Here is a 57671-nt window from a genome sequence, read left to right as displayed (position 1 = left end):
GAAGGCTTCGAGGCACGCCTCGCCCCAGGACTTGGAGTCACCGGCGTGGTGGATCTCGTCCAGGATGACCAGCGTCTTGCGCTGCTCGCAGCGGTTGCGGTGCAGCATGGGCCGTACGCCGACGCCCGCGTACGTCACGGCGACCCCTTGGTACTCCTTGCTGAGCGGCCCCGCGCTGTAGTCGGGGTCGAGCCTGATCCCTATCCGCGCCGCCGCCTCGGCCCACTGCTTCTTCAGATGCTCGGTCGGCGCGACGACGGTCACCTGCTGCACGACATGGTGGTGCAGCAGCCAGGACGCGAGGGTGAGCGCGAACGTGGTCTTGCCGGCGCCGGGGGTGGCGACGGCGAGGAAGTCGCGCGGCTGCTCCTGGAGGTATCTCTCCATGGCCCCTTGCTGCCAGGCGCGCAGCTTGCCGGCCGTGCCCCAGGGGGCGCGGCCGGGAAAGGCGGGTGAGAGGTGGTGGGAGTGGGAGGCGGTAGTAGTCACGGTCTCCGGTTCGGCGCTCGTCCGGGCGGGGCTCGGGTGTCACGGGAGTGACACATCGGGTGTGACGGGTCACGGAAGTGACGGGTCGCGGGTATGACAACCGGGCCACCCTACCGGTGCGATCGCGCCGTACCGGGTCGGACGGGGCCGGAGCGGTCGCGGGTGCGAGGGAGTTCACATCGCCCTCGCACCGCGAGGCGTCAGCGGGCGAACAGCGGAAGCCGTGCCGCGATCTTCGGCACGTCGCACCCGCCCTGGCAGACCTCCAGGACGAACTGTTCGGCCGTGTCCACATCGAAGGCCGCGTCCAGCGGATGCCCGTTCAAGTGCAGAAAGACCCAGGTGGCATACCAAGCGAGGCGCTTGTTCCCATCGACGAGCCCATGGTTGCGGGCGATCGATTCCATCAGCGCCGCAGCCTTGTGCCAGACGTCAGGGTAGGCGTCCTGACCGAAGACACTCGACTGGGGCCGGGCGAGCGCCGAGTCGAGGAGGCCGTAGTCCCGGACATCCGGTGCCCCGAGCCTATCCGCGAGGTTCAACAGCTCGGAGAGCGTCAGGTACCGCATCAGGCGAGCCTCCGGTTCAGCTCCTCGCTCACATTCAGCACATGCTCGGCCGCTTCGTTGAACAGCCGTTCATGTTCGTTGACGGCTCTGACGACCGCGTCGTGCGCGAAGGACTGCATGCTTCGCCCCTCCGCCTCCGCACGCTCCCGCAAGGCCGTGAGCTCTTCTTCGGTGAACCTGACATTCAGACCAGCCATGAACCGACGGTACCGCATGGTACCAATCGGTGTCACCGCGATTCCCGCGCCCCCACCCTCGTCGCCACCCACGCCCCCACCAAGGCCACCGCCGCCATCGGCAGGAAGACGGCCGCGAAGGCCGCCGGGTGGGAACCGTCCGCCGACGCGACCCCGTGGCCCGCGACCGAACCGCCGCCGAGGGCGGCGAACGCCGCGCCGCCGCCCGCGAGGAGCATGACGTTGGAGAGGCCGTCCGACATCTGGAGCGCGGCCGAGTTCGCGCCCGCCTCCTCCGGCGCGGACAGCTTGAGCAGCAGCACGCTCGTCGAGGCGATCACCATGCCCATGCCGAGGCAGCCGACGCCCCAGGCGACGGCGACGATCCACACCGGCACCGACTCGATCAGCACGCTCGGCGCGCCCGCTATGGCCGTCGCGGCCAGCACCATGCCGATCGTCATCAGACGCTCCCGGTACGGCTCCATGCGCGGCCGGGACTGGAGGTACGAGCCGAGCGCCCAGGTCAGCCCGCCCGCCGCGAGGGAGAGTCCGGCCATCGTCGGGGAGAGCCCGCGCTGGGTGACCAGCATCAGCGGTACGAAGGACTCCGCCGCGATGAAGGACCCGGCGGCGATGCCCCGCAGCAGGACGACGGACGGCAGGCCCCGGGCGGCCCGGTAGGTGCCCTTGGGCAGCAGCCCGAGGACGGCGGGCACCATCAGGGCCGCTCCGGCGGCGGCGGGGAGCAGAGAGAGCCACTTCAGGTCCTGGGCGGCGTACTGGAGCAGCCCGACGCCCACCGAGATGCCGAGCGCCAGCCGGATCCGCCGCCCGTCGAACAGCGGCCTCGGCGCGTCCGGGTCCGCCGGCCCGGACGCCATGCGCCGGATCGCGGGCAGCGCCAGCGCCAGCGGGAAGACGACGAGTACCGGGATGCCGACGAAGACCCACCGCCAGCCGAGCTGTTCGGTGACCGTGCCGGCCGCCAGCGGTCCGACGACGGACGGGATCACCCAGCTGGCGGCGAACGCGGCGAGGATCACGGGCCGCAACCGCTCCGGGTAGGCGCGGCTGATGACCACGTACAGCGCCACGATCACCAGCCCGCCGCCGAGCCCCTGCACGGCCCGCCCCAGGATGAACATCCACATCGTCTGGGCGGTCCCGGAGAGCAGCAGCCCCGACCCGAAGGCGGTGATCCCCGCGGCGAGCGGCCTCAGCGGCCCGTCCCGGTCGGCCCACTGCCCGGAGAGCACCATGGCGAAGAGGCTCGTCGTGAAATACGAGGAGAAGGCGAAGGCGTACACCGCCACGCCGTTCAGCTCCCGCGCCGCGACGGGCATCGCGGTCCCGACGGCGGTCGCCTCGAACGCGATCAGCAGCACGACGGCGATGATCCCGACGCTGAGCGCCCGGTACTCCCGCCCGAGGATCCCCGTCCGCTCCCCTGCCGACGACTCGGGCGAGTCGGGCGACTCGGGCCGTGCGGGCGGGGGTGGGTCGGCTATCGGCGGTGTACCCCCGGCATCCCGGGGTTCGAGGGCGGTCATGGCCCAAGGGTAAGGGGCGCAGAGCGCCGTGAACCCTGTCGCTGGACGGGCTCGGACTGGTCCCATGGTCGTACGACTGTGAACGGCGTATGGCAGTCGTATTGCGGCACGCGGCATTCCCTTGGCCCCACGGATCCGGCTGCCTAGGTTCGAGTCAGTGGAAAGCACACGGCCGTGTGCCCGAGTGGTTGAGGGACTCGTCCGCAAAACGAGCTACACCGGTTCGATTCCGGTCACGGCCTCCAGTACGCGACCCGCCCCGGCGACCAGTCGGGGCGGGACCAGCGCCGGACCCCCGGCCGGATGTGCGGCCGCCCGGCCCGGCAGCCCGGCACCCGGCAGCCGCGCCCGAAAGGCCGCAAGGCCCGGATCGGGCGACGGACGACCGGGCCCGTACTCGTACGCGCCGTCAGATCCGCGCCTGCTCAAGGCCCGACAGAATCGCGTCCACCGTCTCCTTCACGGTCAGCTCGCCGGTGTCCAGCCACAGTCCCAACCTCGGGGTCCGCTCCCGCAGGACGGCGTCGAGGGACTCGACCGTCCAGCCGCCCCCGTAGCCGGTCTTCGCCCGGCCCTCCTCGCGGGCGGCGACGGCGTCCGGCCCCGGGGCGAGGACGATCACGTACAGCGGGCGGGTCCGGACGAGGGCGAGGTACGAGGGCAGTGCGTCGCCGATGACGATGTCCTGGACCACCGCCGTGAAGCCCGCCTCCGCGTAGAGGTCGGCGGCGGTCGCGGAGAGCCGGTGGCGCAGGCGCAGTTGGGCCATCGCCTCGTCCGCCTCGTCGGAGGTCATCTCGGCGCGCCCGGAGACCATCATCCGTCGGAAGGCGTCCCCGCGGACATGCGCGGCTCGGGGAAGGCGCTCGGCGAGGGCCTGGGCGACGGTGGATTTCCCGGAGGCCATGATTCCGGTGATGAGGACGGCGGCGGCGCGCAGGGGATCGGTCATGACGGGGACGGTAGGCGGGCGAGCCGCAGCGGCTCAACCGGATTGACGCGGGCCCGGAGGGTGCGGAAACGAGGGGAGGCGGGGGCTCCGGTCGTCGGCCCTCTGGGCGAGGTGCCTGGCCGAAGCGAGGCCACGCGCGCGTGGCGGTCGGAGCAGGGTCACGCGCGCGTGAACCGTTCGGATCACGCGGGCCGACGTCGTACGCCGACCCGCTTCGTGCGCCGACCCGCTTCGTGCGCGGACTTGTGCCGTACGCGGATCCGTTTCGTACGCCGACCCGCTTCACGCACAGACCCGCCCGGCACCACTCCGGGACGGGTGCCGCCTCGCGTCTCGCGGCGGGCGCGGGTCGCCGGAACCGTCGGCACGCGGGACGCGGCACGACCACGGCCGGCCCGGCGGCCCCGGACCACGGCACGCGCGCCGCGCTCAGTTGTTCGGCGCCACCGCGGCCTGGGGGCGGATCGGGAGACGGTTGACCGGGCGGCCCGTCGCCGCCCGGACGGCCGCCGCGACCGCCGCCGGGGAGGTGACGACCGGGACCGCGCTCGCCGCCTTCGCGCCGAAGGGGGCGACGACGTCGCGTTCCTCCACCAGCTTCACGATGCGGATGTCCGGGGCGTCCAGCGAGGTCGGGAGGGCGTAGCCCGTCAGGTCGGGGCGGCGGATGACACCTCGGGCCGTACGGAGGTTCTCCGTGAGGGCCGTGCCGACGCCGAGGGTGACGCCCGCCTCGATACGGGCGGCGAGCTGGGCCGGGTTCAGCACCCGGCCCACGTCCTGGGCGACCGCCATCTCGACCACCCGGACCGCGCCCAGTTCGATGTCCACGTCCACCACCGCGCGTACGGCGCAGAAGGCCATGCCCACGAAGGCGTCGCCCTGTCCGGACTCGTCGAGCGGCTCGGTCGGGTGGGGACGGCACTGGGCGGTGGCCCACAGCTCCTTGCCGTCGAGCGCCTCCATCACCGTCACCGACAGGACCCCGTCGTACGAGGTGATCTTGCCGTCGGCGATCTGGAGCAGCTCGGTCGACATGCCGAACTGGTGTGCCAGCGGCTGGAGGAGCTGGGTGCGGACCATCTTCGCGGCGCGCTCGACCGCGCCGGCGGAGACCCAGGTGTGGCGGCTGTGGGCCGCCGGTCCGGCCGGGGGCTGGTCGGTGTCGACGGCGGCGACGTGGACCTCTTCGATGCCGAGGGTCTCCTGGACGACCTGGCGGGCGAGGGTGGTGAAGCCCGAGCCGGTCTCGACGGCCGCACAGATGACCGTGGCGACGCCGTCGTGGACCTTGACGGTGGCCGTGGAGACCTCGTCCGCGCCCTCGGCGCCGAGCATATGGACCATGCCCAGGGCGTAGCCGACACCCCGACGGACGGCGCCCGGCTCGCCCGCGCCCTCGGGGCCGCCGGGGAGGAGCCAGTCGTCCTCGGGCGAGTCCTTCGGCAGGGCGGGGAGGGGGAAGTCCCGTACGGCCTGGAGCAGTTCGGCGACGGGGGCCGGGCAGGTGACCGTCTGGCCGGTGGGGAGGATGTCGCCGGTCGCGAGGGCGTTGCGGAGCCGGATGTCGGTGGGGTCGAGGCCGAGTTTGACGGCGAGCTTGTCCATCTGGGCCTCGTACGCGGCGCACACCTGCATCGCGCCCTCGCCCCGCACATGGCCGGACGGGGGGTTGTTCGTACGGACGGCCCAGCCCTCGATGAAGGCGTGCGGCACCACATAGGGACCGCAGGCGAACGCGACGGCCGCCGTGAGGGACTCGGAGGAGGAGTCGGCGTACGCGCCCGCGTCCAGCAGCAGTTGCGCCTCGACCTTGACGAGACGGCCTTCGGCGTCGGCGTGGTGGCGGTAGCGCAGCAGGGTGGGATGGCGGTGGGCGTGGCCGAGGAAGGACTCCTCGCGGGTGGCGGTCAGTTTGACCGGGCAGCCCGTCCGGAGGGCCAGCAGGCCGAGGGGGAGCTGGAATCCGGGGTCCTCCCGGTCGCCGGTCGCGCCGGGGACGCCCGTCACGACGACCTTCACCCGGTCGGGCTCCAGACCGAAGCAGGCCGCCGCCAGATCGCGGTCGGTGTGCGGGTCGGTGGAGGCGACGTACAGTTCCACGCCGCCGTCGGGGCGGGGCACGGCGAGGCCGGCCTCCGCGCCGATGGGGGCGGGGTCCTGGCGGCCGATGCGGTAGAGGCCCTCGACGACGACCTCGCCGACGACGTCAGGGTCGCCGTAGCGCAGCGGGATGTGGCGGATCAGATTGCCGTCGGGGTGGAGGGGTTCGGCGGCGAACGCCTTCTCCGGGTCGGTGACCGGTTCGAGCACCTCGTACTCGACGGCGATGGCCGCGGCGGCGAGCCGGGCCGTGTCGGGGTGGTCGGCGGCGACCGCGGCGATCGCCTCGCCGTGGTGGCGGACGAGTTCGGAGGCGAAGACGGGACGGTCGGCGATCCGCCTGCCGTACGCGCTGTCGCCGGGGATGTCCTCGTGGGTCACGACGGCTCGTACGCCCGGCATCTCCAGCGCGCCCGAGGTGTCGAGCGCGGTAATACGCGCGTGGGGGTGCGGGGAGCGCAGGATCGCCGCCCACAGCAGACCCTCGGCCCATAGGTCGGAGGCGTACGGGAAGGTGCCCTCGGTCTTGGCCCGCGCGTCGGCCGGGGGGAGGGAGGCTCCGAGGCCGTGGGCGGGCTGCTCGGGCTCTCCCGGCCGACCGGGGGCGCCCGCCGGTCGGGGCGTCGCGGTGGTGGCCGCGTCGTTGCTCACGCCATGCCTCCGTCATGCGGGTGGGCCTGCACACTACCCGCACCGGGCGGCGCCTGGTGCGGAATGCGACCTTCCGTACTGGTCGCTCCTGCTTCCTGTGCTTCCGCCGCTGCCGCCGCGCTCGCCTCGCGCTCGGCGACCACCTCCCGTACCGCGTCGAGCACTCCGCGATAGCCCGAGCAGCGGCAGAGATTGCCGCAGAGGGCCTGGCGGGTCTCCAGCTCGGTGGGGCTGTGGTTGCCCTCCAGCAGGTCGTGGACGGTCATCGCCATGCCGGGGATGCAGAAGCCGCACTGGACGGCTCCACAGGCCGCCAGGGCCCTTTGCACGTCGGAGGGTTCGCCGTCGGTGGCGAGCCCTTCGACCGTGCGCACCTCGGAGCCGGCGGCGGTGGCGGCCGGGACCAGACAGGAGGCGACGAGCCGGCCGTCGACCTGGACGTTGCACGCGCCGCACTCGCCCTGGGAGCAGCCGTCCTTGGCCCCGGCGAGGCCGAGGCGCTCGCGCAGGACGTAGAGCAGCGACTCGCCGATCCAGGCGTCGGTCACGGGCCGGTCGGTGCCGTTGACGCGCAGGACGTACGAGGTGGGCGGGTGCTCCTCGACGGCCGGGGCGACGGCGGCGGGCTGTTCGTCGGGCTGCGGCTCGGTGGGCGACTCGGCGTGCGGTTCCGGGTGCGGCTCGGCGGGCTGTTCGGGCTGCGGCTCCGGGGCGGCTCCGGCGTCGGCGGAGGCGGACTCCCCCGCGCCTTCCTCGGCTGCCGCGCCTTCCTCGGGGTGCTCCCCCGCGCTCGCCGTGGCTTCCGCGGCGGCGGGTTCATGCGCGCGTTCCCCGGCCTCGGTGGCCGTGTCCGCCTGGTCCTCGTCCACCGGGTCGGCAGCGGGCGCGTGCTCGGCCGGGGGCTCATCGGCGGCGGCCCGCTCGGCGGGCTCCGCGGCGGGCGCGGCCTCGGCGGCCGGAACCGCCGCCCCTTCGTCGGCTACGGAGGTCGCGGCGGGCGCGGCGGCTTCCGGGATCGCGGCGGCTACGGCTGCTTCGGCAGTCGCGGCTGCTTCGGGGTTCTCCGCGGACTCCCCCGGCTCCCCGGAGTCCGCGGGCTCCGGATGCCCGTGGTGCGCCGGGGGCGCGGAATCCGCCGGGTGCTCAGGATCCGCCGGGTGCTCAGGATGCGCAGCGGGCTCGGAATGCGTCGGGGGTTCCGCCGTCGCGGGTGCGGGCGCGCCCGCCTGTGGCGGGGTCCCGGACGGCTCCTGCCGGGCCTCCTGAGCCCAGGGCGCGGGAGCCCCGCCCGGCAGCGTCGCCGGGGGCTCGGCGGCCCAGGGCGCCGTGGCTCCGCCCGGCAGGGTCGCGGGCGCGGAGTTCCACTGGGCCTGGAGCATGGAGGCGGTGAACTCCCCCGTCTCCTCGGGCAGATCGCCGCGCGCCACGGGGATCGTCCACTGGCCGGTCACATCCGTGGCGGGCGCGGGCGGCTGTTCGGCCTCCGCGAAGACCCACTGTCCCGTGGCGTGCGGGTCATCGGGGTGCGGACGGTCGGGGTGCCGGTGGTCAGGGTGCCGGTGGTCGGGGTGCGCGGATCGGTCGGCGTACGGATACGGATCGTGCGCGTGCGCGTCCCGCGCGCGGGGGTCCTCGGTCCCCGGCGGCGGCCACGCGCCGCCCATCCCCTGCATCCCCTGGGGAACCTGCGGATCGGCCGCGGGCGTCAGCGGCAGGATCATCGGCGGCACATAGCCATGGCCCGGAGCCTCCAGAGGCGCAGCGTGCAGCGCGTCCTCGGGGGGCAGTTGCACGAAGGCGGTGGCCTCGGCGTCGTACTCGCCCTGAGGCGTGGGCTGCCAGCCGCCGTGCTCGGGCGGGAACCCCCGCCCCTCGGCCGGGCGTCCCTGCGGGTTCTCCTCGTTGCTCACGACAGCGCCCTCCCCAGTGCACGCCGGGCCAGCGCGGCGACGGTGCGCCGCAGATGCAGTACGGCGGGCGGCAGCACCTGCTGCTCCTCGCCGGGCGGGGCCGGTTCGGGGTCGGGGATGCAGGCGGCGGCGACGTACTCGCCGAAGGCCGCCAGCGCCTCTCCCGCGAGCCCGCGCTCGCCGTCCCAGTCGATCAGCGAGGCGATCCAGCGCTCCGCCTGAAGCGGGCGGAGCGGCATCGGCGCGATGGCGCCGACGGCGCAGCGCACGCCGCGCCGCTGCGGGTCGAGGACGACCGCGACGGACGCCGTGGCGCGGCCGGGGCCGGTCCGCCCCGTCGCCTTCAGGAAGACCTGTGGAGCGTGCAGCAGGGGCACGCGCACATAGCCGATGAGTTCGGCGGGGGCGAGCATGTCACGGCCCGCCAGCAGATGGGAGACGGGGACCTCACGGCGGTCGCCGCCGGGGCCCGCGATGATCAGCTCCGCCTCCAGGGCGGCGAGCACGGGCAGGGTGTCGCCGGTGGGCGCGGCGGAGGCGATGTTGCCGCCGAGGGTGCCCGCGTTGCGGATCTGGGGCGGTCCGGCCGCGCGCGCGGACGCGGCCAGCGCGGGGATGAGGGCGGCGAAGTCGGGCCGTCCCATCCGGGCGTGGGTGAGTCCCGCGCCGAGCAGCGCGTGCCCGTCCTGGTAGCGCCAGCCGCGGATCTCGCTGATGCGGCCGAGGCCGACGAGTCCCGCGGGCCTGAGCTGGCCCTTGTTGACGGCGGCCATGAGATCGGTGCCCCCGGCGACCGGCACCGCGGCGGGCATGGCGGCCAACGCCGCCACGGCCTCGTCGAGCGAAACCGGCAGCGTCACCGAACGCGATGTCCGCTGTGCCTTCGTGGTCACCCAGCTGCCCCTTCCCGGTGTCCGGCCATCCCGCCTGTGTTGCCGTACCGTACGTGCTCACAGCGCGGACGTGGCAACTCTGGCACATCTTCCGAGCCGACCGGTGAGAGGGTCCACGAAGGGCACATCCGTTACGGATGTGCCCTTGCCATGCCGGTGCCCCGTTTCGGCGCACCATCGGCGGTGGATGTGGATTCCCCTGTTTAGGCGTCACTTGTGCGACTTGTCCCCTGGGGAGTCAAGGACGGTATTCCACGTTCGGGCAGTTCGGGCCCCCTGCGGCACGGGCCCCCGCGGCTCCGGCGGCGGGACGGCCGCGGGAGCCGGGGGACCTCGGACGTCGGAACCGTCCCCGGACTCACACGTTCGGGGGCGCGCCCTCGCGGGGGAACCCCTTCACTCCCGGCCGTTTCTGCCACGGCAACGGGCCGCCGGGCGGCCGGTAGTCGACCCCGAGCGCGTCGAGACGCCGGTAGTGGGCGGTCATCCGCCGCTCGAATCCGGCGAAGTCGCGGTCGTCGGAGGCGGGCAGCGCGGACCACGCGACCTCCGCGAAGGCGGCCAGCCGGGGGAAGACCTGGTAGTCCACGCGGGACCGTTCCTGCATCATCTCGGTCCAGACGTTCGCCTGGGTGCCCAGGATCCGCGCGGCGGCCTCGGGCGACAGCGTGGGCGGCACGGGCTCGAACCGGTAGACGTCCTCCAGGGTGCGGACGTATCCGATGGGCATCGGCTCGTCCGGGCCGCCGTCCTGACGGTGGTCCAGATACACCTGCTGCTCGGGGCACATGACGACGTCGTGACCGGCCTCGGCCGCCTTGACGCCCCCCTCGTAGCCGCGCCAGGACGAGACCGTCGCGCCGGGCGCGAGACCGCCCTCCAGGATCTCGTCCCAGCCGATGAGCCGCCGGCCCCGGGCGGTGAGCCAGGAGTCGAAGTGGTGGATGAACCAGGACTGCAGTCCGTCCTCGTCGCCGACGCCGAGTTCCCGGATGCGGGCCTGGGCCGCCGGGGACTGCCGCCACTGGTCCTTCGCGCACTCGTCGCCGCCGATGTGGATGTAGGGCGAGGCCGCGGCCGGAAAGAGTTCGAGGACTTCTTCGAGGACGCCCTCGTAGAAGCGGAGGGTCTCGTCGGTGGGGGCGAGCACGTTCTTGCTGATCCCCCAGTCCTCCCAGGGGGTGAGGGAGGCCGTGTCGACGACGTCGGTGTTCCCCAGTTCCGGATAGGCGGCGATGGCCGCCTGCGAGTGGCCGGGGATATCGATCTCCGGGACGACGGTGATATGCCGTTCGGTGGCGTACGCCACGATCTCGCGGATGTCGTCCTGGGTGTAGTAGCCACCGTACGGCTTCTCGTCCCAGAGGTCGGAGAATCGGTGACCCCATTTGCTGCGGGCACGCCAGGAGCCGATCTCGGTGAGCTTGGGGTAGCGCTTGATCTCGATGCGCCAGCCCTGGTCGTCGGTGAGATGGAAGTGAAAGACGTTCAGCTTGTGGGCGGCGAGGAGATCGAGAAAGCGCAGGACGTCGGTCTTCTGGGTGAAGTGGCGTGAGACGTCGAGCATGACGCCGCGCCAGCGGAATCGGGGTCCGTCCTCGATGGACTGGACGGCGATCTCGTACTCCCGGCCGGGGTGGACCGACGCCCGGCGGAACGCGTCGGGGCCGAGCAGTTGGCGGAGGGTCTGCGCGCCCCAGAAGACGCCCGCGCCGCTGCCGCCGCGGATCTCGACGCCGGAGGCGGTGACCTGGAGGCGGTACGCCTCGGGCTCCATGCTCCCGTCGACGCTCAGGCTGATCGCGCCGTCGGCGTCCGGCGGCCCGGGGGCGAGCGGGAGCCCGAGGGCCGGGCCCACGGTGGAGCGGAGCCAGCGTTCGGTGGTCTCGGTGCCGGGGGCCGCGTACAGCGTCGTACCGGCGTTCAGCCGGAACGCCTCGCGGTGCGGGCCGTCGACGGAGTTCGGAGCCGGGATCACCGCCGAGGCGGCCGTCCCGGCGGATGCGGTCGAAGAGTCGGACGTGGTCGAAGAGTCGGGCGTGGTCGACAGGTCGGGCGGGGTCGATTCGGCGGTCATGGCCTCGGCCTTCCGTAGTCCTTGGGTCCCCGGGAGCCCCCGGAACCCTTGAGAGTGCCGGGATCTCCGGCGCCCTCGGGCGATCTTGGGGAATCCGCTAATCCTTGACGGCGCCGCCCAGTCCGGAGACCAGACGTCGCTGAACCAGTACGAAGAAGATCAGCACGGGCACGGTCATCACCGTGGAGCCGGCCATGATCCCGCCCCAGTCGTTCTCGTCGGGTTTGAAGAAGACGAGAAGCGCCATGGGGAGTGTCGACTGGGAGGTGTCGCTGATGATGAACGACTTGGCGAAGAGGAAGTCGTTCCAGGTGGAGATGAAGGAGAAGACGCTCGTCGCCACCAGCCCCGGGAACACGAGCGGGAACAGGATCTGCCACAGAAAGCGGGTGCGGCTCGCGCCGTCGATGTACGCGGCCTCCTCCAGCGCCTCCGGTACCGCTTTCACGAAGCCGCGCAGCATCCAGATGGCGAACGGGAGGGAGAAAGCGATATGCGGCAGGATCAGCGACCAGAGCGTATTGAGCTGGCCCATGTCCCGCATCAGGAAGAACAGCGGGATCGTCAGCGCCTCGATCGGCACCATCTGCGCCACGAGGAACATGATGAGCAGCGTCGTACGGAATTTGAACCGGAAGCGGGTCACCGCCGTGGCCGCCAGGAAGGCGATCAGCGCGGAGGCCAGCACCACCGCGCTCGCGACGATGAGGCTGTTCAGGAAGTACCGCCCGAATTCCTGCTGCTCGAAAACGCGGCGGAACGAGTCGAGGGACGGGGAAAGCGTCCAGGGGCGCGCCTCGGTGGACTGGATCTCGCCCGCCGGTTTGAAGGCGGAGAGCACCATCCAGTACAGGGGGAAGGCCACGACGGCCGCGACGACGAGCGCGGACGCCTCGGCGGCCAGCCGCCAGGGGCGGCGGATGCGCAACCGGCTCGCAAGGCTGCTCACAGTTCTTCTCCCTGGCGTCGCATAAGGCGGAGATAGACGAGGGTGACGGCCAGCAGAATCAGCAGCATGACGATGCCGATCGCCGATCCCAGGCTGTACTGAGAAGAGGCGAATGCCTTCTGGTACGCGTACACATTGAGGACGAGATTCTGTCCGGCGATTCCTCCGCCGGCCGTCATCACATAGATCTGGGTGAATACCTTGAAGTCCCAGATGATGGACTGGATGGTGACGACAATCAGAATGGGACGCAGCATCGGGGCGATGATGGAGCGCCAGATCCGCCATTGGGACGCGCCGTCCAGTGAGGCGGCCTCCAGCACCTCGGAGGGGATCGCCTTGATGCCCGCGTACACGGTCACCATCACGAACGGGAACGAGCACCAGACGACTTCGAAGAGGACCAGGGCGAAGGCGCTGTAGCGCCCGTACGTCCAGGAGAAGTCCCCGAGGCCGAGCAGCCGGTTGACCGGGCCGTAGTCCGGGTCGAAGAGGAAGACCCAGACGGTGGAGCCGGTGATGGCGGGGGTCGCCCACGCGCCGAGCGCGGCCAGCATCAGCGCGAGCCGGGGAAGGGCCCGGATGCGGGTCAGCAGGACGGCGAGGGCGCAGCCGACGGCGAGGGTGGAGACGACACAGGCGGCGGCGAAGACGACGGTCGCCGCCAGGACCTGCCAGAACTGGCTGTCGGCGAAGAGTTCCCGGTAGTTGCCGAAGCCCTTGAAGGTGGTGGGTTCGCCGCCGCTGACCTGGGCCTGGGTGTAGTCGAGGAAGGAGATCAGGCCGAGCTGGTAGATGGGGTAGACGAGGAGCGCGGCGAGGACGACGAGTGCCGGCGCGAGGTAGAGCCAGGGCGTCCAGCGGCTGCCCTGGCGTCTCGTTCCCGGTCCGCGACCGCGGCCGGGCTTTTCGGCCGGAGCCGGCGCGGTCTTTCGGGAGACCGCGCCCGGCCCGGCGGCTGTCGCTTGGTGCGTCATGTCGATTCGGCCCGATCAGCCCGCGCTGGAGAAGGCGGCGTCCATCTTCTTCGCCGCGTCGTTCGAGGCGGCGGCGACGTCCTTCTTGCCGCTGACGATCTCCTGGAACATCGTCGGCACGACGGTCGAGGCGTCGATCTGGCCCCAGGCGGCGGAGGCGGGCACGAACTTCGTGTCCGCGTTCAGCGTCTGGACGAACGGCGCCACCAAGGGCTCCTTCTTCGCGACCTCGGCCCGTACGTCGGTGTACGTCGGCAGGAAGCCCATCGCGTCGAAGAGCTTGCGCTGGCTGTCCTTGCTCGTGAACTCCTTCATCAGCTCGACGGCGAGCGTGCGGTGCGAGCTGCTCTTCAGTACGCCGATGTTGTTGCCGCCCGCGAACGCGGGGGCGATCTCGCCTGCCTTCACGCCCGGCAGCGGCATGACGGCGTACTTGCCCTTCACGGCCCCGGCCTCGACCGCCTGGAGGTTGAAGTCGCCGCCGATCGCCATGCCGGCGTTGCCGGCCGCGAAGGCGGTGACGGTCGCGTTGCCGCCCATCGAGGCGCACTTGGCGGCCGGACAGTTGTCGTCGCCGAAGAGGGAGGTGTACGCGCCGATGCCCTTCTGGGCGGCGGCGGAGTTGATGGCGGCCTTGTACTTTCCGCCGCTCTCCTCGGCGATTTCGCCGCCGTTGGCCCAGATGAAGGGCATCGCGCCGTAGGTGTAGGTGCCGCCGACGGCGATGCCGTACAGCTCCGGCTTGGCCTTGCGGATCTTCTTGGCGGTGTCGGCCAGCTCGTTCAGGGTCTTGGGCGGCTGGAGCCCCAGTTCCTTGAACACGTCGGTGCGGTAGTACAGCGCCCGTACGCCGACGAAGTAGGGGGCGCCGTAGACCTTGCCGTCGACGGTGACCGACTGGGTGGCGGTCGGGTCGGTGTCCTTGGCCTCGGCCCAGTCGCCGAACTCCTTGGTGATGTCGGCGAGCCCGCCGTCCTTGACATAGCCCGCGGTGTCGGTGTTGCCGTACTCGATCAGGTCCGGGGCGCTCGCGGGGTCGTTGAAGGCGGCCTTGATGCGCTGGGCGCGGGTGTCGACCGGGATGTACTCGACCTCGACCTTGGCGTCCTTGTTCTTCTTGGTGAACGCGGCGATGGCCTCGTCGACGACCTTCTTCTTCGGGTCGAGGTTCACCTCCTGGAAGAGCCACACCCGCAGGGTTCCGGACTTCTCGTCCTTCGAGGAACTGTTGTCGGACGTCTGGGGCGCGCAGGCGGTGGCGGTGAGCCCGGCCAGGGCCAATGCGGCGATGGGAGCGGCTATGCGGGAGCGGAGCTTCATTGGCGGTCCCTGGGGTCGTCGGGGTGAGTCGGTGCTGCGACGGGCGTCATTGCGATATGCGCAACGTGCGTTTCGTGATGCACAACAGTGTGGAGGCTAGAACGCCGAAAACACGGGGACAAGTGGTCTCAACCACTCTGTGACCGGGCGAAGCACCCTGTGCAACGCCAAGCGGAATGGGCCGGACACGCGAAACGGCCCCCGGAGCGCACGATGCGTGCGCTCCGGGGGCCGTTTCGCGGTCAACCGGAGACCGGTGGGACAGCCGTCTCCGGCTCGGTACTGCTCCGGCCGCGGACTACTTCTTGTCCTTGCCGCCCTTGTCCTTGTCCCCGCCGGGGCCCATGGACTCGTAGATCTCCTTGCACATCGGGCAGACCGGGTACTTCTTGGGGTCGCGCCCCGGCACCCAGACCTTCCCGCACAGTGCGACCACGGGAGTGCCGTCGAGGGCACTCGCCATGATCTTGTCCTTCTGGACGTAGTGGGCGAAGCGCTCGTGATCGCCGTCGCCGTGCGACACCTGCGGCGTCGGCTCTACGAGGGTTCCCGTCCCTGTCCCGCGCTCGGGCTCAAGAGTGCTCATGAACTCCAAGGGTACCCGTGCCGTATGTCACCGCTTCCCAGGCACCCCCGGCTTTCCGCGCGACGGCGTCCGGCGTGGCGCCGCCCGATCGCCGACGGCGCACCCGAGGGCGCGGCGTCGGTCCGCTCCGGCGCCGGAACGCACGGCGGTCCGCGGCCCGTCCGGGACTCAGTTGAGCGAGGGGTCGTCCGGATAGGTCGCGAACATGGCCAGTTCGCTGCGCTGTCTGCGCAGGACGGCCCGCCAGAGGTTCTCCGGCCGGGGCGAGGACACATCGCCGGGCTCGGACTCGACGACGTACCAGGCCCCCTCGTTGAGTTCGTTCTCCAGCTGGCCCGGCCCCCAGCCGGCGTATCCGGCGAAGATGCGCAGGGAGCCCAGCGCCGCGCCGACCAGCTCGGGCGGCGCCTCCAGATCGACCAGGCCGATCGCGCCGTGCACCCGCCGCCAGCCGAGCGGACCCTCGTCGCCGGGGATGACGGCGACGCCGAGCGCCGAGTCGAGGGAGACCGGTCCGCCCTGGAAGACCACACCGGGCTCGCCCGCGAGCGCGGCCCAGGACGCCAGGATGTCGACGACGCCAACGGGCGTGGGCCTGTTGAGGACCACGCCGAGCGTGCCCTCGTCGTCGTGGTCCAACAGCAGGACCACCGCGCGGTCGAAGTTCGGATCCGCGAGGGCTGGGGTGGCGACGAGAAGCCGCCCTGTGAGCGAGGACACCTCGGTCATGCGAGACATGATCCCGCATCTTCACCGTCCGCGGGGGCAGAGCGGGCACAGAGGGTCCCGGTGCAGCTCAGAGCGCCGCCCCTCCCCCACCTCCCGGACGTGACACTCCGTAAAACGGTACGAACCGAGCGTGCTGTACCAGAATCATTACGCTGTTGCACCCTCCCATGCCTTACAAGAAGGGCACTCACGGCCCTTACCCTTTTCTCTGACCCTCTGCCCCCACTCCGGAACGCGAGATTCATGACCGGCACAGACGATGTACTGCTTGTCCACGGAGGAACCCCGCTGGAGGGTGAGATCCGCGTTCGCGGCGCCAAGAATCTGGTGCCGAAGGCGATGGTCGCCGCACTGCTGGGCAGCGAGCCGAGCAGACTGCGCAATGTGCCCGACATCCGTGATGTGCGGGTGGTGCGCGGACTGCTCCAACTGCACGGTGTGACGGTCCGTCCGGGTGAAGAACCCGGTGAACTGGTGCTCGACCCGACGCATGTCGAGAGCGCCAATGTCGCGGACATCGACGCGCACGCGGGTTCCTCCCGCATCCCGATCCTGTTCTGCGGTCCGCTGCTGCACCGGCTGGGGCATGCCTTCATCCCCGGACTCGGCGGCTGTGACATCGGCGGCCGGCCGATCGACTTCCACTTCGATGTGCTGCGCCAGTTCGGCGCGAAGATCGAGAAACGGGAGGACGGCCAGTATCTGGAGGCCCCGCAGCGGCTGCGCGGCTGCAAGATCAGGCTGCCGTACCCCTCGGTGGGCTCCACCGAGCAGGTGCTGCTGACCGCGGTGCTCGCGGAGGGTGTCACCGAGCTGTCCAACGCGGCGGTGGAACCGGAGATCGAGGACCTCATCTGCGTACTGCAGAAGATGGGCGCGATCATCTCCATGGACACCGACCGGACGATCCGGATCACCGGTGTCGACCGGCTCGGCGGTTACACCCACCGGGCGCTCCCGGACCGGCTGGAGGCCGCGTCCTGGGCGTCCGCGGCGCTCGCCACGGAAGGCAACATCTATGTGCGGGGCGCTCAGCAGCGCTCGATGATGACCTTCCTGAACACCTTCCGGAAGGTCGGCGGGGCGTTCGAGATCGAGGACGAGGGCATCCGCTTCTGGCATCCCGGCGGCTCCCTCAACGCGATCGCGCTGGAGACGGACGTCCACCCCGGCTTCCAGACCGACTGGCAGCAGCCGCTGGTGGTGGCGCTGACGCAGGCGGCCGGCCTGTCCATCGTCCACGAGACGGTGTACGAGTCCCGGCTCGGCTTCACCTCGGCGCTCAACCAGATGGGCGCCCACATCCAGCTCTACCGCGAGTGCCTCGGCGGTTCGGACTGCCGCTTCGGTCAGCGCAACTTCCTGCACTCCGCGGTGGTCTCCGGGCCCACGAAGCTCCAGGGCGCGGATCTGGTGATCCCGGACCTCCGGGGCGGGTTCTCGTATCTGATCGCCGCTCTGGCGGCGCAGGGGACGTCGCGGGTGCACGGCATCGACCTGATCAACAGGGGTTACGAGAACTTCATGGACAAGCTCGTCGAACTCGGCGCGAAGGTCGAACTCCCGGGCGCGAAGCTGATCTGACCCCGCGTCTCCTCCGGCTCCGCGTTCCCTCTGGGCCCCGGCTCCTCGCCGGGGCCCTCGCCGTGCCCGGCCCTTCCGGTACCCCGACCCGGATCACAGGGGCCGGGAGCCTCCCGAGGGCTCCCACCGGCCCCGGACGTTCGAGGACACGGCCCGCGCGCCGCCCCCAGCCCGTTCGGGGCCGGTGGGCAGGAAACGGAAGGGCCGTCAGGGCGCGTACGGCGAAGGGCGGCCACCCGGAACAGGGGTGGCCGCCCTCGGCGCGTACTCAGTGCTGTGACGGGAGACGTTCACCGGCGGACGACGCCCGGCACGGCACCTCGCACAAGCTCAAGCGGACTACTTGCCCTTCGCCGCTTCCTTCAGCTTCGAGCCGGCCGAGACCTTCACGCTGTAGCCCGCCGGGATCTGGATCGGGTCGCCGGTCTGCGGGTTACGCGCGGTACGAGCCGCACGGTGGGTGCGCTCGAAGGTCAGGAAGCCGGGGATGGTGACCTTCTCGTCGCCCTTGGCAACAATCTCTCCAACGGTGTCGGCGAGGGCGGCCAGCACGGCGTCGGCGTCCTTGCGGGTCACCTCGGCGCGGTCGGCCAGCGCGGCCACCAGCTCACTGCGGTTCATGTTCTTACTCCCGTGTTTCTTCTTGCCTGTGAGGCGTGAGATCGAAGCCGATGCTGCCAGGGCCCACTGACAGTCCCCTGAACGGGGTCCGCCGTCAGGCCCTCCCTGTCCGGTGGAATCTCCCCAGGGACGCGGGGTCCTCGGAGAAGCATCCTGCCCCCACCAACGGCGGGAACGCCAATCCGGCACACCCTCCAGAGTCACACGAAGAGCGCCACTCCCTCGTCATGGTGACGTTCCGTCCACTCGGCGGGGCTCCCTGGAGTCGGCCGGGCCATGGTCCGCCACCCTAGATCGGTGGCGGGGGCACGGCGACCCGCGACGCGCCGGAGTTCAGCGGGAGGTGGGACCGGTCACAGCCGCTCCGCCGCCTTGGCCGCGTTGCGGACCGCGCCCGCGACCGCGCCCGCGACCTTGTCGTTGAAGACCGACGGGATGATGTAGTTCGGGTTCAGTTCGTCCTCGGTGACGACGTCGGCGAGCGCGGCCGCGGCCGCGAGCATCATCTCCGTGTTGACGGTCCGGGACTGCGCGTCCAGGAGGCCGCGGAAGACGCCGGGGAAGACCAGCACATTGTTGATCTGGTTGGGGAAGTCGGAGCGGCCGGTGGCGACCACCGCGGCCGTCTGACGGGCCACCGCGGGGTCCACCTCGGGGTCCGGATTCGCAAGCGCGAACACGATCGCGCCCTCGGCCATGGCGGAGACGTCCTCGGCGACGAGGAGGTTCGGCGCGGACACGCCGATGAAGACGTCCGCGCCGACGACGGCCTGCTTGAGCGTTCCGGTCACGCCCTCGGGGTTGGTGTTGTCGGCGATCCAGCGCAGCGCGGAATCGGGCGCGGCCTGTGCGAGGTCCTCGCGGTCCGCGTGGACGACACCGTGGATGTCGGCGACGACGGCGTGCTTGACACCGGCCGCGATCAGCAGTTTCAGGATCGCGGTGCCCGCCGCGCCGGCGCCGGACATGACGACCCGGACGTCCGAGACCGCCTTGCCGACGACCCGGAGCGCGTTGGTCAGCGCGGCCAGGACGACGATCGCGGTGCCGTGCTGGTCGTCGTGGAAGACGGGGATGTCGAGGGCCTCGCGCAGCCGGGCCTCGATCTCGAAGCAGCGGGGCGCGGAGATGTCCTCGAGGTTGATCCCGGCGAAGCCGGGTGCGATCGCCTTGACGATCGCGACGATCTCATCGGTGTCCTGGGTGTCCAGGCAGAGCGGCCAGGCGTCGATGCCCGCGAAGCGCTTGAAGAGGGCGGCCTTGCCCTCCATGACGGGCAGCGCGGCCTTGGGGCCGATGTTGCCGAGGCCGAGGACGGCGGAGCCGTCGGTGACCACGGCGACGGAGTTCCGCTTGATGGTGAGGCGGCGCGCGTCCTCGGGGTTCTCGGCGATGGCCATGCAGACCCGCGCCACCCCCGGCGTGTAGATCATCGAGAGGTCGTCGCGGTTGCGGATCGGGTGCTTGGACTGCATCTCGATCTTGCCGCCGAGGTGCATGAGGAACGTACGGTCGGAGACCTTGCCGAGGACGACGCCCTCGATGTCGGCGAGTCCTTCGACGATCTCCTCGGCGTGCGCGGTGGAGGTCGCCGCGATGGTGACGTCGATCCGGAGCTTCTCGTGGCCGGAGGCGGTCACGTCCAGGCCGGTCACGGAGCCGCCGGAGGACTCCACGGCCGTGGTGAGCTGGGAGACCGCGGTTCCGCTCGCGGGCACCTCCAGCCGGACCGTCATCGAGTACGAGACGCTTGGCGCCGTTGCCATGACCGGATCCTCTGCTTTCCCTAGCTGCATCGCTCCGCCGCCGGGCCCTCTGGGTGACAGGCCCGGCAGCGCTATCCGATGGTCGCACCTACCTGCCGGTAGCAGGAGGCAATGGTCTTTTTGGTTTTCGGAAGCTCGTTTCCACCATACGAGATTCACTGGACCAGGCTGCCACCGGGCCTGAACGGGAACAGGTCCGCGCCACCCGAGAGGCGACGCGGACCTGCACCAACGACATCAAGCGGCACCGACCCGCCATGCTCGCCTCGCGGCAAGTGGTCGCTCTAAGCGACGAAGGTTGGGCCCGGGGGCTTGGATCGAGCCGGTGCCAGCACCCAGGCTAACAAACCACTCCGGTCGGTGATTCCCGCGTCACCGGTTGACCCCTCGTCAGACCCGTGACGGGCCGGTGACTCCGTCGGTCCGCTCGCGCAGCAGTTCCGGCACGCCGTCCGCGTCCGGATCGTCACGCCGGTCCGAGACCACCGTCAGCTCCTGGGTCGCCCTGGTCAGCGCCACGTACAGCACCCGCAGCCCGACCGCCGTACCGCCGGAGATCTCCGCCGGGCAGACCACGATCGTCGCGTCGTACTCCAGGCCCTTCGCCTCCAGTGAACCGAGGGCCACCACCCGGTCTCCGAGCCCGTGGAGCCAGCGCGCGGCCTCCTCCCTGCGGCTCATCGCCACCACCACGCCCACCGTGCCGTCCACCCGCTCCAGCAGCCGTTCGGCCTCGGCCCGCACCGTCGGGCCGAGGTCCTGACCGGCGCCGAGATCCTGACCGGCGCCGGAGCCCTGTCCGGAACCCTGACCAGCGCCGGGGCCCTGTCCGGCCCCTTGCGGGCCTCCGGCTCCCCGGTGGCGTACGGCCGTGAAACGCGGCACGACGCCCGTGGAGCGGACCGCCGCCGGGGACTCCATGCCGGGCATGGCCCGGGCGAGCACCCGTGCGGCCAGTTCGGCGATCTCGGCGGGGTTGCGGTAGTTGACGGTGAGCTGGAAGCGGCGGCGCGGACGGCTGCCGAGAGCTTCGTCACGTGCCCCGGCCGCGTCGTCGGGCTCCGGCCACGACGACTGGGCCGGATCGCCGACCACGGTCCAGGTCGCGTGGCGGCCCCGGCGGCCGACCATGCGCCACTGCATCGGCGTCAGATCCTGGGCCTCGTCGACGATGACATGCGCGTACTCGGTGCGCTCGGCCGCCAGCCGCTCCGCGCGCTCGCGCTGCGACTCCGCGCGCTGCGGCATCAGCTCCTCGAGACCGGTGAGCTGGTCCAGCGGGTCGTACTCGCGCTTCTTCTTCGGCCGTGCCGGAGTGCCCAGCAGCGTCTGGAGTTCGTCCAGCAGGGCCACGTCGTGCACGGACAGCGGCCCCTTCCCGTCCGTGCCGAGCCGCCGCAGCGAACGGGCCAGCCGGCGCGTCTCGCCGGGGTTGAGGACCCGCCGCGCCCAGCGCCCGAGCCGCCGCTCGTCGGCCATGGCGACCAGCACCCCGTACGGGGTCAGCTCGGGCCACCAGACGTCCAGGAAGGCGATGAAAGCGTCCTCACCGGTGACGTCCTCGTCGAAGGAGGACCGCAGCTCGGCGGCCAGCTCCGGGTCGGAGTGCCGGTTCACGGCCCCCGACTTCGCCCAGAGGGCGTCCAGCAGCAGCCTGCGGGCACGGGGACGCAGCAGATTCACCGGCGCGGTGCCGCCGAGGACGGTCTGCCGGATACGGTCCAGCTCGCCGGCCTCCAGCTCCAGCCGACGGCCGAACGCCACCACCCGCAGCAGATCGGCACGGACCGCGCCCGGGTCCCCCACCCGCGCCTCGTCTGCCTCATCCTCGTCCTGCTCGTCGAAGGCGAGCTGTCCGACCCGATCCCCGCCGCCTTCCGCCGGGGCCGCGCGCCCTCCGGAAGGCGTTCCTCCGGTCGCGGCAGGCAGTTCCAGCGCGCCCCTGGCCGCCTTCCGGAGCACCTTCAGCATCCGGGACGAGCCCTTGATCCGCGCCACGGCCGGTTCGTCGTACGCCGTGGCCTCCGCGCCGTCCACCAGATGGCCCACGGCTCGGATCGCGACCTGCCCCTCCTCGCCCAGCGAGGGCAGCACACCCTCGGTGTAGGCGACGAGCAGCGGGGTCGGGGAGACGATCAGGATCCCGCCCGCGTACCGCCTGCGGTCCTTGTAGAGCAGATACGCGGCCCGGTGCAGCGCCACCGCGGTCTTCCCGGTGCCCGGTCCGCCCTCGACATAGGTCACGGAGGCGGCGGGCGCCCGGATCACCAGGTCCTGCTCGGCCTGGATGGAGGAGACGATGTCCCGCATGGTGTGGCTGCGGGCCCGTCCGAGCGCGGCCATCAGCGCGCCGTCCCCGATCACCGCCAGTTCGGCGCCGCCGAGGCTCGCGGTCAGCTCGGGGCGCATCAGGTCGTCCTCGACGCCGAGGACGCGGCGGCCCTTGGAGCGGATGACCCGGCGGCGTACCACCCGGCCCGGGTCGACCGGCGTCGAACGGTAGAACGGGGCGGCGGCCGGAGCGCGCCAGTCGATCACCAGGGGCGCGTACTCCTCGTCGAGCACTCCCATCCGGCCGATGTGGAGGGTCTCCGCGATATCGGCGGTGTTGTCGGGGCGTACGGCGTCGTCGGCGGGCTCCACCGAGGTGTACGCGCCGTCCGGGCCCCTGATTCCGTCCTTGCCGGGCAGCAGATCGATGCGGCCGAAGAGGAAGTCCTCGTACTCGCTGTTGAGCCGGTTGAGATGGACACCGGCCCGGAAGACCTGGGCGTCCCGCTCGGCCAGCGCGCCGGGCGTGCCGACCTGGCCGAGTTTCGCGGCGTCGTGCATGAGGAACTCCGCCTCGTGGATCTTCTCCTCCAGACGGACGTACACCTGGTCGAGATGTTCCTGCTCGACAGCGATCTCGCGGTCCCGGACACCATCTCGGGACAGGTCCCGGTCAGCGTCCCGGACAACGGAGACAGCGGACGGGTCGATCGCGTCCACAGCGGCTTCCTGCGCGGCCACCGAGGCCCCCTTCTGACGTGCACTGGGCAGCCGTCAACCGTACGCGAAGGGGGCGAATCTGTCAGGCGGAAGATCGTCGCGTTCAGACGTCGATCTCGACGAGTTTCCTGTTGTCGAACGTACGGACCTCGAAACGGTCGATGTCCCCGCGGTCCATGGCCGCCCCGCCGTGGACGTACAGCGGGTTCTTCGACGCCTCGGTGGGGCCGTCCGGGTTGCCGTAACCCCACTTCGGCACCGCCCAGGAGGTGACGACCTCTTCCTCGCCGGTCTTGGAGACGGCGATGAGGTTGCACTTGAGCGGGCCCTTGACGTTCTTCAGCTCCAGGACGGTGTGGGTGCCGTAGCCCTTCTTCTCCATGCCGACGGTCGCGCTGACCTTGGTCGTCGCGTCCGTGGCGTCGACCTTCTCGTCCATATGGTTGAAGAAGGAGTCCTCGGCCGGCGAGGTGGGGTGCGAGCCCGCCCGGTCGCTGGTCCCGGTGTCGTTCCCGGTGGTCATGAACACGGCGGTGGGACCGCCGATGATCAGGACCGCGGCCGCCGCGACGAGATACATCCCCCGCCTGCGCTTGGTGGCCCGCTTGGCCGCGACCTCGTCGAGGAGGCCGCTGAGCACCTTGGGGCTCGGCGGCGCGGGCACCACGGGAACGGGCCTCGGCGGGGGCACATCAGTCCAGCCGGTGGACCGCGTACCCGGCAGATTGACCACGTTGGAGCCCGGTGGAGCCGCGGCCGGGGCCTCGGCCAGCATGGCCAGCATCGGCTCCATCCCGGAGAACTCGTCGAGGTGGGCCGCACAGATGTCGCATCCCGCGAGATGCGTCTCGAACGCCGATGCCTCGGCGTCGTCGAGAACGCCGAGCACATACGCGCCGACGGCATCGTGGATGGACTCCTGCTCACGCATGGTCATGCTGTGACCCCCCTCTCCTCCAGAGCGAGCTTCATGGAACGGAGTGCGTAGAACACCCGCGACCGCACCGTCCCACTGGGTATGCCGAGCGTCTCCGCTGCCTCATTGACAGTACGCCCCTTGAAATACGTCTCGAGAAGTACTTCCCGGTGAGCGGGGGTCAAATCATCGAGCGCATCTGAGAGCGTCATCAGCCACAACGCCTTGTCGATCTCGTCCTCCGCGGGCATGACCTCCAGCGGCGACGGGTCGACCTCCTGCGGCCGGGCCTGCCGGCTGCGGTGACCGTCGATGACGATGCGCCTTGCGACCGTCACCAGCCAGGGTCGGACAGAGCCGGTTGCTCGGTTGAGCTGACCGGCGTTCTTCCAGGCACGGATGAGCGTTTCCTGAACAACGTCCTCGGCTCGCTGGCGGTCGCCCGCGACGAGACGCAGTACATAAGCGAGCAGAGGTCCCGCATGTTCGCGATAGAGCGCGCGCATGAGTTCCTCATCAGGTACTGAGGAGTCGGTGCGTGGCTTATCGGCGCGATGGCGTGCCCTCTGCGGACGGTCATCGGCCACGGCGGCATCCTTGCGCACCTGAACCTCCCGGTCGAGACCCTGCTTGGCGGCGATTGGTCGGCATACTCGGCTGACTGCTTGTCCCCCATCACTACGGGGACCGCGCTCGCATCACTCAAAGCGGACCGGAAAAACTTCTCAGAACTTCTCGGCCGGGAACAGCGCGCCCCTGCGAGGCCCTTCCGTGGCATGCTTTGTACCAATTCAAGCTGTTCTCACGGAAGTTACGGGTCCGTCAGGCGCGGGCGACGGCCGCCGCCCGGCGCCGGTGACGGGCCACGCGCTCACGGTTTCCGCAGACCTCGCTGGAGCACCAGCGCCGCCGCCGGCCGCGCGAGGTGTCCAAGTACACACGCCGGCAGCTCTCCCCCTCGCACTGCCTCAACCGGGCCCGCGCGAAAGGGTCGGTGAGCAGTTCGACGGCGTCGCGCGCCACGGCCGCGAGGAGTTCGCCGCAATCGGGCGCGGCGGCCAGGGCCCGTACGAGCGTGCCGTTCTCCCCGTCCCGGACGGCCCGGACGGCCGGTGGCGCTCCGGCGGCCAGGGTGTTCACCCGCTCCAGCGCGGATTCGGCCGACCGGCCGTCGATCTCGGCGCGCACCAACTGGCTGAGCAACCCGCGCAGTTCGACGAACCGGTCCGCCCAGTGGCCGTCCACACCGGTCAGCGGGGTGCCCGCCGGGATCAGCCGGGCGCCGAGCAGCCAGCGGCCGAGCTGCCCGGCCCCGGCCAGTGGTTCCGCCGGCCCCGCGCTCCAGGGGACTTCCTCGGTCGCCATCAGGTCCAGGCAGATACGGCCCGAGTCGAACCGCCAGTCGTACGGAGCCGTACCGGTCGCACCAGCCGTCATGCGCCTGTCACCGCCTCAAGGTCACTGCCTCAGGGACAACTGCCGGGTTCCCCCCAAGAGTGCCTGCTCGAACGTGCGACCGGAACCCCTCGTTCTGTCCGTTTCGGCCGCATGCACGGCGGCGCACCCGGCGGCGCACCCGGCAACGCTTGACGGCCCCGGCTGCGGCCGGGACCGTCAAGGGGCCGTCCGCTGCCGCGGATCAGTCGCGGATCAGTCGCGGGCGATGCCCGGCGCGATGTCCTCGTAGCGCTCGACGGGTGCGGCGGTCCGGGCCGAGGCGACGGCGGCGGGCTTGCCGCAGAAGGCCGCCTCCAGCGTGCGCGGCAGGGTGTTCAGCACGGTGCCGTTGTTGGAGGTGTTGGCCACGGCGGTGATGGAGCGCTTGCCGTCCTTCGAAGTGAAGGAGGAGGTGTAGTACCCCTGCACGGTGCCGGTGTGTCCGTACACGGAGACCCCGCAGGACAGATCACGGCGGCGCAGCCCGAGGCCGTACCCCTGGGTGGCGTTCACCGGCGTCCACTGCTGCATCTGCCCCAGCTGCTCGGCGGAGGTCAGCCTTCCGCGCAGCAGGGCGGAGAAGAACGTGTTCAGATCGCGGGTGCTGGAGATGACCGCGCCCGCGCTCTGCGCCCAGGAGACGGTCTGCCGGGTCGAGTCCACCAGCGGCGCTCCGGCCTCGTCGGGCGTCAGATAGCCCTTGGCGTGCCGGCCGGGGACGGCCGTGTCCGGGTGGACGTAGAACGTGTCGCGCAGCCCCAGCGGCTCGATGATCCGCTCGCGGTACTCGGTGCGTACGGGGTTGCCGGTGAGCTTCTCGATGAGCATGCCCGCCACCACGAAGTTGGTGTTGGAGTACGAGTACGCCGATCCGGGCGTGACCGTCAGCGGCCTGGCCAGGGAGAGGTCCACCAGTTCCTGGTAGCTGAAGACCCGGTTCCGTACGGACTCGAAGCCGGGGACCGTCCGGGCGAACATGTCGTTCGTGTAGTCGTACAGACCGCTGCGGTGGCTCAGCAGATGACGGACCGTGATCCGCTCGTCGAGCAGTCCGGGCAGATAGGTGTTGACCGTGGCGTCGAGCTCCAGCGCACCCTCGTCCACGAGTTGCAGCAGCACCACGGAGGAGAAGGACTTGCTGACGCTGCCGACCCGGAAGCGGTCGTCCGCCGTGATGGCACGGCCGGTGGCCCGGTCGCCGATGCCCTCGGCGACCTTGTGGACGCGGCCGCCGGCGCCGTACTCGTCGATGCGCGCCATCGCGCCCGGCGCGCCGTTGGCGAGGGCCGAGCGGAGCGCCGCGCGCACTCCGTCGAGGTCGGGCGCGGGCGTGGCCGCGCGCGGCGCGTGCGACGCGGCGACACCGTCGGCGGCGGCCGGTGCCGCGGTCGCGGCCTGTGCGGGAACTGTCAGGAGCGAGAGCAGGGCCGCGCCGAGCGCCGTGCCTCTGCCCACCATGCCTGAGACCATCTGGTAGTTCTCCCGATTCCGATTCTGTGGGGGGCCGTGCCGCGGGTGCGGACGACGGCACCACCTATACGCGCGGGAACCGGGGGCGGGTTGCATTCGCGAGGGTGAACTCCCGGCGCAGACCGGCCAGCGGGAGACGACCCGGCCGGGGCGAGGCGGAGCAGGGCGAGGCGAGGCCGGGCGGACATGACGAAGGCGAGGCCGTCCGCGCATCGCGCTGACATGCCTCGCCTGTCGTCTCGTGGAGATGGCGGGAATCGAACCCGCGTCCAACGGTGCGGAATCAGGACTTCTCCGAGCGCAGTCCGCTGCGATTTTCTCGGCCCCGGAGATCACGCGGACAAGTCTCCGACGGGCTCAGTCACTGTTTGGTTTCCCTCTACGCCCCGCGACCGGGCTTAGAGGTTTAGTTCCCTAGCTGACGTCAGGAACCGGGTCGGGAACAGCCCCGGGCTGACGCTCCTCAGTGAAGGTTCGTCTCTACTGCCTGATCAGGCAGCGAGGGCGAAGGCTTCGGGAGTATCGCGCTTGGAATTGGCGATTATTGTTTGCGACATATGGTTTACGAGATCATTGCCGCTTCCTCGGCTCGCTTCTCCTGCTTCGACATCCGCTGTCGAAACCGATCATCCCCATGTTGATTTTTCAAGGTTGTGTCCCTCCGAGGAGGAACAACGCCATCGTACGTGACCAACGCACCCGCGTGCCAGCGCATTCCCCACCGGCCCGCCGGGGAGAGCGCGCGGCGGCGGGATCGGCGGAGCCGAAGGCCGGGGGCGGCGCGGGGGCGGGTGCTACGCGCGCTCGCGCCTCCGTACCGCCGACATCACCCGGTCCGCCTCACGGCGGTCCTGGCGCTCACGCAGGGTCTGCCGCTTGTCGTACTCCTTCTTGCCCTTCGCCAGCGCGATCTCGACCTTGGCCCGGCCGTCCTTGAAGTACAGGGCGAGGGGCACGATGGTGTGGCCGGTCTCCTGGGTCTTGGACTCCAGCTTGTCGATCTCCGCGCGGTGCATCAGCAGCTTCCGCTTGCGCCGCGCGCTGTGGTTGGTCCAGGTGCCCTGGGTGTACTCGGGCACGTGGACGTTGTGCAGCCATGCCTCGTGGCCGTCGATCTGGACGAACCCGTCCACCAGCGAGGCCCGTCCCTGGCGCAGCGACTTCACCTCGGTGCCGGTCAGGACGAGACCGCACTCGTAGGTGTCGATGATCTGGTAGTCGTGCCGCGCCTTCTTGTTCTGCGCGATCAGCTTGCGCCCTTTTTCCTTAGCCATAGTGTGCTCATTTTCGCACTACGACCCCGTACCGAGGCCACTCAATACCGTCTGGGCCCGTTTCTGGGCGCCTTCGCCGGGTGCGGCGAGATCGGGGGTGATGCCTTCGCCGTCGACGTTGTGGCCGGCGGGGGTGCGGTAGTGCCCGACGGTCAGCTCGGCGACCGAGCCGCCGGGCAGCTTGCTCGGCATCTGAACCGAGCCCTTGCCGAAGGTGCGGGAGCCGACGGTGACCGCCCGGCCACGGTCCTTGAGGGCTCCGGTGACGAGTTCGGCCGCGCTCATGGTGCCGCCGTCGACGAGTGCGACCACGGGTCTGTCCGTGTCGCCGCCCGGCTCGGCGTACAGGGCGGTCTGCTCGCCGTCCATGTCGTACGTGGCGATCAGACCGCCGTCGAGGAAGGCCGAGGCGGTGGTGACCGCCTCGGTGACCAGGCCGCCGCTGTTGCCCCGCAGGTCGAGGAGGAATCCGGCCCCGTCGGGGGCGGAGTCGACGGCCTCGCGCACCCGCTCGCCGGAGCCCCTGGTGAAGGAGGCGATCCTGATCATGACGGCCCCGCCGTCGAGACGCTCGACGGTGACGGACTCGGTGGCCAGCGTCGTACGGGTCACGGTCTCGGTCCAGACGCGGCCGCGGCGCTCCAGGCCCAGGGCCACGCTCGTACGCTCGTTGCCGCGCAGCAGCGCCACGACCTCGGTGACGGGCCGGTCGTCGACGGTGCGGCCGTCGACCGCGCGCAGCCGGTCGCCCGCCTTGATGCCCGCCTTGTCGGCGGGGCCGCCGGGCTGGACCCGGGAGACCTCGACATGGCCGTCGTCGGAGCGGCGTGCCCACAGGCCGACGCCCGTGTACTCGCCGTCGAGGGACTGCTGGAACCGCCGGTACTCGGCCCTGTCGTAGACGGCGCCCCAGCGGTCGCCGCTGCGGCTGACGACCTCCTCGGCCGCCTTCGTGCCCGATTTGCCCGCCGCCACGGCTTCGGCGGCGGCACGGGCCACATCGTCGCGGTCGACGGCCTGGGCGGCCGGACGGGCGGCGATGGGGCGCGGCTCGGCGTCGGGCTCGTGCGGCAGTACGTCGGTGGCCGCCGCGGCGGCGAGGACGGAGGCGAAAACCAATGTCAGGGCCGCCCCGCGGCGAATGCGGCGGGGCGAAGGACGGTAATCCGAGCCCGGCATGGCGTTGAGTCTAGGACAAGCCAACGGCGCCGTACGTCTGTTGCCCGTACGACGCCAGGGGCGGATGTCACACCTTGAGGTACTTGCGCAAGGCGATGAAAGCGGCAAGGGCGGGCATCAGCAGACCGATCGCGAGGACCAGCGGAAGCTTGGTGACGACCGCGTCCCAGCCGATGAAATTGACCAGCTGCATCTTGTCGGCGAGGGCGAGTCCGTGGTCGATCAGGAAGTACCGGCCGACGAGGAGCAGTCCGGCGGCGACGACGCCGCCGAGCAGACCGGCGAAGGCGGCCTCCATGATGAACGGCATCTGGATGTAGAAGCTGGACGCCCCCACCAGCCGCATGATTCCGGTCTCACGCCTGCGGCTGAACGCCGAGACCCGCACGGTGTTGACGATCAGCATCAGCGCGATCACGAGCATCAGACCCATCACGAAGAGGGCGGCGATGTTCATGCCGTTCATCAGATCGAAGAGGTTCTGCAGGATGTTCCGCTGGTCCTGTACGGACTGGACGCCCGCCCGGCCGGCGAAGGCGGTCGCGACCACCTGGTACTTCTCCGGATCGTCGAGCTTGACCCGGAACGACTCCTGCATCTGGTCCGGCGTGATGGTGGCGGCGATCGGGGTGTCGCCGTACTGGTCCTTGTAGTGCTTGTACGCCTCTTCGGCCGTCTCGTGGTGGACCTTCTCCACCACGGCCATCTTCTCCAGGTCGGTCTCGATCTGCTTCTTCTGCTCGGACGTGACCGCGCCCTTGGCGCACTGGGCGGAGGTCGTCGCGTCGTTCTTGTTGCAGAGGAAGATCGAGACGTTGACCTTGTCGTACCAGAAGTCCTTCATGGTGCTGACCTGCTCACGCATGAGCAGCGCGCCGCCGAAGAGAGCGAGCGAGAGGGCCACGGAGACGATGACGGCGAAGGTCATCGTGAGATTGCGGCGGAGACCTACACCGATCTCCGACAGTACGAACTGGGCGCGCATCGCGTGCGTTCAGCCTTTCTTCCCGTAGCCGCTCAGTGCTGGTATCCGTAGACGCCTCGGGCCTGGTCGCGTACGAGACGGCCGCCCTCCAGCTCGATGACACGCTTGCGCATCTGGTCGACGATGTTCTGATCGTGGGTCGCCATCACGACGGTCGTACCCGTCCGGTTGATCCGGTCGAGCAGCTTCATGATGCCGACGGAGGTCTGGGGGTCGAGGTTGCCCGTGGGCTCGTCGGCGATCAGCAGCATGGGCCGGTTGACGAAGGCCCGTGCGATCGCGACGCGCTGCTGCTCACCGCCGGACAGCTCACCGGGCATCCGGCTCTCCTTGCCGCCCAGGCCGACGAGGTCGAGGACCTGCGGAACGGCCTTGCGGATCTCGCCGCGGGGCTTGCCGATGACCTCCTGGGCGAAGGCCACGTTCTCCGCCACGGTCTTGTTGGGCAGCAGCCGGAAGTCCTGGAAGACGGTTCCCAGCTGGCGGCGCATATGCGGGACCTTCCAGTTGGAGAGCCGGGCCAGGTCCTTGCCGAGCACGTGGACGTAGCCGTGGCTGGTGCGCTCCTCGCGGAGGATCAGCCTCAGGAAAGTCGACTTGCCGGAACCGGACGAGCCCACCAGGAAGACGAACTCACCCTTCTCGATCTCCAGGGAGACGTCGCGGAGGGCGGGGCGGTTCTGCTTGGGGTAGGTCTTGGAGACATTGTCGAATCGGATCACGGATGCACCAAGGTCGGCCGGGGGTATTGGGTGTGCGTGACACTACGCGAATGCGGCTGCGGGATGCAGGAGTCGGCCTGGGTTGCGTAGTTTGTCATGGCATTTGCGCGTCACGGAACGGATGCGATCCTGCGGGGCGCGCCGAAAGGCGCGGGAGCTGGCACAGTGGTAGGGAACTGTCGCGTTTTCTTGAGCGTTGTACCGAGTGAACTGTGCTGACGGTCCGCGGGTGCGGCTCCGGCGCGGGAGGAGGAGAGCGCATGACCTACGACCGACTGGTATGCGCCAACTGCGCGGCCCCGGTCAACGAGGGCCGCTGCCAGGTGTGCCGCGCGAACCGTGAGCGGCTGCAGCAGGACGGGTTCTTCGCGGGTCTGACCCCGGCGGCTCTGGTGACGCTGCTGGTGATGCTGATAGGAGCCCTGGCGGTGCTGGCCGCTGTCCGGGCGGTGTGACGAGCACCACCCGTACGGGGTGGACGTGTCGTACGACTACCCGTATGACTACCACCCGGACGGTGTGACGAGTACCACCTGATGGGGGGCGCGTATCGCCCGCTTCGGGCTGCTTCACGCGAGCCTGATTCACACGGAAGAGGGTCCGGGGTGTCGTGCCACACCCCGGACCCTCTCCTATGGCCGTACTACCTGCTGTATGCCGAAGTACCTGGCGTACGCCACCGAGCGCTACGAACCGTTGCGCTGTGTTATTCGGGGGCGTCGGTGCGGTCGTCTCGGCCGCTTCGGACGTTTCTGACGTCTCAGACGGCGGTGCGGTTGCCGCCGACGAGGCGGGGCAGCATCCGGAACCCGATACCACCGGCGATCATGGTCGCGGCGCCGATCAGGAGGAACGTGGTCTCCATCGCACCGGTCTCGGCCAGCTCTTCCTTGGCCTCGCCCTGTTCGACGGGCTGAGAGCCGACGTTGTTGGTGTCGGTGTTGTCGCCGCCACCACCGTTCCCGCCGTTCCCACCGTTGCCGCTGGCGTTGCCGCCATTCCCACCGTTGCCGTTGCCGCCGTTGCCGTTGCCGCCGTCATCGTTGCCGTTGCCGCCCTGCTGGCCGCCGGCCTGCTGGCCTCCGACTTGCTGGCCGCCGCCTGCGGGGTTGGTGCCGCCCGCAGGGTTGGTGCCACCGGCGGGGTTCGTACCACCGGCAGGGTTGGTGCCACCCGCAGGGTTCGTACCACCGGCGGGGTTCGTACCACCGGCAGGGTTGGTCCCACCGGCGGGGTTCGTACCACCGGCAGGGTTGGTCCCACCCGCAGGGTTCGTACCACCGGCGGGGTTCGTACCACCGGCAGGGTTGGTGCCACCCGCAGGGTTCGTACCACCGGCAGGGTTGGTCCCACCGGCAGGGTTCGTACCACCGGCAGGGTCGGTGCCACCGGCGGGGTTCGTACCGCCCGCAGGGTCGGTGCCACCGGCAGGGTTCGTACCACCGGCAGGGTCGGTACCGCCCGCAGGGTTGGTCCCACCGGCGGGGTCGGTGCCGGCGATGACGCCGCCGGCAGGCTCATCGGGGACGTTATTGGTTTGGGACTCGACGGTGAGGGGCCCATTGAAAGCCGACGCCGCACCCGCGACTGTCAGCGACGCACCGGCAGCGATCACCGCGCCCGCGGCGACTCGCGCCACACGGATTCGCGTCTTCTTGGTCATCTAGCTGCTACCCCCAGTAGCTATGTCTTGATCTCAACCGGGTTCCGGAAGGGCTGTCTCGGGGGACTCTCACCCCGCTCGCTCACACTCCGGAAACACGCATGTCGCGCGCCACCCTTCCCAGTTTCCCGGGACCCGTCAAGCGCGTTGCGCGAACGATGTCCGGTATCAGGCAAGTTGACTCACCAGGGGCGATGCAACTGTGACACAGAAGGCAGTTGAGCGCCCCCAAGTACCGATTGCCATGTCGACAAGGCGAGTTGAAGCAGTCGTACTCAACGCGCGGACCTCGCCCGAACCGAACGAGGCGCCGAACCCGCTGAAGGGTCCGGCGCCTCGTTCTCAGCTCATGAGCGGAATCACTTCTCCTGGCGCTTGCGCCAGCGGATGCCCGCTTCGAGGAAACCGTCGATCTCGCCGTCGAGCACCGACTGAGGGTTGCCGACCTCGAACTCCGTACGCAGATCCTTGACCATCTGGTACGGGTGGAGGACATACGAACGCATCTGGTTGCCCCAGGAATTGCCGCCGTCGCCCTTGAGGGCGTCCATCTTGGCCTGCTCCTCCTGGCGGCGGCGCTCAAGGAGCTTGGCCTGGAGGACGTTCATCGCGCTCGCCTTGTTCTGGATCTGGGAGCGCTCGTTCTGGCAGGAGACGACGATGCCGGTGGGGATGTGGGTGATGCGGACCGCGGAGTCCGTCGTGTTGACACCCTGGCCGCCGGGGCCGGAGGCGCGGTAGACGTCCACCCGCAGCTCGGCCTCGTCGATCTCGACGTGATCGCTCTGCTCGACGACGGGCAGCACCTCGACCCCGGCGAAGGAGGTCTGGCGGCGGCCCTGGTTGTCGAAGGGTGAGATGCGCACCAGCCGGTGCGTGCCCTGTTCGACCGAGAGGGTGCCGTAGGCGTACGGGGCCTTCACGACGAAAGTGGTCGACTTGATGCCGGCTTCCTCGGCGTACGAGGTCTCGTAGACCTCGGTGGAGTAGCCATGGCGCTCGGCCCAGCGCAGATACATCCGCTGGAGACGCTCGGCGAAGTCGGAGGCGTCCACACCGCCCGCCTCGGCGCGGATGTTCACCAGCGCTTCGCGCTCGTCGTACTCGCCGGACAGGAGGGTGCGCACCTCCATCTCGTCCAGCGCCTTGCGGACCGAGATCAGCTCGGACTCCGCCTCGGCGAGCGTGTCCGCGTCGTCCTCGGCCTCGGCCAGCTCGAAGAGCACGGAGAGATCGTCGATCCGGCCGCGGAGCGCCTCGGTCTTGCGCAGCTCCGCCTGGAGATGCGAGAGCTTGCTGGTGATCTTCTGCGCCGCCTCCGGGTCGTCCCACAGAGACGGGGCCGCGGCCTGCTCTTCGAGCACGGCGATGTCTGCCCTCATCCTGTCGAGGTCCAGGACGGCCTCGATCGACCCCATGGTCGAGGAGAGGGACTTCAGCTCTTCGGATACATCGACGACTGCCACGGGTCCAGCGTAACGGCTGGGCATGGGACTCCGGCCCGCCGGGTTTCCCGGGGCCCCGCGAGCACCCGGAAACCCGGCGGTCAGGGGCCTGGGCTCTTCCGTTACGGCTCGGCCGACTGCTTGGGGTCGCTCGGCGGCGGATCGGCGTCGTCGCCGGTCGTGGCCAGCCAGCCGCCGACGGCGATCACCGCGGCGGCGAGGAGCGCGGCGAGGGCTCTGCGGAACCTGATGGACCGCTTGGCCGACGTGCCGGACCCGGCGGGGCTCCCGGACTTCGCGGACTTCCCGGACTTGTTGCGAGCCGATCCGGGGCGGCGCTGGCCGGGGGCCCGGGGCGCGCGGGCGGTGCCGTGCGCTCCGCCCGCGAGTTCGTCCGGGGCCGGGACGCGCATCGAGGTGTGGGTGTCGCGGTTGGAGTCGGCGGGGGCGGCACCCGGGACGAGCGGGACCGCGCCCCGGCGGCGGACCTCTCCGGCGGGCGCGGGCGCGATCTCCTCGTAGGGCTCCGCCGGTGGTTCGACGTCGGGTTCGTCGACGTCCAGGGGCGGCATGCCCGCCAGCATCGGTTGCAGCTCGCGGAGGCGGGAGGCCAGCTCGGAGGCGCGGAGCCGGGAGGCCGGGGCCTTGGCCAGGCACTGGACGATCAGCTGCCACAGCTCGTCGGGGATGCCCGGCAGGGGAACCACGGTCTCGGTGACATGGCGGCGCAGCACCGCGCCGGGGTGGCCGCCGCCGAAGGGGGTGAACCCCGCGAGCAGCTCGTACAGGACGGTGGCGAGGGCGTAGATGTCGACGGCGGCACGGGGCGGCAGGCCCTCGACGATCTCGGGGGCCAGATAGTCCGGGGTGCCGATGATGCGGGTCGTCTTGGTGCGACGCGGGGTGTCGATCAGTTTGGCGACGCCGAAGTCGGTCAGCAGCGCCGGGTGCGCTCCGGCGGGGCCGAGAGGGCCCTCCATGTCGAGCAGGATGTTCTCCGGCTTGACATCGCGGTGGACCACCCCGGCGGCGTGGGCCGCGGCCAGGGCATCGGCGACGTCGGCGGTGATCGCGACCGCGGCCTCGGGGGCGAGCCTGCGTTCCCGGTCGAGGCGGGTACGCAGATCCGTGCCGCGTACGAGGTCCATGACGAGCGCGAGGTCGTTCCCGTCGACGACGAGGTCGCGGACGGCGACCACTCGCGGGTGGTCGAGTCCGAGCAGGGCGGTGCGCTCCTGGACGAAGCGTCCGACCAGTTCCTGGTCGGAGGCGAGGTCCTCGCGCAACAGCTTGATGGCGACGGGCCCGTCGGGGCCCTCGCCGGCCCACACCGTGCCGGCGCTTCCCCGCCCGAGGATCTGATGGGCCGTGTACCGGCTGCCGATATTCCGTGCCAAGACTGCTCCCTCAGCGGCTGGCGTTCCGCCTTAAGTTACGCGGCTGACCGGGGGCTGTGTGCCCCGGATGGGGCCAACGCTCACTTCGGCCTGCGAAACCGGGAGAAATTCAGCTCATGAAAGTCGACAAAGCTACTCAGTCGCCTTCGCGGGGCTCGCCGGGGACGGTTTTCGGGGGTACGGGGCCGCCCGCTCGGCGGCAGGGCACGCGAGCCCGGCAAGATCCATCAGAAGCGGCCTAGTGCTGTGGCCGGAAAGGTTTGCCGTGGGCCCGCGGCGTCCGGTGCGGTGCAGCGCAAGGCGGAGGTCCGCAACTCGTACTCGCCGTACTCGCGCGGTCCGACAACGCTGGGGGTACCGCCCGTGCCCGCAGGGCACAGGGGGAGATGGGCCGTGCAGGGCGTCGCGGGCCGGTGAACGTTTCCGGCCACAGCACTAGCCGCCGGTGTTCGTCGCCGGGTCCGTCGTGGTCGGGTCGGAGCCGCCGAGTTCGGAGACCCAGTCGGTGACCGCCGAGATGCCGTCACCGATCGCCGACCAGTACCCCTTCCCCTGAGCCACCCAGTCCTGGAGCGGGGTCAGCTCCCAGATCAGCCAGCCGGCCACGACGAGCATGAGCACCGAGACCAGGCAGCCCTTGAGGCAGCCGAGACCGGGAATCCGCATCGGATTGGCGCTGCGCTGGCGCGGCGGCCGGGGCTGACGCGGAGCGGGCGGCTGAGGCTGCTGGGGCTGCGGCGGCTGGGGTGCGTACGGCTGCGGCTGGGGCTGCTGAGGTGGCTGCGGCGCGAACTGCCGGCGCTGCGGCTGCCGCGGCTGGGGTTGCGGCTGGGGGCGCTGCGGCTGTGCGTAGCGCTGTTGCTGAGGCTGCTGGGGTGGCTGTTGGGGCTGGCGCTGCGGGCGACGGCGGAGCGGGTCCTGGCTCGGGTCCAGGTATTGGACCTGGGTCTGCTCATTGCGGTCGCGGGCGGCGCGCAGCTGGGACTGCCAGGGGTGCGGGTCCTCGGGCCGGGGTCCGCCGGGCGGGCCGTCCGGGCGCGGGGGCGTGGGGGGCAGTACGGCTGTCGGGTCGGCCGCGCCCCCGGGGCCGCCGGTGTGGGGCAGCACGCTCGTCGCCCCGTTCGGGTCGAAGGCGGGCGCGTTGGTCGGCAGGACCTGGGTGGGGTCGGCGGCGCCCGGCGCGCCGGGGACGGGGGCGGGCGTGGGGTCGGGGGCCAGCAGCGCGCCGACGCCGAGGGCCGCGTCGACCTGGGCGGGCGTGGAGTGCACGCCGATTCCGGCGGCGACGGTGCGCAGCGCACGGGCCAGGTTCTGGGCGCTGGGCCGCTCGCCGGGCTCCTTGCGCAGACAGCGCTCTATGACCGTCCACAGGGGCTCGGGGACGGTGGTGGGGCGGCGGGGCTCCTCGCTGAGGTGGCGGTGGAGCACTTCGAGCGCGGTGGCCCCGGCGAACGGAGGACTGCCGGTGACCAGCTCGTACAGCAGAATGCCCGCACCGTAGATGTCGACGGCGGAGGTCTGGGGGCGGCCTTCGGCGGACTCGGGGGCGATGTACGCGGGGGTGCCGACGAACTCATGCGTGCGGGTCAGACCGGGGGAGTCCGCGAGGCGCGCGATGCCGAAGTCGGTCAGCATCGGGTGCATCTGGCCGTCGGCGTCGGTCTTCAGCAGGACGTTCGCCGGCTTGAGGTCGCGGTGGACGATGCCGTCGGCATGGCTGGAGGCGAGCGCGTCGGCGATCTGGGCGGTGAGCAGGGAGGCCGCCACCGGTGTGAACCGCCCGCTCTCGCGCAGATAGCGGTGGAGGTCGGGGCCCTCGACCAGGTCCATGACGAGGGCGAGGAGATCGCCCTCGACGACCAGGTCACGGGTCCGGACGATGTTCGGGTGGGTCAGGCGGAGCAGCACGGACCGCTCGCGCAGGAAGCGCATGACCACATCCGCGTCGTTCGCCAGCTCCTCCTTGAGGACCTTGATCGCGACGGTCTCGCCGGGCTGCCCCGGCACGGCCGCCTCGGCGCCGGCGGTCTCCCTCTGGCTGGCGCGCCAGACGGTGCCCGTGGCTCCGCGGCCGAGGGGCTCCTGGAGGAGGTACTTGCTGCCTACAGGCCGCACGTCATGCGCTCCCTGCTGATCGTGGTCCTTGCGTGGTCCGGGCCAGGGTGAAAGCGGCCGGGTGTCCGACCCACCTTAGTGCCGCCGAACGGTGTACCGGTCGGTTGTCCACAGGCCCTCCGGGGCCCGTTCCGGTCGCCTCGGCTCCCGTGGTGTTCGAGAGAAAGACGCCCGTCGTGCGCGGAAGGTTGCCGAACGACCGTGCCGTACACAACACATGACTTTCGGATCAACATCCAACCAGGCACTTTTCCGACCGGAGCGGACCAATCAAGATCATTTCTTGGCGGTGGCCGGGCGTGTTGTCAGTGGCAGGTGCGAGGATGCCTTCAGCACGGAGTGCGGGGGCGGGAGCCCCGTGGCCGTGCCGACCTGCCGGGTGGGGACGGAGTGGCGGCTCCCCTGCCGGGCACCGGGCGCAGAAGGGATTGCTGACGGCGATGCAGATCCGGCTGACCGTTCTCGCACCGCGCGGCGGGCAGACCGCGTCCGGGGGGCGGGAATTCCCGGTACCGGGTTCCACGGGGCCGGCACCGGGTTCCGCGGGGCGCGCTTGCGATGTGCTGGTCACCGCGCCGACGGGGACGGCGCTGGCCGCCGTGGCCTCGGGGCTGGCGGCGGCCGTGGCGGGACCGGATGTCTCGGGCCCCGTCGCGTTGTACGCGGGCCGGGAGCGCCTGGACGCCCAGCGCCGCACCCTGGGCGAGCCCCCGCTGGTGGACGGTGCGGTGCTCTCGCTCCAGTTCCCCGGCGAGGACGGGCCGTCCGGGGCGGACGCGTCGGCGCAGCTCCATGTGGTCGCGGGCCCGGACGCGGGCGGAGTCCATCTGCTGCACGGCGGCCGGATCAGTATCGGCCGTTCCGCGGAGGCCGATGTGCCCCTGGACGATCCCGACGTCTCACGGCTGCACTGCGAGGTCACGGTCGCGGACGACGGCCGGGTCACGGTCGCCGACCTCGGCTCGACGAACGGCACCGCGCTGGACGGCAGGGTCGTCGGCCCCGACGCGGTGGGGCTTCCCCCCGGAGCCCTGCTGCGGCTGGGGGAATCGACGCTCCGTCTGACCCCCGGCGACCGTACGCCGCCGCTGGCGACGGCTCCGGACGGCGAGGGGCATCTGCGGGTCCCGCGAGCCGGGGCGCTCCGGCCGGAGGAGTCCCCCGCCGGATCCGCTCCCCCGGCGGAAGGCCGGGCCGAGGGCCACCGGTTCGAGGACCCGGCGCGCGGCGCCCCGCCGAGCCGGCCCCGAGGTGGGGTGGAGAGCCCCGCGCACAGCGCCTATGTGCCGGGGAGCCCGGCTTCCGACGGTTCCATGGCCGGCACCCCTTCTCACGGCACCTACACCGGGGTACCCGACCGGGTTCCCTCGCAGTACGGCTCCGCCCGGACGGCCCGTCCCGGCGGTTCCGGACGCGGTACCGGTGAGGCCGCCATGGGCGAGTACGGGCCCCGTGAGCGCGGTGGCATCGGTCCCGTCGGCCCCCGTGCCGACGTATGGCACGGTGACACCGGCGGCGACTCCATGCACCAGAGGGCGGTCGACGGGCGGGGAGCGGGTGCCCCAGACACCTCGGACGCGGGAGTTCCGGTCGCCTCGGACGCGGAAGCTCGGGACGCGGGAGCTCTGGACGCGGGAGCTCTGGACGCCGCCGAGACGCACAGCCGCCGGAGCAGCGGACGGGCCGGCGCTTCCGGTTCCCGCGGTCCTGGCGGCGGCCGTAAGAAGGGCATAGGGGCGTGGGCGCGACGGCTCAAGGGAGACCGCGAGGAACCGGTCGAGGAGCCGCCCTCCGCGCCGCTGCCCGCGGCCGCGCCGCCCGCCGCGCCTCTGATCGAGAGCTGGCCGGATCCCGCCGCCGTCCTGCTCACCGCGCTGGGACCGGGGCCCCGGCTCTGGGAGCGTGCGGCAGGGCACCCCGAGTCGCTGGTGCTCCGGCTGGGCACCGCCGACCGGGACGGGCTGCCCGCGGTGCCGGTGACCGTGGGGCTGCGTGAGGCCGGTTCGCTCGGACTCGCCGGGCCGCGCGCGCGGCTGGAAGGGGCCGCCCGCTGGGCGGTCGCGCAGCTCGCGGCGCTGCACTCCCCCGCCGATCTGGAGATCGTGCTGATCAGCACGGACCGGGCGCGGAGCCTGGAGGAGCGTACGGCCGCATGGGCGTGGCTGGGCTGGCTTCCGCATCTGCGGCCCGCGCACGGCCAGGACTGCCGGCTGCTGGTGGCGTACGACCGTGACCAGGCCGCGGCGCGTACGGCCGAGCTGACCCGCAGGCTGGACGACGGGCTGCTCGGCCCCGGCTGGCCCAGCGCGGACGGTTCGGCCCTGTCCGAGGCGGCGGCGCGGTACGAGGGCCCGCGCACGGTCGTCATCGTCGACGGAGACCCCGGTTCGGCCGCCCTGCGCGAGACGACGGCACGGCTCGCGGGCGCGGGCTGGTCGTCCGGGATCCATCTCATAGCCCTGGCCGAGACACCGGCCGCCACCCCCCTCTCCACCGTCGCCGCGACCTATGAGACGGCCTGCGCGGCCTCCCTCCCCTTCCGCGAGTGCGGTGCGGTCGGGCTGCTGAGCGGTGATGTGGCGACGGCGCTCCGGGTGCTGCGCACGGCGGGCGGGCTGCCCGCCGGCCATGGCACGCTGGCCGCCGTGGACGCGGTGTCGGCGGCCTGGGCGCAGCGTTTCGGGCGGGCGCTCGCCCCCCTGCGCACCGAGGGCAGCCCCATCGCCCCCGGCCGGGCGACGGCGCTGCCCCGCACCGCGCGGCTGCTGGACGAACTGGGGCTCGCCCGCGCCACCCCCGCTTCCCTGATGGCGCGCTGGGCCTCGGCCGGGGAGACCGACCGGGCCGCGGCGGGTTTCGCCGTGCTCGGCGCGGGTCCGCACGGCCCTCTCGCCGTCGATCTGACCGTGGAAGGCCCGCATCTGCTGATCGAGGGGCCGCCCGGCAGCGGGCGTACGGAACTGCTGCGCTCGGTCGCCGCCTCACTGGCCGCCGCGGACCGCCCCGACCGGCTCGGCCTGCTGTTGGTCGACGGCGCGGGCGGCGAGCGCGGCGAAGGGCTCGCGGTCTGTACGGATCTTCCGCATGTCACCGAGCATCTGGTGGCCAGCGATCCCGTGCGGATGCGGGAGTTCGCTCAGGCCCTCGGCGCCGAGCTGAAACGGCGTGCCGAGATGCTGGGCGATCTGGGCTTCGCCGAGTGGCACACCCGTCGCAGGGTCGCGGACCGGATGGTGGGTCCGCGCCAGCCGAGCGCGGGCGAGCAGAGCGGTACGGCCCGCGGCACCCTGGGGCCGTCGCCGCGCGCCGCCCTCGGCACCCCGGCCCGCGGCGCTCTGGGGCCGTCGCCGAACGGCGACATCGACTCCCCGACGAGCAGGACGCTCCGATTGCGCCCCGGCGGTCGTACGAAGACGGCCGCCGCCACTGCGGACGGTTCGGGGACACTGCCCCGGCTGGTGGTCCTGGTGGACGACTTCGACGCGCTCGTGGCACCGGCGCTCGGCAGCACCGGCCGACCTGCCGCCGGTTCGGTCGTACGGGCGCTGGAGGCCGTGGCCCGTGACGGCGAGCGCCTCGGAGTGCATCTGGTGGCGGCCTCGGCGCGCCCGGATCGTACGGCGGACACCGAGCTGACGCGGGAGGCCCGCCTACGGGTGGCACTGGACGCGCCACCGGTCTCCGCCGGGCCGGAGGATCCGCTTCCGGGGCGCGGGAGGCTGGCTCATCCGGACGGCCGGGTGACACCGTTCCAGAGCGGCCGGGTGACCGGGCGCATTCCGCGTACGGCGACCCTGCGGCCGACCGTGGTGCCGCTGGACTGGGAGCGGATGGGCGATCCGCCCACCCGCCGGCCGGTTCGTGAACTCGGCAATGGGCCGACGGATCTGGCGCTGCTGGCCAGTGCGCTGGAGCGGGCCGCCCGCTCGGTGGACGCCGAGCCGCTGGCTCCGCTGACGCCCGCACACCGTCTCGGCTGACACTGCCAGGGCGCGCGCACGCGCACTGCCCGGTGGCCCTCTGCATCTGCCCGCGCTCTGCGCCTGCCGACGCGCCTGCACGCCCGCACGCCGGTGACGATCCCTTTCCCGTATCTCCCCAACCGGGCCGCATGGCACCACTTTTGACAGGACAACATGTCACAGAGGAATCACGAATGAGCCATCGCGGCTCTCGGCGGATTGCGGCCTCCGCGCACCGGGCGTACACCTGTCGGGCAACGCGTCAGCGCTAGGGCCTGTCTGATGGAGAGAACGGGGCAGAAATGCGCGCAACTCTTCGTACCAGCAAAGCCGCAATCGTCTTCGCCGTCGTCGCGGCGTTAACAGTCGCCGGATGCGGCGACGGCGACGACGGAGAACCCAAGTCAGGCGAGAGCAAGTCAGGCGAAACCGCTTCCCAAGTCCGGCTTCCGCGGCTGGACGGGGAGAAGATCCAGGTCGCGGCGGTATGGACCGGGCCCGAGCAGGAGAACTTCGTCAAGGTTCTCAAGGAATTCGAGAAACGCACCGGGGCGACGGTCACCTTCGTCCCCGCGCAGGACCCGATCGTCAATTTCCTCGGCACGAAGATCGCGGGCGGCAGTCCCCCGGATGTGGCGATGCTCCCCCAGCCCGGAGCCGTCGCACAGACCGTGGAACGCAAGTGGGCGAAACCCGTCGGCGCGGAGGCGAAGGCCGAGCTGGAGAAGAACTACTCGACGGGCTGGCAGAAGATCGGCCAGGTCGGCGGCGAGCAGTACGGCGTTTACTACAAGGCCGCCAACAAGTCCCTCATCTGGTACAACACCGCCGCCTTCGAGAATGCCGGGGCGCAGGAGCCGAAGACCTGGAAGGAGTTCCTCGGCACCGCCGAGACGATCTCCGCCTCGGGCGTCACCCCCGTATCGGTCGCGGGCGCGGACGGCTGGACCCTCACCGACTGGTTCGAGAACATCTACCTCTCCCAGGCGGGCCCGGACAAGTACGACCAGCTCGCCCAGCACAAGATCAAGTGGACCGACGCGTCCGTCACACAGGCGCTCACCTCCCTCGCCGAGTTGTTCGGCAAGCCGAATCTGATCGCGGGAGGCGCCGACGGCGCGCTGCAGACGGAGTTCCCGGCGTCGGTGACGCAGACGTTCAGCGGCGGTGACCAGCCCAAGGGCGCGATGGTCTTCGAAGGGGACTTCGTGGGCGTCAACATCGCGCAGACCAAGGCCAGGATCGGTACGGACGCGAAGGTGTTCCCGTTCCCGGCGGTCGGCACGGAGCCTCCGGTGGTGACGGGCGGCGACGCGGCCGTCGCGCTCAAGGACAGCAAGGGCGCGCAGGCGCTGCTGACCTTCCTGGCCTCGCCGGACGCGGCGAAGATCCAGGCCGCGTCCGGGGGATTCGTCTCCCCCAACAAGTCGCTGGACCTCGCCGCGTACCCCAATGACGTCCAGCGCGACATCGCGAAGGCGCTGATCGAATCGGGTGACGACTTCCGCTTCGACATGTCGGACCAGATGCCGCAGTCGTTCGGCGGCACACCGGGGAAGGGCTTCTGGAAGACGCTTCAGGACTTCCTGAAGAACCCCAAGGACATACCGGGGACGCAGCGGAAGCTGGAAGCCGACGCCGCCAAGGCGTACAAGAGCTGACGGGGCATGCCCACCGTGGCGAAAGCGGGGGGTCCGGCTCAGCCGGGTCCCCCCGCGGGTCAGCGCAAGAGCGTGACAGGCACACGTAAAGTCATCGCGGCCGGTTTTCTGCTGCCCGCGCTGGTGCTGCTGGGCGCGCTCGTGGTCTACCCGATCGGGTACTCGGTCTACCGCTCCTTCTTCGACCAGGCGGGCACGGGCTTCGCCGGTCTCGACAACTACCGGGAGATCTTCACCGAGGACAGCATCCTCACGGCGGTGAAGAACAACGCGATCTGGGTCGTCGTCGCGCCGGTCGTCGCCACCGCGCTCGGGCTGATCTTCGCCGTACTGACCGAAAGGGTGCGCTGGGGCACCGCGTTCAAGCTGGTCGTCTTCATGCCGATGGCGATCTCGATGCTCGCCGCGGGAATCATCTTCCGGCTGGTGTACGAGCAGGACCCCGAGCGGGGAGTGGCGAACGCGGTCTGGGTGGGCGTGCACGACACCTTCGCCGAGTCGGCCGGGTTCCCGAGGGCCCGGCCGCTGCCGGTGCATCCGCTGAAGGCCGGCGGAGGCGGTTCGTACGTCACGAAGGAGCCGGTCTCGGCCGGTACGGAGGTGCTGCTGCCGCTGGTGGGGGTGCCTCCGGCGAAGATGCCGTCCGACGCGAAGCCCGCGAGGGCCGCGAGGGCCCCGAAGGCGGCGGGGTCCGGGGACGGGAAGGTCACCGGTACGGCGTGGCTGGACTTCACCCGTGGCGGCGGAGGCCGGCCCAACGTCATCGACGCGAAGGAGCTGGGGCTCAAGGGCATCAAGGTGGAGGCCGTCAAGGACGGCAAGGTCGTCGCGTCGGCACGGGCGGGGGCGGACGGGGTGTTCACGCTCCCCGCCTCCGCCGACGGCGCGCAGCTCCGGCTGCCGGCCTCGAACTTCCGTGAGCCGTACAACGGCGTCAACTGGCTCGGTCCGTCGCTCGTCACCCCCGCCATCATCGGGAGCTATGTGTGGATGTGGGCGGGCTTCGCGATGGTCCTCATCGCGGCAGGGCTCGCGAGCGTGCCGCGTGAGCTGATGGAGGCGGCGCGGGTCGACGGCGCGAACGAATGGCAGGTCTTCCGGAAGGTGACCGTGCCGCTGCTCGCGCCCGTACTCGCGGTGGTGCTGGTCACCCTGATGATCAACGTGCTGAAGATCTTCGACCTCGTCTACATCATCGCGCCCGGATCGGCGCAGGACGACGCGAATGTGCTGGCCCTCCAGCTCTACCGCTCCTCCTTCGGCACGGACTCCGATCTCGGGCTCGGCAGTGCGATCGCCGTACTCCTGCTGTTGCTGGTGATTCCGGTGATGTTCTTCAACATCCGTCGTATGCGAAGGGAGAGTCGCCGATGACCACGACGGACGGTGTGGTGAAGGCGGAGCAGTCCCTTCCGGCGCGGATCGCGTCGAGGGCGGGCGGGGGCGCGCTGCGGGTGTTCCTCGTGGTCGTCGGGGTCTTCTGGCTGATGCCGACGTTCAGTCTGCTGATCTCGTCGCTGCGGGGGTCGTCGGACATCGCCGGGAGCGGGTGGTGGAAGGTCTTCACGACGCCCGCGCAGATCACGACGGACAACTACGAGCGGCTGCTCCGCAACGACGCGATCACCGACTCCCTCGTCAGCAGTGTGCTGATCACCGTTCCATCGACCCTGCTGGTGGTGATCATCGGGGCGCTCGCGGGGTACGCCTTCGCCTGGATGGACTTCCCGGGCCGCGACTGGTGGTTCATGCTCGTCGTCGGTCTGCTGGTGGTGCCGGTGCAGGTGGCGCTCGTACCGGTCTCGAAGCTGTTCGGGCAGATCGGGATCTTCGAGACCACGATCGGCGTGATCCTCTTCCATGTCGCCTTCGGACTGCCGTTCGCGATCTTCCTGCTGCGGAACTTCTTCGCGGAGATTCCGCGTGAGCTGCTGGAGGCGGCGCGGCTGGACGGCGCGGGGGAGCTGCGGCTCTTCGCCCGTGTGGTCATGCCGCTGGGAGGGCCGGCGATCGCCTCGCTCGGCATCTTCCAGTTCCTCTGGGTCTGGAACGACATGCTGGTGGCGCTGATCTTCGCGGACTCGGAGAGCGCGCCGATCACGGTGGCTCTGCAGCGGCAGGTCCGGCAGTTCGGCAACAACATCGACGTGCTGGCGCCGGGGGCGTTCGTCTCGATGATCATCCCGTTGGTCGTGTTCTTCGCGTTTCAGCGGCAGTTCGTGTCGGGGGTGATGGCGGGGGCGGTGAAGTGAGGAGGCGCGGGGCGGCGGGAGCCGCCGGGGGCCGGGGGGCTCGGGCTGGGGCTTGGGCTCGGGCTCGGGCTTGGGCGGCGGGTCACTGGCACGGTGACCGCCCCAAACCGCGGGGCGGCGGGGTGGGGTGACGCGGCACGGAACAGTGGCCGTCCGGGTCCGCTCCGGGGGCATATTCGGGACTGCTTTCCTCACCGCGCTCCGCGCGAGTTGCGACGCTTTACGTCCCGAACACGCCCCCTGCGCGTCCCCTCACTCGGGGCCTAGCACCCCGTACCCCACCAGGGGCCGCACCTCATCCGGAGCACCGTTCATCCGCTGCTGGTGGGAGCCACCGGCGCCACGGGCTCGTAGCCTCGTTCAGGGCGCGCCGCCGTTTCCTCCCGCACGGTGGAAGCCCGGTGGGAGGGGGCTGGGGTCGTGGAGAGGGGTCAGGCGCGGAGTGCCGCCACCGCGCCTCTTGTCAGGTCGTCGAGGTAGCCCTTCGGCAGATCCGCCCTGACCACCACCAGCCGCCAGTACAGCGGGCCCACCACGAGGTCCAGCAGGCGGTGCGGGTCCGTGGACGGGGGAAGCTCGCCGCGGGCGACCGCGTCGCGGACGATATGGGCCGCCACACCGTGCTGGCTGTCCAGTAGCGCCGCCTTGATCGCGTCGGCGATCTCCGGGCTGCGTACGGACTCGACCAGCAGGTCCGGGATCACCTGGGACGCCACAGGGTGGCGCAGCGCGTGCGAGGCGACCTCCAGCAGGGCCCGTACATCACCATGCAGCGAACCCGTGGCCGGTGCCGGCAGGCCCTGCGTGGCGAAGGCGGAGACCAGGTCGAGGACGAGTGACAGCTTCGACTTCCAGCGGCGGTACACCGCCGTCTTGCCGACGCCCGCCCGCCGTGCGATCCCCTCGATGGACATGCGGGCGAACCCGACCGAGGCCAGTTCCTCGAAGACGGCGGCGCGAATCGCCTCGGTGACGTCCTCGCGGAGCACTGCCGCTCCCGCGGGGGCACGTCGTGGTGTTCGCGGGTCCGTGGTCATGGCCAGGAGCATACCCGTGGGGACGAAACGGTTGCGTTGCGACGCGAGAACACCCTAGTCTCGCCGTAACGACGCAACGGGCCCGTCCTGTCGTCCCAGACTCCCGCCTCCGGCGAACGCGACCCGCGTGAGCAGCCAGACGTTCCCCCCACCGGTGCGCGCGGCGAGCGCCGTAGCCGCCCGGCACGGGCTCGGCGTCGGTGGCGGTCGGCCCTCGATCCGATCGAGAGCCGACCGCCCCTGACGGTGAGCGCGGGCCGGGCGGCTACGCGGGCGGTCGCGGGCGGGCCGTGCTCTTCGGGGTGGGGGGATTCGTGTACTTCTGGAAGGCGGACGAGCGGTATGACCGTGACTGACATTTCCGGGATCCCGGTGAACACCGAGGACAGGGTTCCGACCGTCGTCGCCGACGACGTACACATCAAGTACCGGGTGAACGGCGGCAGCGGCGGCAGGGGCAGCGCCACCGCGGCCCTGAGCCGGATCGTCTCCGTCAAGGCGCGCAAGGCCCGCAAGGCCGGCCGGCTCGCCCCCGGCGTCCGCGAGGTGCACGCCGTCAAGGGCGTCAGCTTCACCTCGTACAAGGGCGAGGCCATCGGCCTGATCGGCTCGAACGGCTCGGGGAAATCCACCCTGCTCAAGGCCATCGCCGGGCTGCTCCCACCGTCCGAAGGCCGGGTCTACACCCGTGGTCAGCCCTCGCTGCTCGGCGTGAACGCCGCTCTGATGAGCGATCTGACCGGCGAGCGCAATGTCATCCTCGGCGGGCTCGCCATGGGCATGTCCCGCGAGGAGATCGAGCGGCACTACGAGGGCATCGTCGAGTTCTCGGGCATCAACGACAAGGGCGACTTCATCTCGCTGCCGATGCGTACGTACTCCTCGGGCATGGGCGCCCGCCTTCGGTTCGCGATCGCCGCGGCCAAGAGCCATGACGTCCTGCTCATCGACGAGGCGCTGGCGACGGGCGACGCCAAGTTCCGGCGGCGCAGCCAGCAGCGGATCACCGAACTGCGGGCGGAGGCGGGCACGGTCTTCCTGGTCAGCCACAGCAACAGCACGATCCTGGAGACCTGCGAACGCGCCCTGTGGCTGGAGGCCGGAACGCTGCGGATGGACGGTCCGGCGAAGGTGGTCGTGGACGCGTACGAGGAGTTCACGAAGGCCAAGAAATAGCACTACATTCCCCTATACAACTCCAAAACGGACTAAAGTACTGGGCGATGACGCTCCATCGGATCGCCCCGCTTCCACCCACCCACCGCCTCGCCCCGAGGCCGTCCCCCAGGCTGGAGGACCCGCATCGGCACGCACGGCGGACCATCGCCCTGGCCGCCGTCTGGACGGTCACGCGCGTGGGCATGCTCGCGCTGCTGGTCGTGGACCGCCTCGGTGACAGCGGTGTCGCGGGCGAGGTCCACACGCTGTACCGGAGCTGGTACGAGCAGTTCGTCCGGGGAGGGTTCCCCGTGGACGACGCCGCCTGGCAGTACCCGCCCGGCGCCGCGCTCGTGTTCCTCTCCCCCGGCACGCTGCCCTGGCTGACGTACTTCGAGGCGTTCGTCGTCGTCGTGCTGCTGGCCGACGCGGTCATCACCGCCGCTCTCGCCCGCGCGGGCGCGTCCGGCGCTTGGCTCTGGGTCTGCGGGCTGCCGCTGCTGCTGAGTCTGCCGCTCGCCCGGTACGACGTGCCCGTGACGGCCGTCGCCGTGCTCGCGCTGCTCGCGATGCGGAACCGGCCGCGGGTGAGCGGGGCGCTCGCCGGACTCGGCGCGATGATCAAGGTGTGGCCGCTGCTCACGGTCCTGGGTGCCCCTCGGGGGCGTACGACCCGCGCGGTCTGGGGTTCCGCGGCCGCGTCCGCCGCCGCGCTGCTCGCCGTGCTGACGCTCTGCTTCGGCGACACCCTCGACTTCCTGCGGCAGCAGGGCGCGCGCGGCGTGCAGATCGAATCGCTCGGCGGGACCGCACTCCAGCTGGCGCGCGCAGCGGGGTGGAGCGGCGAAGTCCGGTTCCAGTACGGCGCCTTCGAGTTCGTCGGCCCCTATGTCTCGTCCGTGGCGCGGCTCTCGCTGGCGATGAGCGTCCTCGTCCTGTGCGGGCTGCTGGTCTGGCGTATCAGAGCCAACCGCTGGACCGCCGCGACCCCCTTCGACGCCGCGTTCGCCGCGGTGCTCCTCTTCACGGTCACCAGCCGGGTCATCAGCCCGCAGTATCTGGTCTGGCTGCTCGGGCTCGCCGCGGTCTGCCTCACCTGCCGGCACACGACCCAGCGCGCCCCGGCGCTGCTGATGGTGCCCGCGGCGGCGGTCAGCGCCCTGGCCTATCCGCTCTTCTACAACGACGTCGTCGACGGCACCGTGTTCGGCGGCGCGCTGATGGTCCTGCGGAACGGGTTGCTCGTGACGGCCGCCGTGCTCTCCTGTCTGCGGCTGTGGAGGGCGTCCGTCTGAGGTTGTCGGGCGTACGGTTCTGAGGCTGCCGGGGGCTGTCGGGTGTACGGAAAGGACCCGCCACATCGTGTGTGGCGGGTCCTTTCACCTGCGGCTACCAGTGAACTAGCTGTGCGTGCGCAGCAGCTGGCGCATCGTCCGCATCGCGACCGACAGGTTCGCCAGGTCGAAGGTGTCCGAACTCTGGATCTCGTCCAGCGTCGCGCGCGCCCGGCCCAGGATCGACGCGTTCTGGATCTCCCAGGACTTGAAACGCTCCTCCGGTGACGAGGTGCCGTTGCCGACCGAGAGCACGTCGGCCGTGAGCATCGCGTGGGCCGCGTACAGGTCCTCGCGGATGGAGGCGCGGGCCATGGACTGCCAGCGGTCGGCCCGCGGCAGGTCGATGATCCGGTCCATCAGCTGGGTGATCACCAGCCGGTCGGCGAGGTCGTAGTACACCTCGGCGACCTCCAGCGGCTCCTTGCCCATCCGGTCCGCGATCGCGACGATGTCGAGCGTCGGGAACGCGGAGGAGAACCCGGCCACCCGCAGCGCCAGCGCGTCCGGCACGCCCGCCTCGGTCATCTCGCCGAGGATGCCCTGGTACCACTCCAGATCGGCACCGCGCAGCAGCTTCGGCAGCTCGCTCCAGACCTGCTCGACCCGCTCGGCGAAGAAATCGACGGTCTCGGCCAGCTCCAGCGGCTGCGGCCGGTTGCCCAGCAGCCACCGCGTGCCGCGCTCGACCAGCCGGCGCGAGTGCAGCCGGATCCGGGTCTGGACATCGGCCGCGACCTGGTTGTCCAGGTCCTCGACCGCGTCCCACACCGCGTTGAGGCCGAAGATCTCGCGGGCCGCGGTCTGCGCCCTGACGACTTCCTCGATCGACGCGCCCGTCTCCTCCCGCAGCCGGTGCAGGAAGGTCGAACCACCGGTGTTGACGGTGTCGTTGACCAGCACCGTCGTGACGATCTCCCGGCGCAGCGCATGGCCGTCGACGGCTTCGGGGAACTTCTCGCGCAGCGCCTTCGGGAAGTAGGCGTGCAGCAGCCGGCGCAGATGCGGGTCGTCGGGGAGCGACGTCCCGATCAGCTCCTCCGCCACCGTGATCTTGGTGTACGCGAGGAGTACGGCCAGCTCGGGCTGGCTGAGGCCCCTCGCGTTGTTCAGCAGCTCACGGATCTGCCGGTCGGTCGGCAGGAACTCCAGCGACCGGTCCAGCGCGCCGTCCCGGCCGAGCCGCCGCATATAGCGCTGGTGGGCCTGGAGGAGGGAGGAGGACTGGGCGACGGCGTTGGAGAGCGCCGTGTTCTGCGCGTAGTTGTTGCGCAGCACGAGCGCGCCGACCTCGTCGGTCATGCTGGCCAGCAGAGTGTTGCGCTGCTTGACCGTCATATCGCCGTCCGCGACCAGGCCGTTGAGCAGGATCTTGATGTTCACCTCGTGGTCGGAGGTGTCCACGCCGGCGCTGTTGTCGATGGCGTCGGTGTTGATCCTGCCGCCGGTGCGGTCGAACTCGATCCGGCCGAGCTGGGTGAAGCCGAGGTTGCCGCCTTCACCGACGACCCTGGCGCGCAGGTCCTGGCCGTTGACGCGGATGGCGTCGTTGGCCTTGTCGCCGACGTCGGCGTTCGATTCGCCGGACGCCTTGACGTAGGTGCCGATTCCGCCGTTCCACAGCAGGTCCACGGGGGCCTGGAGGATCGTCTTCATCAGCTCGGCGGGCGTCATCTTGGTGACGCCCTCCTCGATGCCGAGGGCGGCGCGCAGCTGGGCGTTGATCGGGATCGACTTGGCCGTACGGGCGTGGACGCCGCCGCCCGGGGAGAGCAGTTCGGGGTTGTAGTCGGCCCAGCTGGAGCGCGGCAGCTCGAAGAGGCGGCGGCGCTCGGCGTAGGAGAGCGCCGAGTCCGGGTTCGGGTCGACGAAGATGTGCCGGTGGTCGAAGGCGGCCACGAGCCGGATGTGCTCGCTGAGCAGCATGCCGTTGCCGAACACGTCACCGGACATGTCGCCGACGCCGACGACGGTGAAGTCCTCGGTCTGGGTGTCGTGGCCCAGTGCGCGGAAGTGCCGCTTGACGGACTCCCACGCGCCGCGGGCGGTGATGCCCATGCCCTTGTGGTCGTATCCGGCGGAGCCGCCGGAGGCGAAGGCGTCCCCGAGCCAGAAGTCGTAGGCGACCGCGACCTCGTTGGCGATGTCGGAGAAGGACGCGGTGCCCTTGTCGGCGGCGACGACGAGGTAGGTGTCGTCCTCGTCGTGGCGTACGACGTCGGCGGGCGGGACGACCTCTCCGGCCACGAGGTTGTCGGTGATGTCGAGCAGGGCGGAGATGAACGTCCGGTAGCTGGCGACGCCCTCCGCCATCCAGGCGTCCCGGTCCACGGACGGGTCGGGGAGCTGCTTGGCGACGAATCCGCCCTTCGCGCCGACCGGCACGATCACGGTGTTCTTGACCATCTGCGCCTTGACCAGGCCCAGGATCTCCGTACGGAAGTCCTCGCGCCGGTCGGACCAGCGCAGTCCGCCGCGCGCGACCTTGCCGAAGCGCAGATGCACGCCCTCGACGCGCGGGGAGTAGACCCAGATCTCGAAGGCCGGGCGGGGGGCGGGCAGATCGGGAATGGCCTGGGGGTCGAACTTCATCGACACATAGCCGTGGTGGCCGCCGTTCTCCGTCTTCTGGAAGAAGTTCGTCCGCAGGGTGGCCTTGATGACGGTGAGGAAGGCTCGCAGGATGCGGTCCTCGTCCAGGCTCGCGACCTGGTCGAGCGCGCCGTCCAGCTCCTCCATCACGCCGTCGATCAGCTCACGGCCGGCCTTCTGGCGGCCGGGCGACATCCGGGCCTCGAAGAGGGAGACCAGCAGCCGGGTGGTGTGGACGTTGGTGAGGAGGGTGCCCTCCATGTAGTCCTGGCTGAAGGTCGAGCCGGCCTGGCGCAGATACTTGGCGTAGGCGCGCAGCACCATGGCCTGCCGCCAGTTCAGCCCCGCGCCGAGGACCAGCGAGTTGAAGCCGTCGTTCTCGGCCTCGCCGTTCCAGACCGCGGCGAACGCGTCCTGGAACCGCTCGCGGGCGTCGTCGGCGAGGTAGTCGCCGCTGCCGTTGCCGATCGGCATCCGCAGACCGAAGTCGTAGATCCAGGCCGTCGTACGGTCGGCGCGGCGCAGCTCGTACGGACGCTCGTCGACGACCTCGCAGCCGAGGCGCTGGAGCACCGGGAGCACGGCGGAGAGGGAGACCTGACGGCCCGTGCGGTAGATCTTGAAGCGGCGCTCGCCGGGGCCCGCGCCGACCGGCTCGTACAGGGAGAGCGCGAAGTCCCGGCCGGAGCGGGTGAGGTTGTCCAGGTGGACCAGGTCGGCGACCGCGGAGCGCGGTGAGTGGTCGGCCTTGTAGCCCTCGGGGAAGGCGTTGCCGTAGCGGCGGAGCAGCTCGGCCGCGTGCTCTTCGCCCAGTTCGGCGTTGAGGGCCTCGGCGAAGCCGTCGGCCCAGGAGCGGGCGGCCTCGACGAGGCGGGCCTCGATGCGTTCGGTGTCGGCGTCGGTGAGGTGCGGCAGTTCGGTGCCGGACGGGACGCGGACGACGAAGTGGATACGGGAGAGGATCGACTCCGTGTTCCACGCGGTGAAGTCGACGCTGGTGCCGCCCAGCTCCTCCTTGAGGATGTCGATGAGCCGCAGCCGGACGCCGGTGGTGTAGCGGTCGCGCGGGAGGTAGACGAGGGCGGAGTAGTAGCGTCCGTATTCGTCCTGGCGCAGATAGAGCCGGAGCCGGCGGCGCTCCTGGAGGTACAGGACGCTGGTGACGATCGAACGGAGCTGGTCGACCGGGGTCTGGAACAGTTCGTCGCGCGGGTAGGTCTCCATGATCTGGAGCAGATCGCGGCCGTCGTGGCTGTTGGGCAGGAAGCCCGCGCCCTCCACGACCTCGGCGACCTTGCGACGGACGACGGGGACACGGCGTACCGATTCGGTGTACGCGGCGGACGAGAACAGTCCGAGGAAACGGCGCTCGCCGATGACATTGCCCTCGGCGTCGAACTTCTTCACGCCGACGTAGTCGAGATAGCTGGGCCGGTGGACGGTGGAGCGGCTGTTGGCCTTCGTCAGCACCAGCAGCTTGTGCTCGCGGGCCTTGGCGCGGGCGTCGGCGGGCAGCCTGCTGAACGACGGGCTGACGGGGTGGGCCTCGTCCTCGCTGTGGTGCGGGTCGGAGCGGAGGATTCCGAGGCCGGTGCCGGGGACGGCGGCCAGGGCGTCGTTCTCCGTGAGCTGATACTCGCGGTAGCCGAGGAAGGTGAAGTGGTCGGCGGCGAGCCAGCGCAGCAGCTCGCGGGCCTCGTCGATCTCCTGGCCCGCGATGTCGTCGGCGGTGGGCTCCTCGGGCAGCTCGTCGGCGATGCGCAGTGCGGCGTCGCGCATCTTCTCCCAGTCCTCGACGGCCTCACGGACGTCGGACAGGACCCGCAGCAGATCGACGGTGATCTGCTTGAGGTCGGCCCGGTCGGTCTCGCGGTCGATCTCGACATGGATCCAGGACTCGACGAGCGCGTCGTGCGGGAGGTCCTTGCCGGCCTTGCCGGGGCTCGGGCGCTTCTCGGAGGAGAGCACCTCGATCAGCTTGCCGGTGACATCGCGGCGGACGGTGACCTGGGGGTGGATCACCACATGGATGCCGCGCCCCTTGCGGGACAGCTCGTTGGTGACCGAGTCGACGAGGAAGGGCATGTCGTCGGTGACGACCTCGACGACGGAGTGGCTGCATGTCCAGCCGTTCTCCTCGACCGTCGGGGTGTGGACCCGCACATTGGCCGTGCCCTGGGGGCGGTTCTCGGCCAGGCGGTAGTGGGAGAGTGCTGCTCCGAAGACATCGACCGGGTCGCGGTCCGCGAGGTCCTCGGGTGCGGTGTGCAGGTAGTAGCGCTGGAGGTACGCGAGCGCGGTGTCCTCGTCCGGACGCTGGCCCTGCTCGGTCCCGGCCGGGTGGTGACCACCGCCCGGACTGTTCTCAGCTACCCGGGCGGCTCGTGCGAGCAGCTCGGCCTTGGCTTCGTCCAGCTTGGTCTGCATGTCCTCTTGCTCCTGTCGCGCGCCGTTGCGTGACGTAGGTGAAAAAGAAGCGACGGAACGTCACGACGCGGGGTGTCCGGTCGGAGTCGACGTTATGCCGCGATGAGAGTTGCCCGAGCCGAAATCGACGAAACTCAACAGTATTCAACAATCCGGCGGGGGCGACGGGACCAGCGGTCGCCCGGGTGCTGTGGCACTCCGGGCGGAGACCGAGGGCTTCGCTGCCCTCAGGGCGTATCGCGCTGATCACGGCTCCAGGCTATCGCTCCGCCCCCCGGAACCGTCATGAGCCTTATGTGTACAAAAGCGGGGTGTGAAGTTTGACGTTCTGCACAGCGACACAGGCCCTTTCTGGCAGGCGGTTCCCAGCGGCCCGGGACGGCACCGCTGGGGCGGGTTTCTGCGGGGTACGTCTACTCGTGGGCGGACCACACCATCCCCGACACCGGGAGCAGCCATGACAGCGAAGGTCCTGATCGTCACCGGCGACGCCGCCGAGTCCCTCGAAGTCCTCTACCCGTATCAGCGGCTGCTCGAGGAGGGGTACGAGGTCGACATCGCGGCGCCCGCCCGCAAGAAGCTCCGGTTCGTCGTCCACGACTTCGAACCCGGCTTCGACACCTATACCGAGAAGCCGGGCTACACCTGGCCCGCCGACCTGGCCTTCTCCGAGGTGGACCCCGGTCAGTACGCGGCCCTGGTCATCCCCGGCGGACGCGCCCCGGAGTACCTCCGCAACGATCCGGAGCTGCGGAAGATCCTCAAGTCCTTCTTCGACGCGGACAAACCGGTCGCCCAGATCTGCCACGGTCCGCTGCTCACCGCGGCCATCGGCGGCCTCGAGGGCCGCCGCGTCACCGCGTACCCCGCTCTGGAGCTCGATATGCAGGCGGCGGGAGCGAGGTTCCAGGACACGGAGGCGGTCGTCGACGGCGCGATCGTCTCCTCCCGCGCCTGGCCGGACCATCCGGCGTGGATGCGGGAGTTCCTGAAGGTCCTGAGGGCGCAGGCGTAGTGTTCTGTGGCTCGGTTCTCCCCCAGACTCCGTCCGGCGGGACCCCCACGGCGCGCTGGAGCGTGCGTCGCCGGTCGACCGTGCTCGATCCCTCGTACCTCGGAACCTCCGCGCGCTCTCCCTTCCGACACCCGCGCGCCCCTCCAGCTCACTCGCCAAGGAGACACCTGCACCCGCGCGCCCCTTCGGTGAACCCGCCGGGGAGACACCCGCACCCGCGCGGCCCCTCGGCGCACTCGCCGGCACGCACCCAACGCGGTACCTCGGCTCACCCGCCGGGGAGAACCCGGCCGGCGCGGCCCTGCTTGGTCACCCACCGACGCTCAGCCCGCCCGCGCGGACCCTCGGCTCGCCCGCCCCTTGCACCGCAGGGACTCCCCCTCCGCCGGACACGCCTGGCCGAGCCGCTACCGGCCCCGGCGGCGACTGAGGTGCCGAGTGGGGACAGAGCCCACGGTATGGTGCCGCTCCGGTGACCCGCGGTCCGGCGTGCGTGCCCCACGCGGACGCGCCGCCCCCGCCCGGCGGAGCCCCGGCCGCGCTCACCCCGTGGGGAGTCCGAGCGCCACCTCGACCGCCTCCGCCAGGGTGTCCACCACCGGCACCCCCGCCGCCTCCAGATTCGCCCTGCTGTGGGACCCCCCGGTGTACAGCACCGCCCGCGCCCCGACATGCGCCGCCGCCACCGCGTCGTCCACCGCGTCACCGATCACGACGGTCCGCTCGGGCGCGGCCGTCCCGGCCAGCGCCACCAGATGCCGCTCCATGTACCCCGCCTTGGAGCCGCCGGACGGGCCCCGCCGCCCGTCCACCCGTATGAAGTGGTTCTCGATCCCGTATCCCCGCACGACCGGGATCAGCTCGTCGTGCCCGTACATACTCAGCAGGGACTGGCTGCGGCCCGCCCGCCCCCACTCCCGGAGCAGTTCCTCCACACCGTCGGTCAGCCCGCATCCGACGCGGTGCTCCGTGTAGGACCGGTGGAAGACGACGTCCATGGCCTCCCACTCCGCGTCCGTCGGCAGCCGCCCCATCATCCGCTCGTAGAAGCGAGGTATCGGCACGCAGTACAGCTCGCGGTAGCGCTCGACGGTGATGGGTCCCAGTCCTATCTCCGCGAACGCCGCGTTCGTCGCCCCGACGACCGCCGTGATGTCGTCGAGCAGTGTGCCGTTCCAGTCCCACACCAGGTGGGTGCTGGCCTTCCCCGAGTGCTTCCCCATGGAAAAACCGTACCCGGCGGGTCTGACAACGACCCGTCCCGATGCCGTATGCGCAGGTCAGGGCAGCAGGCCGGGGATCTCCTGGACTCCGTACCAGAGCAGTTCGTGGTCCTCGGCGCCGTCGACAGTGAACTGGGCGTCGTCATCGCCCTGGTCCGCCGCGCCGAGCGCGTCCGCCGCCGCGGTCACGTCGGCCACCGCGCCGTCGGCGTCCACATGGACCGCCGCCGCCTTGGCGAGCGGAACGGCCGACGCGATCCGCACCTCGCCGACCGAACCCGCTTCGAGCGCCCGGTCGGGGTCGACGGCCGTGTCCCGGTCCGGTACGTCGACGGCCACGACGACCCGCCGCCTGGGAGCGTCGGGGCGGACCGCGATCAGCCTCAGCGAGGCGGCCGCGGCACGGCTGAGGGCCGCGTACTCCAGTTCCTCGATGTCATCGGACACGTACCACTCGCGCAGGCCGGGAGTGACTCCGTACGCGGTCATCGGCCCGGGGCCCAGTTCGCCCGTCTTGTGCGCCTCTGCGAGTCCGGAGAGGGTCAGGGGGACGTAGACGCGCATGGCTGGCCGCTTTCGTAGTCGGAAGACGCCCCTCAGGATACGTGCGACGTCCCCTTTCGGGCTGCCGCTCCCCACCTCGGAAGCGTCCACTCCGCTCCCTCGAGATCCGCCTCTCCAAGGCCGCCCCGCCCGCCCGGTCACTCTGATAGGTGAACTCGGACCGACCCCCTCCCCCCGTGATCACCCATTGCGATCGCGCGACTCCGAGGCGTAAAAGATCACCAACGAAGTTACCGCCCGGTAGATCGTGAGAGCGCTGGCGATCACGGAGACCGGGCCCGGACCATCGGGGGCGATACGCATGGACAGGACAAGGCCCGCAGGACGGCGCGACCAGCGTCGGCCCGCCGCGGTCGCGGCATCGGCGCTGGCACGCGCGAGGCGGCAGGACAGGCCGCACTACTGGTTCGCCGACCGCCTGCTCGCGGTGCTCAGCGGCCGGCGCCCGGTGCACTGGATGCTCGGCCACACCATCGGCGACGCGTACGAACAGCTCGTACAGCTCGCTCCAGGAGCCCCGCTGCGCCCGGAGACGGCGGGAGGGGTGATGCCCGTCGTCCGGCGCTGCGATGAGTTCCACCCCGGACCGGGAGTGATCGAGGCGTTCGCCCGCATCGGCACGGGCGACCGCGTCAGCGCGATGGCCTTCCGCCTCGAACAGGGCCCGGACGACCGCCGCTGGCGCTGCTCCGCGGTCGAACTGGGCGGCGAACGCGTCGGCACACCAGGCTGACACCGCCGCGGCCGAGGGCCGTCCCGCCCGGTGGTGCGCGACACCCGGCTCCACCAGGGGCGGGAGCCTGCCGCAGGCGGGCTGCCCTCGGCACGTACGCGCTGGCGGGTGTGGACGGAAACGGCCGGGCCGGACACCGATCGGCGCGCGTCCAGCTTGGGCGCGCGGACGGAGCCAGCGCGGCAGGGGTTGCGCACGATGATGCCGTCGTCCA

At 70.8% G+C, this 57671-nt stretch carries 43 protein-coding genes, 1 tRNA gene and 1 other RNA gene (1 of these 45 running past the window's edge); 11 read left to right on the top strand and 34 right to left on the bottom strand.

Annotation, left to right across the window (positions count from 1 at the left end; all coding sequences use genetic code 11):
* From ACWEFL_RS13805 to ACWEFL_RS13790, 4 genes are all read right to left on the bottom strand, one after another.
* Positions 1-489 carry the 5' portion of a DEAD/DEAH box helicase gene (locus ACWEFL_RS13805; RefSeq protein WP_451711289.1) on the bottom strand. 1302 nt of this gene lie to the left of the window's left edge, so the window shows 489 of its 1791 coding nt (coding positions 1-489); the start codon lies at positions 487-489; the stop codon falls past the left edge of the window.
* A 200-nt stretch (positions 490-689) separates the two neighbouring features.
* Positions 690-1058 carry a type II toxin-antitoxin system death-on-curing family toxin gene (locus tag ACWEFL_RS13800; protein WP_451711287.1) on the bottom strand — a complete coding sequence of 123 codons (369 nt, stop codon included), beginning with the start codon at positions 1056-1058 and terminating at the stop codon, positions 690-692.
* A complete protein-coding gene (locus ACWEFL_RS13795) occupies positions 1058-1255 on the bottom strand; it encodes an Arc family DNA-binding protein (RefSeq protein WP_451711285.1) in 198 nt (65 codons plus the stop codon). The genes ACWEFL_RS13800 and ACWEFL_RS13795 overlap by 1 nt, the downstream gene beginning before the upstream one ends.
* Before the next feature lie 32 nt (positions 1256-1287).
* On the bottom strand, positions 1288-2787 hold the full coding sequence (locus ACWEFL_RS13790) for an MFS transporter (RefSeq protein ID WP_451711283.1): 1500 nt from the start codon (positions 2785-2787) through the stop codon (positions 1288-1290).
* Positions 2788-2957: 170 nt separating this feature from the next.
* Between ACWEFL_RS13790 and ACWEFL_RS13785 the strand changes: the two genes are divergently transcribed.
* Positions 2958-3032, top strand: a tRNA-Cys gene (locus tag ACWEFL_RS13785).
* Positions 3033-3196: 164 nt separating this feature from the next.
* Here the strand turns inward: ACWEFL_RS13785 and ACWEFL_RS13780 are convergent.
* From ACWEFL_RS13780 to ACWEFL_RS13735, 10 genes are all read right to left on the bottom strand, one after another.
* Positions 3197-3739 carry an AAA family ATPase gene (locus ACWEFL_RS13780; RefSeq protein ID WP_451711281.1) on the bottom strand — a complete coding sequence of 181 codons (543 nt, stop codon included), beginning with the start codon at positions 3737-3739 and terminating at the stop codon, positions 3197-3199.
* 429 nt (positions 3740-4168) lie between these two features.
* Complete coding sequence (locus ACWEFL_RS13775; protein WP_451711279.1) at positions 4169-6493, bottom strand: xanthine dehydrogenase family protein molybdopterin-binding subunit; 2325 nt, start codon at positions 6491-6493, stop codon at positions 4169-4171.
* Positions 6490-8403: a 2Fe-2S iron-sulfur cluster-binding protein gene (locus ACWEFL_RS13770; protein WP_451711277.1), complete on the bottom strand. Its 1914-nt coding sequence runs from the start codon at positions 8401-8403 to the stop codon at positions 6490-6492. The genes ACWEFL_RS13775 and ACWEFL_RS13770 overlap by 4 nt, the downstream gene beginning before the upstream one ends.
* Positions 8400-9215 carry an FAD binding domain-containing protein gene (locus ACWEFL_RS13765; protein ID WP_451711616.1) on the bottom strand — a complete coding sequence of 272 codons (816 nt, stop codon included), beginning with the start codon at positions 9213-9215 and terminating at the stop codon, positions 8400-8402. The genes ACWEFL_RS13770 and ACWEFL_RS13765 overlap by 4 nt, the downstream gene beginning before the upstream one ends.
* A 439-nt stretch (positions 9216-9654) precedes the next feature.
* Positions 9655-11373, bottom strand: coding sequence for a beta-N-acetylhexosaminidase (locus tag ACWEFL_RS13760; protein WP_451711275.1), 1719 nt, complete (start codon positions 11371-11373; stop codon positions 9655-9657).
* A 97-nt stretch (positions 11374-11470) separates the two neighbouring features.
* Positions 11471-12322 (bottom strand): carbohydrate ABC transporter permease, encoded by an 852-nt coding sequence (locus ACWEFL_RS13755; protein WP_451711274.1) that lies wholly within the window; start codon positions 12320-12322, stop codon positions 11471-11473.
* The gene (locus ACWEFL_RS13750) at positions 12319-13299 is read right to left on the bottom strand and encodes a carbohydrate ABC transporter permease (RefSeq protein WP_451711272.1); all 981 of its coding nucleotides are present in this window, start codon (positions 13297-13299) and stop codon (positions 12319-12321) included. The genes ACWEFL_RS13755 and ACWEFL_RS13750 overlap by 4 nt, the downstream gene beginning before the upstream one ends.
* Positions 13300-13314: 15 nt before the next feature.
* Positions 13315-14619, bottom strand: a complete 1305-nt coding sequence (locus tag ACWEFL_RS13745; RefSeq protein ID WP_451711271.1) for an extracellular solute-binding protein — start codon at positions 14617-14619, stop codon at positions 13315-13317.
* Between the two features lie 298 nt (positions 14620-14917).
* The gene (locus tag ACWEFL_RS13740; RefSeq protein ID WP_451711269.1) at positions 14918-15205 is read right to left on the bottom strand and encodes a DUF3039 domain-containing protein; all 288 of its coding nucleotides are present in this window, start codon (positions 15203-15205) and stop codon (positions 14918-14920) included.
* A 168-nt stretch (positions 15206-15373) separates the two neighbouring features.
* Complete coding sequence (locus tag ACWEFL_RS13735) at positions 15374-15934, bottom strand: YqgE/AlgH family protein (RefSeq protein WP_451711613.1); 561 nt, start codon at positions 15932-15934, stop codon at positions 15374-15376.
* Positions 15935-16177: 243 nt separating this feature from the next.
* Between ACWEFL_RS13735 and murA the strand changes: the two genes are divergently transcribed.
* Entirely contained in the window at positions 16178-17518 is a 1341-nt protein-coding gene (gene murA, locus ACWEFL_RS13730; protein ID WP_451711267.1) for a UDP-N-acetylglucosamine 1-carboxyvinyltransferase, read from the top strand.
* Positions 17519-17857: 339 nt separating this feature from the next.
* Here murA and ACWEFL_RS13725 read toward each other — a convergent pair whose 3' ends face one another.
* From ACWEFL_RS13725 to ftsE, 12 genes are all read right to left on the bottom strand, one after another.
* Positions 17858-18139, bottom strand: a complete 282-nt coding sequence (locus ACWEFL_RS13725; protein ID WP_451711265.1) for an HU family DNA-binding protein — start codon at positions 18137-18139, stop codon at positions 17858-17860.
* Between the two features lie 353 nt (positions 18140-18492).
* Positions 18493-19905 carry a malic enzyme-like NAD(P)-binding protein gene (locus tag ACWEFL_RS13720; RefSeq protein ID WP_451711263.1) on the bottom strand — a complete coding sequence of 471 codons (1413 nt, stop codon included), beginning with the start codon at positions 19903-19905 and terminating at the stop codon, positions 18493-18495.
* 390 nt (positions 19906-20295) lie between these two features.
* Positions 20296-22917 carry a HelD family protein gene (locus ACWEFL_RS13715; RefSeq protein WP_451711262.1) on the bottom strand — a complete coding sequence of 874 codons (2622 nt, stop codon included), beginning with the start codon at positions 22915-22917 and terminating at the stop codon, positions 20296-20298.
* Between the two features lie 82 nt (positions 22918-22999).
* Positions 23000-23833 carry an anti-sigma factor family protein gene (locus ACWEFL_RS13710; RefSeq protein WP_451711261.1) on the bottom strand — a complete coding sequence of 278 codons (834 nt, stop codon included), beginning with the start codon at positions 23831-23833 and terminating at the stop codon, positions 23000-23002.
* Complete coding sequence (locus ACWEFL_RS13705; RefSeq protein WP_451711260.1) at positions 23830-24417, bottom strand: sigma-70 family RNA polymerase sigma factor; 588 nt, start codon at positions 24415-24417, stop codon at positions 23830-23832. Before ACWEFL_RS13705 ends, ACWEFL_RS13710 begins: the two co-directional genes overlap by 4 nt.
* 217 nt (positions 24418-24634) lie before the next feature.
* Entirely contained in the window at positions 24635-25249 is a 615-nt protein-coding gene (locus tag ACWEFL_RS13700) for a CGNR zinc finger domain-containing protein (RefSeq protein WP_451711258.1), read from the bottom strand.
* A 213-nt stretch (positions 25250-25462) separates the two neighbouring features.
* Positions 25463-26719 (bottom strand): serine hydrolase domain-containing protein, encoded by a 1257-nt coding sequence (locus ACWEFL_RS13695; RefSeq protein ID WP_451711256.1) that lies wholly within the window; start codon positions 26717-26719, stop codon positions 25463-25465.
* Between the two features lie 239 nt (positions 26720-26958).
* Positions 26959-27353, bottom strand: a transfer-messenger RNA (tmRNA) gene (gene ssrA, locus ACWEFL_RS13690).
* A gap of 160 nt (positions 27354-27513) precedes the next feature.
* Positions 27514-27993 carry an SsrA-binding protein SmpB gene (gene smpB / locus ACWEFL_RS13685; RefSeq protein ID WP_451711254.1) on the bottom strand — a complete coding sequence of 160 codons (480 nt, stop codon included), beginning with the start codon at positions 27991-27993 and terminating at the stop codon, positions 27514-27516.
* A gap of 18 nt (positions 27994-28011) precedes the next feature.
* On the bottom strand, positions 28012-29172 hold the full coding sequence (locus ACWEFL_RS13680; protein WP_451711252.1) for a S41 family peptidase: 1161 nt from the start codon (positions 29170-29172) through the stop codon (positions 28012-28014).
* A 67-nt stretch (positions 29173-29239) separates the two neighbouring features.
* Positions 29240-30157 (bottom strand): permease-like cell division protein FtsX, encoded by a 918-nt coding sequence (gene ftsX, locus ACWEFL_RS13675; RefSeq protein ID WP_451711250.1) that lies wholly within the window; start codon positions 30155-30157, stop codon positions 29240-29242.
* Positions 30158-30189: 32 nt separating this feature from the next.
* Entirely contained in the window at positions 30190-30879 is a 690-nt protein-coding gene (gene ftsE / locus ACWEFL_RS13670; protein ID WP_451711249.1) for a cell division ATP-binding protein FtsE, read from the bottom strand.
* A 260-nt stretch (positions 30880-31139) separates the two neighbouring features.
* Here ftsE and ACWEFL_RS13665 point away from each other — a divergent pair, with 260 nt between their 5' ends.
* On the top strand, positions 31140-31334 hold the full coding sequence (locus ACWEFL_RS13665; RefSeq protein WP_451711247.1) for a hypothetical protein: 195 nt from the start codon (positions 31140-31142) through the stop codon (positions 31332-31334).
* 305 nt (positions 31335-31639) lie between these two features.
* Here the strand turns inward: ACWEFL_RS13665 and ACWEFL_RS13660 are convergent, their stop codons facing one another.
* From ACWEFL_RS13660 to ACWEFL_RS13645, 4 genes are all read right to left on the bottom strand, one after another.
* Complete coding sequence (locus ACWEFL_RS13660) at positions 31640-32542, bottom strand: hypothetical protein (protein WP_451711246.1); 903 nt, start codon at positions 32540-32542, stop codon at positions 31640-31642.
* Positions 32543-32901: 359 nt separating this feature from the next.
* Entirely contained in the window at positions 32902-34008 is a 1107-nt protein-coding gene (gene prfB / locus ACWEFL_RS13655) for a peptide chain release factor 2 (RefSeq protein ID WP_451711244.1), read from the bottom strand.
* 101 nt (positions 34009-34109) lie between these two features.
* A complete protein-coding gene (locus tag ACWEFL_RS13650; RefSeq protein WP_451711242.1) occupies positions 34110-35384 on the bottom strand; it encodes a serine/threonine-protein kinase in 1275 nt (424 codons plus the stop codon).
* A gap of 435 nt (positions 35385-35819) precedes the next feature.
* Positions 35820-37499 (bottom strand): protein kinase domain-containing protein, encoded by a 1680-nt coding sequence (locus ACWEFL_RS13645; protein ID WP_451711240.1) that lies wholly within the window; start codon positions 37497-37499, stop codon positions 35820-35822.
* Positions 37500-37939: 440 nt separating this feature from the next.
* On the opposite strand from ACWEFL_RS13645, the gene ACWEFL_RS13640 reads away from it, so the two are divergent.
* The 4 genes from ACWEFL_RS13640 (at position 37940) to ACWEFL_RS13625 (ending at position 45374) form a co-directional block, all read left to right on the top strand.
* On the top strand, positions 37940-41479 hold the full coding sequence (locus tag ACWEFL_RS13640; protein ID WP_451711238.1) for an FtsK/SpoIIIE domain-containing protein: 3540 nt from the start codon (positions 37940-37942) through the stop codon (positions 41477-41479).
* A gap of 284 nt (positions 41480-41763) precedes the next feature.
* On the top strand, positions 41764-43122 hold the full coding sequence (locus ACWEFL_RS13635; protein WP_451711236.1) for an ABC transporter substrate-binding protein: 1359 nt from the start codon (positions 41764-41766) through the stop codon (positions 43120-43122).
* 6 nt (positions 43123-43128) lie between these two features.
* Positions 43129-44496 (top strand): carbohydrate ABC transporter permease, encoded by a 1368-nt coding sequence (locus ACWEFL_RS13630; RefSeq protein WP_451711235.1) that lies wholly within the window; start codon positions 43129-43131, stop codon positions 44494-44496.
* Positions 44493-45374 carry a carbohydrate ABC transporter permease gene (locus tag ACWEFL_RS13625; RefSeq protein WP_451711233.1) on the top strand — a complete coding sequence of 294 codons (882 nt, stop codon included), beginning with the start codon at positions 44493-44495 and terminating at the stop codon, positions 45372-45374. The genes ACWEFL_RS13630 and ACWEFL_RS13625 overlap by 4 nt, the downstream gene beginning before the upstream one ends.
* A gap of 431 nt (positions 45375-45805) precedes the next feature.
* On the opposite strand, the gene ACWEFL_RS13620 is transcribed toward ACWEFL_RS13625, so the two are convergent.
* Complete coding sequence (locus tag ACWEFL_RS13620; RefSeq protein WP_451711231.1) at positions 45806-46423, bottom strand: TetR/AcrR family transcriptional regulator; 618 nt, start codon at positions 46421-46423, stop codon at positions 45806-45808.
* A 330-nt stretch (positions 46424-46753) separates the two neighbouring features.
* Here ACWEFL_RS13620 and ACWEFL_RS13615 point away from each other — a divergent pair, with 330 nt between their 5' ends.
* Together ACWEFL_RS13615 and ACWEFL_RS13610 are read left to right on the top strand one after the other, a co-directional pair.
* Complete coding sequence (locus tag ACWEFL_RS13615; protein ID WP_451711230.1) at positions 46754-47587, top strand: ABC transporter ATP-binding protein; 834 nt, start codon at positions 46754-46756, stop codon at positions 47585-47587.
* Positions 47588-47634: 47 nt separating this feature from the next.
* Positions 47635-48864, top strand: a complete 1230-nt coding sequence (locus tag ACWEFL_RS13610; RefSeq protein WP_451711228.1) for a glycosyltransferase 87 family protein — start codon at positions 47635-47637, stop codon at positions 48862-48864.
* 105 nt (positions 48865-48969) lie between these two features.
* Here ACWEFL_RS13610 and ACWEFL_RS13605 read toward each other — a convergent pair whose 3' ends face one another.
* A complete protein-coding gene (locus tag ACWEFL_RS13605; protein ID WP_451711226.1) occupies positions 48970-53922 on the bottom strand; it encodes an NAD-glutamate dehydrogenase in 4953 nt (1650 codons plus the stop codon).
* 457 nt (positions 53923-54379) lie between these two features.
* On the opposite strand from ACWEFL_RS13605, the gene ACWEFL_RS13600 reads away from it, so the two are divergent.
* A complete protein-coding gene (locus tag ACWEFL_RS13600) occupies positions 54380-54937 on the top strand; it encodes a DJ-1/PfpI family protein (RefSeq protein WP_451711224.1) in 558 nt (185 codons plus the stop codon).
* Between the two features lie 542 nt (positions 54938-55479).
* Here ACWEFL_RS13600 and ACWEFL_RS13595 read toward each other — a convergent pair.
* Both ACWEFL_RS13595 and ACWEFL_RS13590 read right to left on the bottom strand, forming a co-directional pair.
* On the bottom strand, positions 55480-56160 hold the full coding sequence (locus tag ACWEFL_RS13595) for an HAD family hydrolase (protein ID WP_451711223.1): 681 nt from the start codon (positions 56158-56160) through the stop codon (positions 55480-55482).
* Between the two features lie 57 nt (positions 56161-56217).
* Entirely contained in the window at positions 56218-56724 is a 507-nt protein-coding gene (locus tag ACWEFL_RS13590) for a DUF6912 family protein (RefSeq protein WP_451711221.1), read from the bottom strand.
* A gap of 301 nt (positions 56725-57025) precedes the next feature.
* On the opposite strand from ACWEFL_RS13590, the gene ACWEFL_RS13585 reads away from it, so the two are divergent.
* A complete protein-coding gene (locus tag ACWEFL_RS13585) occupies positions 57026-57457 on the top strand; it encodes an Rv3235 family protein (RefSeq protein WP_451711219.1) in 432 nt (143 codons plus the stop codon).
* Positions 57458-57671: the final 214 nt, after the last annotated feature.

It is taken from the genome of Streptomyces sp. NPDC004838, from assembly GCF_053600955.1.
This window is presented reverse-complemented; position numbering and strand designations above follow the sequence as displayed.

Coding starts and splice junctions, on each gene's coding strand:
- ACWEFL_RS13800 (WP_451711287.1), bottom strand. CDS start 1,058: ATGCGGTACCTGACGCTCTCCGAGCTGTTGAACCTCGCGGATAGGCTC.
- ACWEFL_RS13795 (WP_451711285.1), bottom strand. CDS start 1,255: ATGGCTGGTCTGAATGTCAGGTTCACCGAAGAAGAGCTCACGGCCTTG.
- ACWEFL_RS13790 (WP_451711283.1), bottom strand. CDS start 2,787: ATGACCGCCCTCGAACCCCGGGATGCCGGGGGTACACCGCCGATAGCC.
- ACWEFL_RS13780 (WP_451711281.1), bottom strand. CDS start 3,739: ATGACCGATCCCCTGCGCGCCGCCGCCGTCCTCATCACCGGAATCATG.
- ACWEFL_RS13765 (WP_451711616.1), bottom strand. CDS start 9,215: ATGCCCGCCGCGGTGCCGGTCGCCGGGGGCACCGATCTCATGGCCGCC.
- ACWEFL_RS13760 (WP_451711275.1), bottom strand. CDS start 11,373: ATGACCGCCGAATCGACCCCGCCCGACCTGTCGACCACGCCCGACTCT.
- ACWEFL_RS13750 (WP_451711272.1), bottom strand. CDS start 13,299: ATGACGCACCAAGCGACAGCCGCCGGGCCGGGCGCGGTCTCCCGAAAG.
- ACWEFL_RS13745 (WP_451711271.1), bottom strand. CDS start 14,619: ATGAAGCTCCGCTCCCGCATAGCCGCTCCCATCGCCGCATTGGCCCTG.
- ACWEFL_RS13740 (WP_451711269.1), bottom strand. CDS start 15,205: ATGAGCACTCTTGAGCCCGAGCGCGGGACAGGGACGGGAACCCTCGTA.
- ACWEFL_RS13735 (WP_451711613.1), bottom strand. CDS start 15,934: ATGACCGAGGTGTCCTCGCTCACAGGGCGGCTTCTCGTCGCCACCCCA.
- murA (WP_451711267.1), top strand. CDS start 16,178: ATGACCGGCACAGACGATGTACTGCTTGTCCACGGAGGAACCCCGCTG.
- ACWEFL_RS13725 (WP_451711265.1), bottom strand. CDS start 18,139: ATGAACCGCAGTGAGCTGGTGGCCGCGCTGGCCGACCGCGCCGAGGTG.
- ACWEFL_RS13720 (WP_451711263.1), bottom strand. CDS start 19,905: ATGGCAACGGCGCCAAGCGTCTCGTACTCGATGACGGTCCGGCTGGAG.
- ACWEFL_RS13710 (WP_451711261.1), bottom strand. CDS start 23,833: ATGACCATGCGTGAGCAGGAGTCCATCCACGATGCCGTCGGCGCGTAT.
- ACWEFL_RS13700 (WP_451711258.1), bottom strand. CDS start 25,249: ATGACGGCTGGTGCGACCGGTACGGCTCCGTACGACTGGCGGTTCGAC.
- ACWEFL_RS13695 (WP_451711256.1), bottom strand. CDS start 26,719: ATGGTCTCAGGCATGGTGGGCAGAGGCACGGCGCTCGGCGCGGCCCTG.
- smpB (WP_451711254.1), bottom strand. CDS start 27,993: ATGGCTAAGGAAAAAGGGCGCAAGCTGATCGCGCAGAACAAGAAGGCG.
- ACWEFL_RS13680 (WP_451711252.1), bottom strand. CDS start 29,172: ATGCCGGGCTCGGATTACCGTCCTTCGCCCCGCCGCATTCGCCGCGGG.
- ftsX (WP_451711250.1), bottom strand. CDS start 30,157: ATGCGCGCCCAGTTCGTACTGTCGGAGATCGGTGTAGGTCTCCGCCGC.
- ACWEFL_RS13665 (WP_451711247.1), top strand. CDS start 31,140: ATGACCTACGACCGACTGGTATGCGCCAACTGCGCGGCCCCGGTCAAC.
- ACWEFL_RS13660 (WP_451711246.1), bottom strand. CDS start 32,542: ATGACCAAGAAGACGCGAATCCGTGTGGCGCGAGTCGCCGCGGGCGCG.
- ACWEFL_RS13640 (WP_451711238.1), top strand. CDS start 37,940: ATGCAGATCCGGCTGACCGTTCTCGCACCGCGCGGCGGGCAGACCGCG.
- ACWEFL_RS13635 (WP_451711236.1), top strand. CDS start 41,764: ATGCGCGCAACTCTTCGTACCAGCAAAGCCGCAATCGTCTTCGCCGTC.
- ACWEFL_RS13630 (WP_451711235.1), top strand. CDS start 43,129: ATGCCCACCGTGGCGAAAGCGGGGGGTCCGGCTCAGCCGGGTCCCCCC.
- ACWEFL_RS13625 (WP_451711233.1), top strand. CDS start 44,493: ATGACCACGACGGACGGTGTGGTGAAGGCGGAGCAGTCCCTTCCGGCG.
- ACWEFL_RS13620 (WP_451711231.1), bottom strand. CDS start 46,423: ATGCTCCTGGCCATGACCACGGACCCGCGAACACCACGACGTGCCCCC.
- ACWEFL_RS13615 (WP_451711230.1), top strand. CDS start 46,754: ATGACCGTGACTGACATTTCCGGGATCCCGGTGAACACCGAGGACAGG.
- ACWEFL_RS13610 (WP_451711228.1), top strand. CDS start 47,635: ATGACGCTCCATCGGATCGCCCCGCTTCCACCCACCCACCGCCTCGCC.
- ACWEFL_RS13605 (WP_451711226.1), bottom strand. CDS start 53,922: ATGCAGACCAAGCTGGACGAAGCCAAGGCCGAGCTGCTCGCACGAGCC.
- ACWEFL_RS13600 (WP_451711224.1), top strand. CDS start 54,380: ATGACAGCGAAGGTCCTGATCGTCACCGGCGACGCCGCCGAGTCCCTC.
- ACWEFL_RS13595 (WP_451711223.1), bottom strand. CDS start 56,160: ATGGGGAAGCACTCGGGGAAGGCCAGCACCCACCTGGTGTGGGACTGG.
- ACWEFL_RS13590 (WP_451711221.1), bottom strand. CDS start 56,724: ATGCGCGTCTACGTCCCCCTGACCCTCTCCGGACTCGCAGAGGCGCAC.
- ACWEFL_RS13585 (WP_451711219.1), top strand. CDS start 57,026: ATGGACAGGACAAGGCCCGCAGGACGGCGCGACCAGCGTCGGCCCGCC.